This is a genomic window from Rhodococcus sp. IEGM 1408 (genome assembly GCF_033142235.1).
Taxonomy (GTDB): Bacteria; Actinomycetota; Actinomycetes; order Mycobacteriales; family Mycobacteriaceae; genus Dietzia.
The window spans coordinates 173,015-221,359 of the sequence record NZ_JAWLRW010000006.1; the positions used below are offsets into that span (position 1 = coordinate 173,015).

At 70.1% G+C, this 48,345-nt stretch carries 42 protein-coding genes and 1 riboswitch (1 of these 43 running past the window's edge); of the genes, 21 read left to right on the plus strand and 21 right to left on the minus strand.

From position 1 onward, the window contains the following. On the minus strand, positions 1 to 212 hold the 5' portion of the coding sequence (locus tag R4P08_RS11455; protein ID WP_317813981.1) for an SAV_6107 family HEPN domain-containing protein. 196 nt of this gene lie to the left of the window's left edge; only the first 212 of its 408 coding nucleotides appear in the window; it begins with the start codon at positions 210 to 212; its stop codon lies beyond the left edge, outside the window. A gap of 88 nt (positions 213 to 300) precedes the next feature. On the opposite strand from R4P08_RS11455, the gene R4P08_RS11460 reads away from it, so the two are divergent. The 3 genes from R4P08_RS11460 to R4P08_RS11470 are packed head-to-tail and all read left to right on the plus strand — an operon-like array spanning position 301 to position 3,201. Continuing rightward, positions 301 to 906 carry a GNAT family N-acetyltransferase gene (locus tag R4P08_RS11460; RefSeq protein ID WP_317813982.1) on the plus strand — a complete coding sequence of 202 codons (606 nt, stop codon included), beginning with the start codon at positions 301 to 303 and terminating at the stop codon, positions 904 to 906. Further along, positions 890 to 2,476 (plus strand): NAD(P)/FAD-dependent oxidoreductase, encoded by a 1,587-nt coding sequence (locus R4P08_RS11465; RefSeq protein WP_317813983.1) that lies wholly within the window; start codon positions 890 to 892, stop codon positions 2,474 to 2,476. The genes R4P08_RS11460 and R4P08_RS11465 overlap by 17 nt, the downstream gene beginning before the upstream one ends. Continuing rightward, positions 2,473 to 3,201: an LppM family (lipo)protein gene (locus R4P08_RS11470; protein WP_317813984.1), complete on the plus strand. Its 729-nt coding sequence runs from the start codon at positions 2,473 to 2,475 to the stop codon at positions 3,199 to 3,201. Before R4P08_RS11465 ends, R4P08_RS11470 begins: the two co-directional genes overlap by 4 nt. Positions 3,202 to 3,279: 78 nt before the next feature. Here the strand turns inward: R4P08_RS11470 and metF are convergent, their stop codons facing one another. After that, entirely contained in the window at positions 3,280 to 4,257 is a 978-nt protein-coding gene (gene metF, locus R4P08_RS11475) for a methylenetetrahydrofolate reductase [NAD(P)H] (protein WP_317813985.1), read from the minus strand. A 104-nt stretch (positions 4,258 to 4,361) separates the two neighbouring features. Here metF and R4P08_RS11480 point away from each other — a divergent pair, with 104 nt between their 5' ends. After that, positions 4,362 to 5,432 carry a polyprenyl synthetase family protein gene (locus R4P08_RS11480; protein WP_317813986.1) on the plus strand — a complete coding sequence of 357 codons (1,071 nt, stop codon included), beginning with the start codon at positions 4,362 to 4,364 and terminating at the stop codon, positions 5,430 to 5,432. Between the two features lie 2 nt (positions 5,433 to 5,434). Beyond that, the gene (gene mptB / locus R4P08_RS11485) at positions 5,435 to 6,985 is read left to right on the plus strand and encodes a polyprenol phosphomannose-dependent alpha 1,6 mannosyltransferase MptB (protein ID WP_317813987.1); all 1,551 of its coding nucleotides are present in this window, start codon (positions 5,435 to 5,437) and stop codon (positions 6,983 to 6,985) included. Here mptB and R4P08_RS11490 read toward each other — a convergent pair. Next, complete coding sequence (locus R4P08_RS11490; protein ID WP_317813988.1) at positions 6,954 to 7,322, minus strand: Rv2175c family DNA-binding protein; 369 nt, start codon at positions 7,320 to 7,322, stop codon at positions 6,954 to 6,956. The two genes, mptB and R4P08_RS11490, sit on opposite strands and share 32 nt — an antisense overlap. A gap of 99 nt (positions 7,323 to 7,421) precedes the next feature. Between R4P08_RS11490 and pknB the strand changes: the two genes are divergently transcribed. Further along, positions 7,422 to 9,605 carry a Stk1 family PASTA domain-containing Ser/Thr kinase gene (gene pknB / locus R4P08_RS11495; RefSeq protein ID WP_317813989.1) on the plus strand — a complete coding sequence of 728 codons (2,184 nt, stop codon included), beginning with the start codon at positions 7,422 to 7,424 and terminating at the stop codon, positions 9,603 to 9,605. Positions 9,606 to 9,678: 73 nt separating this feature from the next. On the opposite strand, the gene R4P08_RS11500 is transcribed toward pknB, so the two are convergent. Genes R4P08_RS11500 through R4P08_RS11520 form a run of 5 tightly spaced genes read right to left on the minus strand, consistent with a single transcriptional unit; the run spans position 9,679 to position 13,755 of the window. Next, positions 9,679 to 11,085: a class II 3-deoxy-7-phosphoheptulonate synthase gene (locus tag R4P08_RS11500; RefSeq protein ID WP_317813990.1), complete on the minus strand. Its 1,407-nt coding sequence runs from the start codon at positions 11,083 to 11,085 to the stop codon at positions 9,679 to 9,681. A 35-nt stretch (positions 11,086 to 11,120) separates the two neighbouring features. Further along, positions 11,121 to 11,618: a polyadenylate-specific 3'-exoribonuclease AS gene (locus tag R4P08_RS11505; RefSeq protein WP_317813991.1), complete on the minus strand. Its 498-nt coding sequence runs from the start codon at positions 11,616 to 11,618 to the stop codon at positions 11,121 to 11,123. Between the two features lie 6 nt (positions 11,619 to 11,624). After that, positions 11,625 to 12,362 carry a lysophospholipid acyltransferase family protein gene (locus tag R4P08_RS11510; RefSeq protein WP_411741195.1) on the minus strand — a complete coding sequence of 246 codons (738 nt, stop codon included), beginning with the start codon at positions 12,360 to 12,362 and terminating at the stop codon, positions 11,625 to 11,627. Positions 12,363 to 12,409: 47 nt separating this feature from the next. Further along, entirely contained in the window at positions 12,410 to 13,297 is an 888-nt protein-coding gene (locus R4P08_RS11515; protein ID WP_317813993.1) for a hypothetical protein, read from the minus strand. Beyond that, complete coding sequence (locus tag R4P08_RS11520; protein WP_317813994.1) at positions 13,294 to 13,755, minus strand: SRPBCC family protein; 462 nt, start codon at positions 13,753 to 13,755, stop codon at positions 13,294 to 13,296. The genes R4P08_RS11515 and R4P08_RS11520 overlap by 4 nt, the downstream gene beginning before the upstream one ends. Before the next feature lie 143 nt (positions 13,756 to 13,898). Between R4P08_RS11520 and R4P08_RS11525 the strand changes: the two genes are divergently transcribed. Continuing rightward, positions 13,899 to 15,698, plus strand: a complete 1,800-nt coding sequence (locus R4P08_RS11525; RefSeq protein ID WP_317813995.1) for a long-chain fatty acid--CoA ligase — start codon at positions 13,899 to 13,901, stop codon at positions 15,696 to 15,698. A 48-nt stretch (positions 15,699 to 15,746) separates the two neighbouring features. Here the strand turns inward: R4P08_RS11525 and R4P08_RS11530 are convergent, their stop codons facing one another. The 3 genes from R4P08_RS11530 to R4P08_RS11540 all read right to left on the minus strand — a co-directional run bounded on the left by R4P08_RS11530 (position 15,747) and on the right by R4P08_RS11540 (position 18,799). Continuing rightward, positions 15,747 to 16,880, minus strand: coding sequence for a glycosyltransferase family 4 protein (locus R4P08_RS11530; protein ID WP_317813996.1), 1,134 nt, complete (start codon positions 16,878 to 16,880; stop codon positions 15,747 to 15,749). A 52-nt stretch (positions 16,881 to 16,932) separates the two neighbouring features. Then, positions 16,933 to 18,000 (minus strand): NlpC/P60 family protein, encoded by a 1,068-nt coding sequence (locus tag R4P08_RS11535; protein ID WP_317813997.1) that lies wholly within the window; start codon positions 17,998 to 18,000, stop codon positions 16,933 to 16,935. 190 nt (positions 18,001 to 18,190) lie between these two features. After that, positions 18,191 to 18,799: a C40 family peptidase gene (locus R4P08_RS11540; protein WP_317813998.1), complete on the minus strand. Its 609-nt coding sequence runs from the start codon at positions 18,797 to 18,799 to the stop codon at positions 18,191 to 18,193. Between the two features lie 12 nt (positions 18,800 to 18,811). Then, positions 18,812 to 18,963, minus strand: a riboswitch (cyclic di-AMP (ydaO/yuaA leader). Positions 18,964 to 19,550: 587 nt separating this feature from the next. Between R4P08_RS11540 and R4P08_RS11545 the strand changes: the two genes are divergently transcribed. Continuing rightward, positions 19,551 to 21,194, plus strand: coding sequence for a DEDD exonuclease domain-containing protein (locus R4P08_RS11545; RefSeq protein ID WP_317813999.1), 1,644 nt, complete (start codon positions 19,551 to 19,553; stop codon positions 21,192 to 21,194). Here the strand turns inward: R4P08_RS11545 and trpD are convergent. Continuing rightward, positions 21,175 to 22,239, minus strand: a complete 1,065-nt coding sequence (gene trpD / locus R4P08_RS11550; protein WP_317814000.1) for an anthranilate phosphoribosyltransferase — start codon at positions 22,237 to 22,239, stop codon at positions 21,175 to 21,177. The two genes, R4P08_RS11545 and trpD, sit on opposite strands and share 20 nt — an antisense overlap. A gap of 286 nt (positions 22,240 to 22,525) precedes the next feature. Between trpD and R4P08_RS11555 the strand changes: the two genes are divergently transcribed. From R4P08_RS11555 to R4P08_RS11575, 5 genes are all read left to right on the plus strand, one after another. Beyond that, complete coding sequence (locus R4P08_RS11555; RefSeq protein WP_317814001.1) at positions 22,526 to 23,137, plus strand: heme-copper oxidase subunit III; 612 nt, start codon at positions 22,526 to 22,528, stop codon at positions 23,135 to 23,137. 56 nt (positions 23,138 to 23,193) lie between these two features. Next, positions 23,194 to 24,078 (plus strand): cytochrome c, encoded by an 885-nt coding sequence (locus R4P08_RS11560; protein ID WP_317814002.1) that lies wholly within the window; start codon positions 23,194 to 23,196, stop codon positions 24,076 to 24,078. Continuing rightward, positions 24,075 to 25,265, plus strand: a complete 1,191-nt coding sequence (locus tag R4P08_RS11565; protein WP_317814003.1) for a ubiquinol-cytochrome c reductase iron-sulfur subunit — start codon at positions 24,075 to 24,077, stop codon at positions 25,263 to 25,265. The genes R4P08_RS11560 and R4P08_RS11565 overlap by 4 nt, the downstream gene beginning before the upstream one ends. Continuing rightward, positions 25,262 to 26,884 carry a cytochrome bc complex cytochrome b subunit gene (locus tag R4P08_RS11570; RefSeq protein WP_317814004.1) on the plus strand — a complete coding sequence of 541 codons (1,623 nt, stop codon included), beginning with the start codon at positions 25,262 to 25,264 and terminating at the stop codon, positions 26,882 to 26,884. The genes R4P08_RS11565 and R4P08_RS11570 overlap by 4 nt, the downstream gene beginning before the upstream one ends. Positions 26,885 to 26,966: 82 nt before the next feature. After that, positions 26,967 to 29,429, plus strand: coding sequence for an AAA family ATPase (locus tag R4P08_RS11575; protein WP_317814005.1), 2,463 nt, complete (start codon positions 26,967 to 26,969; stop codon positions 29,427 to 29,429). A gap of 72 nt (positions 29,430 to 29,501) precedes the next feature. On the opposite strand, the gene R4P08_RS11580 is transcribed toward R4P08_RS11575, so the two are convergent. Further along, positions 29,502 to 31,127 (minus strand): FAD-dependent oxidoreductase, encoded by a 1,626-nt coding sequence (locus tag R4P08_RS11580; RefSeq protein WP_317814006.1) that lies wholly within the window; start codon positions 31,125 to 31,127, stop codon positions 29,502 to 29,504. 231 nt (positions 31,128 to 31,358) lie between these two features. On the opposite strand from R4P08_RS11580, the gene R4P08_RS11585 reads away from it, so the two are divergent. Both R4P08_RS11585 and R4P08_RS11590 read left to right on the plus strand, forming a co-directional pair. Next, on the plus strand, positions 31,359 to 31,859 hold the full coding sequence (locus R4P08_RS11585; protein ID WP_317814007.1) for a DUF3253 domain-containing protein: 501 nt from the start codon (positions 31,359 to 31,361) through the stop codon (positions 31,857 to 31,859). A 135-nt stretch (positions 31,860 to 31,994) separates the two neighbouring features. After that, positions 31,995 to 33,152 (plus strand): acyl-CoA dehydrogenase family protein, encoded by a 1,158-nt coding sequence (locus tag R4P08_RS11590; RefSeq protein ID WP_317814008.1) that lies wholly within the window; start codon positions 31,995 to 31,997, stop codon positions 33,150 to 33,152. Positions 33,153 to 33,233: 81 nt separating this feature from the next. Here the strand turns inward: R4P08_RS11590 and R4P08_RS11595 are convergent, their stop codons facing one another. The 3 genes from R4P08_RS11595 to R4P08_RS11605 form a co-directional block, all read right to left on the minus strand. Next, on the minus strand, positions 33,234 to 33,623 hold the full coding sequence (locus tag R4P08_RS11595; protein WP_317814009.1) for a VOC family protein: 390 nt from the start codon (positions 33,621 to 33,623) through the stop codon (positions 33,234 to 33,236). 236 nt (positions 33,624 to 33,859) lie between these two features. Then, positions 33,860 to 34,276 carry a cytochrome c oxidase subunit 4 gene (locus R4P08_RS11600; protein ID WP_317814010.1) on the minus strand — a complete coding sequence of 139 codons (417 nt, stop codon included), beginning with the start codon at positions 34,274 to 34,276 and terminating at the stop codon, positions 33,860 to 33,862. Between the two features lie 35 nt (positions 34,277 to 34,311). Beyond that, positions 34,312 to 35,430, minus strand: coding sequence for a cytochrome c oxidase subunit II (locus R4P08_RS11605; protein ID WP_317814011.1), 1,119 nt, complete (start codon positions 35,428 to 35,430; stop codon positions 34,312 to 34,314). A gap of 227 nt (positions 35,431 to 35,657) precedes the next feature. Here R4P08_RS11605 and asnB point away from each other — a divergent pair, with 227 nt between their 5' ends. After that, positions 35,658 to 37,583, plus strand: a complete 1,926-nt coding sequence (asnB, locus tag R4P08_RS11610; RefSeq protein WP_317814012.1) for an asparagine synthase (glutamine-hydrolyzing) — start codon at positions 35,658 to 35,660, stop codon at positions 37,581 to 37,583. A 165-nt stretch (positions 37,584 to 37,748) separates the two neighbouring features. Here asnB and R4P08_RS11615 read toward each other — a convergent pair whose 3' ends face one another. Together R4P08_RS11615 and R4P08_RS11620 are read right to left on the minus strand one after the other, a co-directional pair. Beyond that, positions 37,749 to 38,726 (minus strand): carbohydrate kinase family protein, encoded by a 978-nt coding sequence (locus R4P08_RS11615; protein WP_317814013.1) that lies wholly within the window; start codon positions 38,724 to 38,726, stop codon positions 37,749 to 37,751. A gap of 65 nt (positions 38,727 to 38,791) precedes the next feature. Then, complete coding sequence (locus R4P08_RS11620) at positions 38,792 to 39,145, minus strand: iron-sulfur cluster assembly accessory protein (RefSeq protein WP_317814014.1); 354 nt, start codon at positions 39,143 to 39,145, stop codon at positions 38,792 to 38,794. A gap of 168 nt (positions 39,146 to 39,313) precedes the next feature. Here R4P08_RS11620 and R4P08_RS11625 point away from each other — a divergent pair, with 168 nt between their 5' ends. Genes R4P08_RS11625 through R4P08_RS11635 form a run of 3 tightly spaced genes read left to right on the plus strand, consistent with a single transcriptional unit; the run spans position 39,314 to position 42,679 of the window. Next, the gene (locus R4P08_RS11625) at positions 39,314 to 40,009 is read left to right on the plus strand and encodes a DUF3043 domain-containing protein (RefSeq protein ID WP_317814015.1); all 696 of its coding nucleotides are present in this window, start codon (positions 39,314 to 39,316) and stop codon (positions 40,007 to 40,009) included. 33 nt (positions 40,010 to 40,042) lie between these two features. Then, the gene (gene cobT / locus R4P08_RS11630) at positions 40,043 to 41,851 is read left to right on the plus strand and encodes a nicotinate-nucleotide--dimethylbenzimidazole phosphoribosyltransferase (protein WP_317814016.1); all 1,809 of its coding nucleotides are present in this window, start codon (positions 40,043 to 40,045) and stop codon (positions 41,849 to 41,851) included. A 6-nt stretch (positions 41,852 to 41,857) separates the two neighbouring features. Beyond that, positions 41,858 to 42,679: an adenosylcobinamide-GDP ribazoletransferase gene (locus R4P08_RS11635; RefSeq protein WP_317814017.1), complete on the plus strand. Its 822-nt coding sequence runs from the start codon at positions 41,858 to 41,860 to the stop codon at positions 42,677 to 42,679. A 75-nt stretch (positions 42,680 to 42,754) separates the two neighbouring features. Here R4P08_RS11635 and R4P08_RS11640 read toward each other — a convergent pair whose 3' ends face one another. Then, the gene (locus R4P08_RS11640; RefSeq protein ID WP_317814018.1) at positions 42,755 to 43,846 is read right to left on the minus strand and encodes a branched-chain amino acid aminotransferase; all 1,092 of its coding nucleotides are present in this window, start codon (positions 43,844 to 43,846) and stop codon (positions 42,755 to 42,757) included. A 30-nt stretch (positions 43,847 to 43,876) separates the two neighbouring features. Beyond that, positions 43,877 to 44,989 carry a glycine cleavage system aminomethyltransferase GcvT gene (gene gcvT, locus R4P08_RS11645; protein WP_317814019.1) on the minus strand — a complete coding sequence of 371 codons (1,113 nt, stop codon included), beginning with the start codon at positions 44,987 to 44,989 and terminating at the stop codon, positions 43,877 to 43,879. 144 nt (positions 44,990 to 45,133) lie between these two features. On the opposite strand from gcvT, the gene R4P08_RS11650 reads away from it, so the two are divergent. After that, on the plus strand, positions 45,134 to 46,699 hold the full coding sequence (locus tag R4P08_RS11650; RefSeq protein ID WP_317814020.1) for a leucyl aminopeptidase: 1,566 nt from the start codon (positions 45,134 to 45,136) through the stop codon (positions 46,697 to 46,699). Positions 46,700 to 46,737: 38 nt separating this feature from the next. On the opposite strand, the gene R4P08_RS11655 is transcribed toward R4P08_RS11650, so the two are convergent. Beyond that, positions 46,738 to 47,103, minus strand: coding sequence for an oxidoreductase (locus tag R4P08_RS11655; protein ID WP_317814021.1), 366 nt, complete (start codon positions 47,101 to 47,103; stop codon positions 46,738 to 46,740). A gap of 313 nt (positions 47,104 to 47,416) precedes the next feature. Here R4P08_RS11655 and R4P08_RS11660 point away from each other — a divergent pair. Further along, positions 47,417 to 48,345 (plus strand): biotin/lipoyl-containing protein (locus R4P08_RS11660; RefSeq protein WP_317814022.1); only part of this gene is annotated, 929 nt, incomplete at its 3' end.

The window sequence follows — 48,345 nt, forward strand, 5'->3', positions numbered from 1 at the left end:
TGCCACACGTCAGACGGTCCCCGCCGGCGCGGACCCGGCGACAGGAGCGCCGCCGCCGCGGAGCGCGCCGCGCGGTACGCCTCCAGGAACTGCTCCTCGGGAGAGGAGGCGGCCACCGCCCGACCACGGTGGAGCTCGGCGCGCCCGGCGCGGCCGAGGGATCCGATACCACCCCCGGCGGGACCCCGTCCCCTGAATCTCGTGTCCATCATCCCTGCACCTCCCCTTCTGCCCGCACGGTATCGGCGGGGTCCGACACAACCCGGGCCGCAACGGCCTCCGCGTGATGAAATGAGGTGGATGGACACCGTGATCACCCGGTTGGACCCCGGGGACTTTCGTGACCGACTGCCGGAGGCACTCGGCGTCTACGTCGACGCCATGGGCTACCCGCGCCAGGTGATCCGATCGCGCGCCCCCGCGTGGATGGAGCACAGCTACCGGGAGGGATGGTCGGGGGTCGCCGCCTTCGAAGCACCGCGGCGCCGCCTCCTCGGGCATGCCCGCGGACCCCTGATAGCGATCTGTTACGGCTATCGGGGCGCACCCGGCCAGTGGTGGTACGAGCAGGTCGCACGTGGGCTGCGCGATCAGGGGCGGGAACCACCTCCGGACTACGTGGAACTGACGGAACTCCATGTAGCCCCCAGCCACCAGGGACGAGGCATCGGCACGTCCCTTCTCAGGGCGTTCCTCGCCGATCGTACGGAGAGCTCCGTCCTACTCTCGACACCCGAGGTGGACGCCGAGGCCAACGGCGCCTGGCGGCTGTACCGGTCGCTGGGATTCACGGACGTGCTCCGGTCGTACCGGTTCGAGGGAGACGCCAGGCCCTTCGCCGTACTCTCTCGTCAGCTCCCCCTCCCCCTCCCCGAGAACGGAGACCTGCTTGAACCACCGTCATGACGTCGTGGTGATCGGGTCCGGCCACAACGGCCTGATCTGCGCCGCCTATCTCGCCCGGTCCGGTCTCGACGTCCACGTGGTGGAGAAGGACACAGTGTTGGGCGGTGCCACGTCGACCGTGGAGCGCTATCCGGGGCACCGCACGGATCGCGGCTCGTCCGCACACCTGATGATCCGGCACACGGGCATCCCGGAGGAACTGGACCTGGCCTCCCACGGCCTCCGGTACGTCGACTGCGACCCGTGGGGATTCGCCCCCGCGCCGCCCGGCACCGATGCCCCACCGATCGTCTTCCATCGCGACCTCGAGGCGACCTGCGCCAGCATCGCCGCGGCCTGCGGGGTCGACGACGCGGACGCCTATCGCCTCTTCGTCCGGCGATGGGATGTCCTGGCCGGGCGCATGATGAAGGGCTTCGCGGTTCGTCCGACCGCTGCGGGGCTCGGCTCGGCGTTCCTCGGGATGGATGATCTCCGCGATCCCTTCGGGGCGGTCCAGACCTTCCTCTCCTCCGGTGACGCGCTCCTGGACTCCTCGTTCACCTCCGAACGACTCAAAGCCGCGCTCTCCTGGTTCGGCGCCCAGTCCGGACCCCCCATGTCGCACCCGGCCACCGCCCCGATGATCGGGTTCGCCGCACTCATGCACCGGATTCCACCGGGGCGTGCGATCGGTGGATCGGGCGCCCTGGCCGAAGCCCTCGTATCCGCTGTCCGCGCCGGCGGGGGTTCGGTGACCGCCGGCGCGGGCGCCACCGCCATCCGGCGTTCGGGCACGGGGTGGCAGGTGGACACCGAGGGCGGCGAACCACTGCACTGCGCTGCCGTCGTCGCGGCCTGTCACGTCCACACCACCCTCGACCTGCTCTCCCACGAACTCCCGGCCGGCCGGCTCGACGGGTGGCGCCGCCGGATCCGACCGGGGTTCGGACTCGGGATGGCGGTCCGGCTCGGAACGACCGACCTACCCCGGTACCCGGGGGTGCCGACGTCCACCAGTGCGCACGGCCTACAGATGCTCGTGACCGACCGCCGCCAGCTGGACCGGCGATACGGGGTGGCGGCGGCGGGCGGCCTCGACGCCGATCCCGCGGTCCTCGCCATGAGTTTCAGCGCGCTCGACCCCTCTCTCGCACCGGCAGGCCGACACGAGTTGACGCTGTGGTCACAGTGGCATCCCCGGCACCTGGCGGACGGGACCAGCTGGTCCGCGGCCGGCCCCGGGGAGGCGGACCGGATCATCGCCGTCGCGGAACGCTTCGCGCCGGGGCTGACCGACTCGATCGTCCACCGCCATGTCCAGACCCCGGAGGACCTCGAGACCGAACTCGGGTTGATCGGCGGGAACGTGATGCACGTGGAGATGTCGCTCGACCAGATGCTCCCCATGCGCCCCCACCCGGATCTGCGCGGTCACACGGTCCCCGGCGCCGACGGGGTCTTCCTCGCCGGTGCTTCCACGCACCCCGGCGGGGGCGTCATCGGCACGAGCGGCCGGACGGTGGCCGGGCTGGTCGGCCGCCGACTCGGCACGTCGACGCGGCGCGGACGACGCCCACGGGCACAATGACGACCGTGACCGAGCCGACTACCTCCGCGACCACCACCTCCACGAGTCGAGGTCGCCGGGTACCGCGTCGACTCCTGGGCGTGGCCGCCATGGCCGCGATGCTGTTCGTCCTCACCGGATGTCTCCAGCTCAACGCACAGATGAGTGTGCGCAAGGACGACACCGTCTCGGGTCGCATCCTCGTGGCGGGCGACCAACCCGCGCAGGCGGCCGCGTTGGATCGGCTGGCCACCCCCTCCGGCCTGGAGCAGAAGGTCCGCATCACCGCATACTCCGCGGACGGCTTCACCGGCAAGGAGATCTACTTCACCCAGCTGACCTTCGCGGAGGTGGACGCACTCACCCTGGCCATCGACATCGAGGGGTCCCGGCCGTACACGATGGGCTTCCGACGCAGCGGGGACTCCGTGTCCTTCAGCGGCTCGGTGGACCTGTCCGGGCTCCCCGCGGATCGCGCGGAGTCCGCCACCACCAGGGTCGACCTGACCTTCCCCAACCGCATCAGCCAGACCAACGGCACGCTCGGCGGTGGCAACTCCGTGAGCTGGACTCCGGCGCCGGGTTCCATCACCCGCATGCAGGCGTCGTCCTCCTACCCGGACCCGGCCACCCGCGGGTTCGCGGTGTGGATGATCGTCGGCATCGGGGCGGCGCTGCTGGTCTCGATCGGGACCGTCCTGGCCGCTCGCACCTCCCGCGCCCGTGCGGACCGCCTGGTGCGCTAGACCGATCGGCGCGCTGAACCGATCGGCGCGCGAACCGACTGGCGCGCTGGACTATCCGGCGAGCAGAGGCGGTCCGGGTCAGGACCGGCTGGCCCCCACCTCCGTGGACGGCACCATCGACAGGTTGGTCAACACCTCGTGGGTGGCGCGGGAGAAGTTGAGCGTGTTGAAGTGCAGGCACGGCGCGCCCTCGGCGATCAGCCGCTCGCAGAGCTCCGTGGCGAACTCGATGCCCACCTCGCGCACCGCGGCGCGGTTCTCCTCCGGCCCGTCGCCCGCGGCCGACCGGAGTCGTCCGGAGAGCCCGTCGGGCAGCGCACACCCCGACAGCTCCAACATCCGGCGGACCTGACGAAGGCTCGTGACGGGCATGAGCCCCGGGATGATCGGCTTGGCCGCCTGCTCCGGGTCGGCCGCGGCCATACGGTCGCGCAGACGGAGGTAGTGATCGACGTCCCAGAACATCTGGGTGATCGAGTACTCCGCCCCGGCACGCAGCTTGTTCGAGAGGATCTCCGTGTCGTGATCCAGGTCGCGCGCCCGGTAGTGACCCTCCGGGAACGACGCGACCCCCACGTGGAAGTCTCCGACCTCGTGGATCAGGCGGACGAGCTGCTCCGCGTAGTGGAGGCCCTCGGGATGCGGGGTCCAGTCACCGAGCGGATCCCCCGGTGGGTCACCGCGGAGGGCGAGGATGTTGGAGACGCCGACGTCGGCGTACATCTGGATCATCTCGCGCAGTTCCGCGATCGTGTGCCCCACCGCCGTGAGGTGCGCGATCGGGAGCAGGTCGGTCTCCCGGACCACCCGCTCGACCACCCGGACCGTGCGGTCCCGGGTGGAACCGCCGGCCCCGTAGGTGACGGAGACAAAGGCCGCTCCCAGGTCGGAGAACACCGAGGCGGCGCGCCAGAGACGATCCTCGGCCGGCTCGTCCCGCGGCGGGTAGAACTCCACCGAGAACGGCACCCTGGGGGTGTCGGACGCCGCGATCCGCTCCACGATGCTCGGGTGTCGGTCGCCGCCCGCTGGGTCGATGTGGGGTAGCTGGGTCACCGGACCAGGGTAGCCCGACACACCCCGGTCCCCGCCTCCGCCCGGTGACTAGGATCGTCGGGACGAGGGCAGCCGGACACCGGCGCCCGGAAGGGACGGTGACCGTGGCCACGGCGACTCGACCGGACGACGGAGACCGCGTACTCACCGCGCTCCGTCACCACCTAAACGCCCGACGAGAGGTCGTAGCCGGGGTCGACGACCGCGTCGACCGCCTGGCCGGCCTCCTCTCCGATTTCGTGCTCGGCGGCGGCAAGCGGATGCGACCCAGGTTCGCGTTGGCCGGCTGGTCCGCGGCCGTTCCGGAGGATGCAGCCGTCCCGGCGGAGATCATCACCGCCTGCGCCGCGCTGGAACTGATCCAGGCATGCGCGCTGATCCACGACGACATCGTGGACGCCTCCGACACCCGGCGTGGCAGTCCCACGGTGCACCGCTCCGTCGAGGCGGCTCACGCCCGGGAGGGCTGGTCCGGCGACCCCGCCCGCTACGGTGTCTCCCAGGCGATCCTCATCGGTGACCTCGCGCTGACCTGGGCGGACGAGATGTTGGTGACCTCCGGTGTCGACCCGGTCGCGCTCGGACGCGCTCTCGGGCCCTGGTACGCCATGAAGACCGAGGTCCTCTCCGGGCAGATGCTCGACATCCTCGCCGAGGCCTCGGGCGCCACCGACGAGCTGACCCCCACGAGGGTCAACCGCTACAAGACCGCCGCGTACACCGTCGAGCGGCCGCTCCACATCGGCGCGGAGCTCGCCGGCGCCGGACCCGCCACCGTTGCCGCCCTGCGGCGGTTCGGCGTGGCCGTGGGGCAGGCCTTCCAGCTCCGCGACGACATGCTCGGGGTCTACGGCGATCCGCAGGAGACGGGCAAACCGTCCGGCGACGACCTCCGGGAGGGCAAGCGCACCCTCCTGCTGGCCCGCGGGATCGCCCTCGCCCCGACCGGGGACGCGGACTTCCTGCTCTCCGTGCTGGGGACGGACCTCGACGCGGCAGAACTCGACCGGGCCCGCCGGGTGCTCGTGGACTCCGGCGCGGTCGCCTCCGTCGAGGCGGAGATCGACACCCTCACCGTCCGGGCCCTCGACGCCATCGACTCCGAGGCGGTGAGCGAGCACGGCCGGGTCACGCTGCACGCCCTGTCCGAGGCCGCCACGCGTCGACGGGCCTGACGGTGGACCCGGACACGGCTCCGGACACTCCGCCAGCCTCGTCGTCGTCGTCCCGACTCGTCACGGCGACCACCGCCCTGGCCGCCACGGCCCGCACCACCCTCGCCGGCGCCTCGGGGCCGGCGCTGCGTCGCGGGATCCTCGGCTCGGTCCTGCTCACCCTCGGCAGCTACGGAGCCGGCGCCCTGCCCGTGGACGGGGGCCCCGCCGCCGCTGTCGGCCTGCTCGGGTTCACCTTCGGTCACGGTCAGATCCTGGCGCTGATCCTGTGCTGGGTCGGGGTCGCGCTGCTGGTCACCTCGTGGCTCTCGCTCGGGCCCCGCGCGATGTCCGGCCGGCTCCCCACCCGCGACGCCGTGTGGGCCACCGCCCTGTGGTCGCTCCCGTTGCTGCCCGCGATCCCGGTGTTCAGTCGTGACGCCTGGTCGTACCTCGCGCAGGGCGCCATGACCGCCGCGGGCGCCGACCCGTACGAGTTCGGCCCCGAGGCCAACCCGGGCCCCTTCACCGACGAGGTCAGCCCGGACTGGCGGTCCACCGAGACCCCGTACGGGCCTCTACATCTGCTGCTCATGCGGATCATCGTGGGCATGTCCGGCGGACACCCCACCGCGGGTGTGTTCCTCCTCCGGTTGGCCGTGCTGGCCGCCCTCGCCGCCCTGGTCGCGCTGGTCGTGGCGGCGGCCCGCCGCACCGGGGTCGACGCGGCCGCGGCCGTCTGGATGGCGTGCGCCTCGCCGATCGCGGTCATCCACCTGGCGGGAGGGCTGCACAACGAGATCTTCCCGCTGGTGGCCTGCCTCGCGGCGGTGGTCTTCACCTTCGACGGGCGCCGGGCGTCGGCGGGCGCCGCGATCGGGATCGCCGTGGCCTTCAAGGCGACCGCCGTGATCGTGGCGCCGTTCCTGCTGTGGATCGCCCTGGCGCAGCGCCGCGGGGACCCGGCCGCGAGACGACCGGTCGTCCGGTCCCTCCGGGACACGGTGTTCGCCGCCGCCGCGGCCGTCGCCGTCTTCGCGCTGATCACCCTCGTCTCCGGGACCGGGCTCGGCTGGCTCGGCGCGATCGCCGTGTCCGACCGGGTGATCAACTACCTCAGCGCCCCCACCGCGGTGGCCCACATAGTCCACGCCGTGGCGGACTCCCCCGGTTTCGAGGACGTGCTCGCCGTGACCCGCCGGGCCGGGCAGGTGGTCCTGGCCCTGACCCTCGTGGCGGTGTGGTGGTTCCACCGCCGGGACCGGCTCACCGCGGTCCGCGGCATCATGCTGGCACTGCTCGCGTTCGTCGTACTCAACTCGCTGGCCTGGCCCTGGTACCACGTGTGGGTGGCCGCGTTCTGGGTGCTGGCCCGCCCCGGTCGGCGCGCGACCACCGCGGCCGTCGGGGTCAGTGTGTTCCTCGTGATGGCGATCGGGCCCAACGGCTCGACCAGCCTCTACAGCCCTGCGCTCGTCGCGATCTCCGTGATCGCGTCCCTGCTCGCCGGATGGTGGTGGTGGTGGCGGGCGACCGACGTCGTCAGAACGCCATCGCCTGAGCGCGCCGGATGACCTCGCGGGCGAGGTGACCGTGGAGCGCGTCCGCCGGTCGGCCCGGCAGGGTGTCGTCCTCCTCGAAGAGCCAGCGCAGGATCTCGTCGTCACGGAAGCCGCCGTCCCGGAGCACCGAGACGAGGCCGGGCAGGAAGCGCGCCACCTCGCCGTCGTCGTCGAAGAAGATCGCGGGGACCACCACCACACCGCCGCGTCGGACGGCGAGCAGTACCCCCTCGCGGAGGAGGTCGTGCACGCGGGTGACCGAGATGCCCAGTCGCTCGGACACCTCGGGCAGGTTGATCATCGCGACGTCGCCGGGCAGGACGTCATTGCTGTGCGGAACGGTACTCACCCCCACCACGTTAGTCCCAGAGAAGGTCCCGGGCACCACCGCGGGGCACGCCGCCACATCACGTGCCCCTAACTGGACGTGGGGGGCAGAATGGACACCATGACCACTCACGGCGGCCCACTACCAGGACCGGGGGCCCTACTCGACGGGCGCTACCGGCTCGACGCCGTCATCGCCCGTGGTGGGATGTCGATCGTCCACCTGGCCACGGACGAGCGGCTGGAGCGTCATGTCGCCGTCAAACTGCTCGACCCGGTGCTCGCCGGTGACCGCGCCTTCGTGGACAGGTTCACCCTCGAGGCCCGCTCGGTCGCCCGGCTGTCCGACCCGGGCATCGTCCAGGTCTTCGACCAGGGGATCGAGGGCGACACCGCCTTCCTCGTGATGGAGCTGGTCCCCGGCGGGACGCTGCGGGAACTACTCGACGAGCGGGGGCCCATGCCCCCCTACGCCGCCGCCGCGGTGCTGCGCCCGCTCCTCGGCGCGCTGCGCGAGGCCCATGAATCCGGCCTGGTCCACCGCGACATCAAGCCGGAGAACGTCCTCATCTCCACCAGCGGGGCGGTCAAGTTGGCCGACTTCGGACTGGTGCGGGCGGTCGCGGAATCCAGGGCCACCTCGCGGAGCGTGGTGATGGGCACCGCCGCGTACCTCTCGCCCGAGCAGATCACCGGTGCCGACACCGATCGCCGCTCCGACCTCTACTCCCTGGGCGTCCTGGCCTACGAGATGCTCACCGGGGAGCCGCCCTTCAGCGGGGACAGCTCCATCGCGGTGGCCTACCGCCGCCTGGAGACCGATGTCCCGGCCCCGTCCGACCAGTCCGACACGATCGCCGAGGACCTGGACCACCTGGTCCTCCGGTCGACCCGGCGCAGCCCTCAGGACCGCTACGCCGACGCCGGCGAGATGCTGGACGACCTGGACCGCGCGGCTGAGATCGGCCGGTTCCCCACCTATGCCGTCCCGGCGCCCCATCAGTCGTCGTGGACCAGGGCACGGGCCGCCGCCGCGCGATCGGCTCCCGAGGGGGAGTCGGAGTTCGACGCCGCGGAACACGAGAGCGGTGAGGCGCTGAGCCGTCAGGACGGGCCGGTGCCGACCCGGGTGCACACCCGCGCGGATCTCAGCCCGGTTCCGCCGCCCCGGCCCGCCGCGGCCCCCTACCCACCGGGCGAGGTCGAGTCGGCCGCCGATCGCACACCCGTCCTCCCCCGTCGACGACTCGGCCTGCTGTGGCTGGTGGTCGTCCTGGCCGCCGCCATCGCGCTGGCCGTGGCCGGGTGGTGGCTCGGTTCCGGCCGCTTCGTCACCGTCCCCTCCGTGCAGGGCATGAGCGTGGGTCAGGCAGCCGAAACCGTGAGCGCGGTCGGGTTGGCCGCCGCCACCCGCGACGCCTTCAGTGATGACGTGCCCCCCGCCGGACTGGTGGGGACCGACCCCGGCGCGGGATCCCGCGTGCCCCGCGGCGACACCGTGGCGGTCCTGGTCTCGGCGGGTCGGCCGGTCGTGCCCGAGGTGGGCGCCGGCCGCGACGTGGACACGGTCTCCGCGCTGCTGCGGGACAACGCCCTCGAACCGGCGCGAGGCGGCGCCCAATACTCCGACTCGGTCCCCGTCGGCCAGGTGGTGGCCCTGGACCCGCGGCCCGGCACGACCGTCGACGTGGGCACCCGGGTGTCCATGGTGACGAGTTCCGGTCCCGCGCCCGTGATGGTGCCCGACGTGGTCGGGTTGGCGGAGGACCAGGCCCGGGCCGCGCTGGAGGGGTCCGGCCTCACCGTGTCGGCGGTCCGGAGGATCTACGACGACGAGGTGGACGGCGGCCTGGCCGTGGGCACCGACCCCGACTCCGGATCGGACGTCGCCCGTGGCGACGACGTGACGCTCCTGGTCTCCAACGCCCTCACCGTCCCGGACCTCACGGACGTGCCGGTCGACGAGGCCGCGGACGTGCTGTCCGAGGCTGGGTTCACTGTTGTCCGGGACGCACCCGTCACCGACCGGCGCATCCCCGACGGCCGCGTGGTGCGCACGGACCCGCCCGCCGGTCGGCGGCTCGACCCCGCCAACGCGGTGTTGCGGATCGTGCCCTCCAACGCCGTGACCGTCCCCATGGTCCTGGGAGCGCGGGGCTCGTCCGCACTCGAGACCCTCCGCGGGGCCGGGCTCAAGCCGACCATCGATGCCGGTTCCGCGAACGGGGTCGTCTACGGGCAGACCCCGCTGCCCGGCCGCGTTGTGGCCCGGGGTACCGCGGTCGAACTCGACGCGCTGGGCTGAGGTTCCGGAGCGCGGCTCCGGGACGCGGCTCTGGCGCTGAGGACCCGGCGCGCGCTGTGCGCGCCGGGTCGGATCAGTTGCGGAGCATCTCCGCGACGAGGTAGGCCAGCTCCAGCGACTGCTGGGTGTTGAGCCGCGGGTCGCAGGCCGTCTCGTATCGGCCGGCCAGATCGAGGTCGGAGATGTCCTGGGCGCCGCCGAGGCACTCGGTGACGTCCTCGCCCGTGAGCTCGATGTGGATCCCGCCCGGGTGCGAGCCGAGGGCGTGATGGACCTCGAAGAAGCCCTGGACCTCGTCGATGATCCGGTCGAAGTGCCGGGTCTTGTAGCCGTTCGACGTCGAGTGGGTGTTGCCGTGCATGGGATCGCACTGCCAGATGACCTTGTGGCCGGTGGCCTCGACCGCCTGGACGATGGGCGGGAGCGCGTCGCGCACCTTGTCGTTGCCCATCCGCGAGACCAAGGTCAGGCGGCCCGGTCGGTTACGGGGGTCGAGCTTCTCCACGTACTCCACGGCCAGTTCCGGGGTGGTCGACGGCCCGATCTTCAGGCCGATCGGGTTCTCGATGAGCGAGGCGAAGGCCACGTGCGCGTCGTCGATGCCGCGGGTCCGCTCGCCGATCCACAGGAAGTGGGCCGAGAGGTCGTAGAGGCCCTGCCCCGCGTCGCCGGTCAGTCCCGTGCCGTCGTCGGCCAGGCGGAGCATCGCCCGCTCGTAGTCCAGGACCAGTGCCTCGTGGGAGGAGAAGATGTCCGCCGAGCGCAGGTTCTCATCGGAGACCCCGCAGGCGTCCATGAACCGCAGGCCGCGGTCGACTTCTGCGGCCAGTGCCTCGTAGCGCGCCCCGGCCGGGGAGCCCGCGACGAACTCCATGTTCCACTCGTGCACGCGGTGCAGATCCGCGGTTCCCGACGCGGTCAGGGACCGGACCAGGTTCATCGCGGCGGCGGCGTTGGCGTACGCGCGGACCAGCCGGGACGCGTCGTGCCCACGGGCCGCCTCATCCGCTTCGAGGCCGTTGACCATGTCGCCGCGGTAGGACAGCATCCCGGTGGCGTCGCGGTCCGCGGACCGCGGCTTGGCGTACTGGCCGGCGATCCGGCCGACCTTGACCACGGGCATCGACGCGCCGTAGGTCAGGACGACGGACATCTGCAGCAGCGTGCGGATGACGCCCTTGATGTGCGGCTCGGTGTTCGCCTCGAACGTCTCGGCGCAGTCCCCGCCCTGGAGCAGGAACGCGCGACCGTGCGCGACGTCGGCCAGCCGGTCCGAGAGGTGCTCGACCTCGGAGGCGACACAGATCGGCGGCACGCTCTCGAGCACCCGGCGCATCGCCGAGGCGTGCTCCGGGTCCCAGGACGGCTGCTGCAGCGCAGGTCGCGAGAGGGCGTCAGCCAACAACCTGTCCAGATCCGCCGATAGCGGGGGGAGTTCGGGTAGCTGCGCGATGTCGACGTCGACTGTCCAGTTGCTCACCCCGCGAGGATACGTGACCGGGAGCGACCGCGACCTCAGAGACCCAGGTGGGGCGCTGCCGCGGAGATCGCGCGGAACCTCAGCAAGCCGTGGCGGGCGTCGCCGAGCGCGTCGTGCGCTCCGCCCGGATGAGCGGGCAGCGCCGGGCTCCCGGCCATCTCCCACAGCTGGCGGACGTCGCGGGTGAACTTCGGCATGGCCGGCGGGAGCTCGGTCATGTCCCCCCAGAGCTGACAGACCGCCACATGGTCGTACGCCCCGATCCAGGCCCACAGCTCGATCGGCCCGGACATCGGCGCCGCGACGAACTCGTAGAGCTCATCCCGGATCCTCGCCCGCGACATCCAGGCCGGGGACGAGGGGTTGGGCAGCTTGGGCAGGACGTTCCGTCGGACCCACGGGCCGGCCTTGGCGGGGTCGAACTCCGTGGACACGGCGTAGAACTCGCGTCCGTCCTCGGACACGATCCCCACCGAGACCAGGTCGATGGTGGTGCCGTCCTCGATGAACTCGCAGTCGTAGAAGTAGCGCACCGGAGATCAGCGCTGTCCCTCGACGGGCTGGTCCAGCAGGTTGTGCCCGGACTTCTGCACCGCCTCGTAGCGCTTCTTCATGTCGGCGCCATAGGTGTCGTGGGCGTATTCCTGGCCCGTCAGGACCTGGATACGCCGCATGACCTCGTCGGTGATCTCCCGCTCGGCGACCCGGTCCCCCGCTCTCCCGGCCCACGGGGCCATGTCGAGCGGCTCACCCAGGATGACCTGCACGCGGGTACGACCCCCGCGGAGCCTGGTGAGATTGCGGATGTAGTCCCCCGAACCGATCACACCCACCGGGATGATCGGCACCCCGGCACGGAGGGCGAGCCGCGCGGGCCCGGTCTTTCCGCGGAACAGGCGACCGTCCGGGGAACGGGTGCCCTCCGGATACATGCCCAGCACCTGCCCCGACGCGAGCACCTCCAGGCCCGCGGTCAGAGCGGCGTGCGCGGCGTCCGCGTCGGTGCGGTCGATCGGGTAGGCGCCGGCCCCGGCGAAGAACCACCGGCTGAGCATGCCGCGGATCCCCGTACCGGTGAAGTAGTCGCTCTTGGCCAGGAAGTTGACCTTGCGGGGGAGAAGAAGCGGGGCGAACAACCAATCGGCCACGGACTGGTGATTGCCCGCCAGGAGCGCTGCGCCGTTCTCGGGGAGACGCTCCCGCCCGGTGATCACCGGGCGACTGGTCAACCTGAGAAAGGGTCCGATCAGCACGAATTTGAACACCCAGTACAACACCTTGGGTCACCGGTCCTCATGTTGTCGGGGAATTGACTGAGCGGATACTACCCGGAACGGTCAGCAAATCCTGACGGGACGAGATTAGGCGGCCAGAGAGCCGGATCGGGAACGAACAGCGCCACCACCGAACCTCGGCCCGCATCGAAGTGCGAGTCGACCATTACGCACCGGGTCAGCAGTGCAGGCAACGGGAGCACCGCCCGGAAACCACCGAGTTCCACGCGGAACCCGCCGGCCTCCACCGATGCCGGAGAGGTCAGCGGCCCCGGAACGGGGTACTCGACCCGGTAGCCGCCGTCCCCGTCCTCGTCGACGGTCGGCGTCGCTGCTCCACGCGCCAGCGCGGCCAGGGCCGATGTCCTGTGGGGCTCGTCGCCGACCACCACCACCTCGATCGGGCCGGCCAGGAACGCCGCCACACCCGCTGCGAGCAGGGACAGACGGTGGGCCTCCCGCAGCCGGTCACCGGCCCGGTCGCCGGCCGCCATCGACGCGAACCTCTGGTGCGCGGGCCACCGGGATTCCACGAACGCGGCGAGCTCCCCCGCCGCGGCGATCCTGCGCACCCCGGTGAGGTCACCGTCGAGTTCCACCACGACCACGTCCCAGACGCCGGCCGCGGCGGCCCTACGGGCGTACTCCCATCCCAGGACCGCCGCGAGGGGCGTGTCGCTGCCGACGGCCAGCGCCGCGAGCACCTCGTCGTCGGGGTCCTGGGCGCCCGACCGATACGCGTCGAGTCTGGCGATGGGGTCGTCGACGCGGACCTCCACGGGGCCGTCGTCGGTTGTATCGAGGCGCGCGTCGATCGACCCGGGATGTCCGGTGAGGACGAGAGCTGTCCCGCCGGCGTCGAGGAGTCGGTCCGCGATGGCCGCGGAACGGGCCCTCGGGTCACCCCCCATGATGACGACCACTCGTGCGCCGGTCATCGATTCTCGGTCCGCCGCTTGAGTTCACGCAGCGCCTCGGAGAGGATCCGCCGCTCGGCGCGGCTCCGGAGCCGGCCGATCACCGGGACCGCGAGTTCGATCTCCAGCTCATAGTCCACCCTCGTGCCGCCCTCGACCGGTTCCAGGCGGTAGGAGCCCTTCTGGGCTCGCTGGAGCGCCGAGCTCTCCAGACGCCATTCGAGGCGGCGGTCATCTGCGGACCAGGAGTAGGCGAGGACGTAGTCGTCGACGATCGCGCCGGCTTCGAGGGAGAACCGGACCCGATCGGGTCGGCCGTCCGCCCCCACCGACAGGACCTCGGCCAGCCTGATGGACGTGGACCATTCCGGGTAGGCGCCGAAGTCGGAGATGACGGCCATGACGTCCTCGACGGACGCGTCGATCACCGTGGAGTCCCTGGTCGGCCAGACCTCGGGGGCACCGTTGTCCTCGCTCATATCCCCCAGCTTCACACATCTCCGGCCCGGGCGCGCTCCCGGCTCGGGTCCGGGTACATGGGTGGCGTCATCACGGTTCGATACCGGGGATACTGTGTCTTCACCGCGAACAGCTCATCACCCGGCTCCAATAGGAGGACCCTTTGCGCGAGTACGTCGCCGCCCCCGCCACCTTTACCGTCCCCGACGACTGGTCCTGCGCACAGGCGGCCTACGACCGCGCGGAGCAGACGCCGGACAACGTGGCGTTCCAGCGGCCGGTAGGTGGTAGCTGGACGGACGTCACCAATAGCGAATTCGCCGAGACCGTCCGCGCGGTCGGGCGGGGCCTCGTGGCCCGTGGGGTCGGGTCCGGGGACCGGGTCGCCCTGTTGAGTTCGACCCGTTACGAGTGGAACGTCGTCGATTTTGCGATCTGGGCAGCCGGCGCGGTCACCGTCCCGGTCTATGACAGCTCGTCCGCCGAGCAGATCCGCTGGATCATGGAGGACTCGGGCACGCAGCTCATCATCGTCGAGAACGAGGCCCATGCGGCCACTGCTCGTGAGGCGATCACCGCGCTGGACGCCCCCGTGGACATCCTCGTGATCGACGGCGACTCCCCCGCGCTGGACTCCCTCGCGGCAGCCGGCGAGGGAGTCGATGACGGGGCACTCGACGAGCGCCGCGCCTCGGTGACCGCCGACTCACCGGCGACGCTGATCTACACCTCCGGCACCACGGGGCGGCCCAAGGGTTGCATGCTCACGCACCGCAACTTCATGTCCGAGACCCTGGCGGTCCTCGAGACGCCGTTCAACCAGTACCTGCGGCAGGACGCGACCACGGTCATGTTCCTGCCGCTGGCCCACGTCCTGGCCCGCGCCATCACCTACGCGGGTTTCCACGCCGGGGTCCGGATCGCCCACTCCTCGGATCTGTCTAATCTCGTCGACACCTTCGGCGAGATGAAGCCCCACTACATCCTGGCCGTTCCGCGCGTGTTCCAGAAGGTCTTCAACAAGGCGCAGGCGACCGCCCAGGACGGCGGCACCGTCAAGGCCTGGATGTTCGACAAGGCCACCGACACCGCGGTCGCCTACTCCAAGGCCAACCGCGGGGGCACCGTCGGGCCGGTTCTCAAGCTTCGCCACGCGCTGTTCTCCAAACTCGTCTACTCCAAGCTCGTCGCCGCGCTGGGCGGTCAGTGCGAGATCGCCATCTCGGGTGGCGCTCCGCTGGGCGAGCGCCTGACACACTTCTTCGACGGCATCGGCGTCAACATCTTCGAGGGCTACGGCCTCACGGAGACCTGCGCGGCCATCGCGGTCAACACCCCCGGACAGATGCGCATCGGCAGCGTCGGCCAGCCGCTCCCCGGGTGCGCTGTGCGCATCGCCCCGGACGGCGAGGTCGAGGTGAGCGGTCCGGTGGTCACCTCCGGGTACTGGCAGAACGAGAGCGCGACCGCGGAGTCCTTCTCCGACGGCTGGTTCCGGACCGGCGATCTGGGTTCGCTGGACGAGGACGGCTACCTGACGATCACCGGCCGGAAGAAGGAGATCATCGTCACCGCCGGCGGGAAGAACGTCGCCCCCAGCCAGCTCGAGGACGCGCTCCGCGCGGACCCGCTGATCGGCGAGGCGGTGTGTGTGGGCGACGGCAAGCCGTTTATCTCCGTGCTGCTCACCCTGGACCCGGAGTCGCTCGAGCGGTGGAAGAACCACCACGGGAAGTCCGGCTCCGTGACCGACCTCCTCAAGGATGCCGCCCTGACCGAGCACCTCGATCACGCGCTCGCGCGGGCCAACCGGACCGTCTCGCACTCCGAGGCGATCAAGAAGTACCACGTGCTGCCCGACCAGTTCACCGAGGAGACCGGGGAACTCACCGCGTCCCTCAAGGTCAAGCGGAACGTGGTGCACCAGAAATTCGCGGCGCAGATCGCGGACCTCTACGCCTGATCGGCAGGTGGGGCGCACGGCCCGCGATCTGATCGTGCTGTCCGGGGGTCAGTCCCCGGACAGCACCCGTTCCATGTCGCGGGCCAGGTCCTCCCAGCGCCAACGGTCGAGCACCCAGGTGCGGCCGCGTACGCCCATCGCGGAGGCGCGGGGTCGGTCTGCCAGCAGACCGGCCACCGCGTCTGTCACCTCGGCGTCCGAGGTGCCGTCCACCACGAGCCCGGTACGCCCGTTCAGGACCGTCTCGGGGGCGCCGCCGCTGCGCCCTGCCACCACGGGCACCCCGCACGCCGACGCCTCCAGATAGACGATCCCCAGCCCCTCCACGTCCAGGCCCCCGCCGCGGGTCCGACATGGCATCGCGAACACGTCCGCCATCCGGTGGTGGTCGACGATCTCCTCCGCCGGTACCCGCCCCGTGAAGATCACCCGGTCGGTCACCCCGTGGCGGCGCGCCAGCCCCTCCAGTGTCCGGCGATGGGGACCACCCCCGACGACGACGAGGACCGCACCCGGCACGCGGCGGGCGATCTCCGGCATCGAGCGGATCAGCGCGTCCTGGCCCTTCCGCGGGACGAGCCGCGAGAGACACACGATCACCTCGCGGTCGGTCACACCGTAGCGCTCCCGGATCGCCTTCCGCGCCGCCGGATCGGGCCGGAACCGCTCCGTGTCGACGCCGCCGGGCTGGTGCACGAGACGGGCGCGGGGACCGAACGCCGCCGCGAAACGCCGCCGCGTGTAGTCGCTCACGTAGGTGACGGCGTCCGTCGACTCGCCGATCAACCTGAGCACCTGACGCGAACCCGGCAGCATCGACCACCCCACCTCGTGACCGTGGGTACTGGCGACGATCCGGTCGACCGGGCCCTCGCGGAGGACGGGCGCCATCGCGGCCAGGGGCGCTGCCGCGCCGAACCACACCGTGGTCGCGCCGAAGTCCGAGGCGAGTCTCCTCGCGCGGCTCGCGAGATCCGGGGTGGGCAGCAGCATCTCCGTCGGCACCCGCTCGACCAGGTACGGGCGGGACGCGTCGTACTCCGCGGACTCGCTCCCACGGAACGTCGAGGCCAGCACCGCGACATCGTCGGGATCGAGATGGGCCAGGTATGTCTCAAGGTACGACTGGATGCCGCCGGGCCGCGGCGGGTAGTCGTTGGTGATCAGCAGGGTCCTCGTCATCGCCTCCGAGACTGCCACAATGGTCCGCGAACACCCTGGCGGCCTGCCGGGATCAGTAGCGGCGGATCCCGTCTATCGGCATCGCGTCCACCCGCTCGAGCTTGACCGGCACGCCGTAGGTCGGTGCGTGCAGCACCAGACCGTCGCCGGCGTACATCCCGACGTGTGTCGCTCCGGGGTTGTAGATCACCAGGTCGCCGGGTTGGACGTCCGCCATCGCGACCGGCGCGCCGGAGACCGCCTGCGCCTGGCTCGACCGCGGTAGTGTCTTGCCCTCCCGGGCGTACGACCACACCATCAGGCCCGAGCAGTCGAACTCGGACGGACCGGTGGCACCCCAGGAGTACGGCGCACCGAGTCTGGACAGCGCGACGCGCAGCGCCGCCGAGTTGACGCTGTCGACCGGCGGTGCGACGTAGCCCGGGGGCATCACGGGACCACCGGCCCACCGGGCCCGCTGCGCATCCGAGAGGGCGTCCACGCGACGTCTCACCTCGTCGATCCGCATCCTCATTTCCTCCGAGCGCCGGTCGAGTTCATCCGCGCGGTGTTGCGCGTCCCCGGCCGACGTCCGAGCCGCCTCGGAGGCCAGCGCGGCGTCGTCCCGCAAGCGGGCGGCCTCCGCCGACGCCGCACGCGACGCGTCGAGGGCACTGGTGGTCGCACCGGAGAGCCGCTGCAGGGTCCCGAGTCGGTCGACCAGGTCGCGCGGGCTCTCGGCGAGCGCGGCCGCCCGCACGCCGCCGGTCTCGCCGATCCGATAGCGTCTGGTCGCCAGGTGATCGACGAGGGACTGGTCCCGCGACGCGTTGTTGTGGGCGAGCGCGGCCCGCCCGGCGGCCACCCCGGCGTCGCGTTCCCGCCGATCACGCTCGGCGTGGGCGACGGCGAGTTCGGCTCGGGCCAGGTGGAGCTCCTCCCCCAGCGCACCGGCCTCGTCGGACAGTCTCGTCAGTTCTGTGAGATCCTCGCCGGCGGAGGCGTCCGGCGAATCGACAGCCGCCCACGACGTCGTCGTCGGTGCCGGGTCCGGGTCCTGAGCCGACGCCGCCGCGACACCGGCGCTCAGCACTGCGCCTGCGGCCGCGACGATCGCGACCGCGCGGACACTGCGGGTCATGGGCACAGGCACGCTCTCGAATCGGTGATCGTTCATCGGTCATGGTCATCGGTCATCGGTGACGGCGTGACGCCCCCTGGAGCTGGGTGCATCGTCCTTGTTCGGGATGGTACAGACGACGAACCCCGCCGACACCGGTTACGTGACCGGTGATCGGCGGGGTTCGTGGAATCCCGTGGGGCGGGGAGGCTCAGTAGTAGCGGGTCGCGCCGTAGAACGGCATCGAGTCCAGCGGGGCGTAGCTCACGGAGCTGCCGGAGGACGGCGCGTGCAGGACCTGGCCGTTGCCGGCGTAGAGGCCCACGTGGCTGGCGCCACTGTAGAAGGCGACGATGTCGCCGGGCTGCAGGTCGGACTTGGTGACCTGGGTGCCGCCGCCGATCTGGGCCCCACTGGTGCGCGGGATGGAGATGCCCGCCTCCTTGTGGGCCCAGGAGGTCAGGCCGGAGCAGTCGAACGAGCTGGGGCCGGTGGCGCCCCACACGTAGGGCGAACCCACGCGGGTGCTGGCGGCCTCGAGGATGCGCTGGCCGGTCGAGATCTGCGGCGCCGGAGCGGCGAACTCGACGGGGGCGGCCTGCGCGACCTGGGCGAGACCGGCCGGGAGGACGATGCCCTCGGGGAGGTCGACGGTGACCTGGGTCGGCACGCCGGGGAGACGGAGCTCGACGGGGACGTCGACGGTCACGGGCGCGGCGGCGGCGGTACCGGCGCCGGCGACTGCGGCACCGGCTGCGAGCAGTCCGGCGGCGGCGACGCGGAAACCGGTCGGGCTGGTCTTGATGCTGTGGGTTCCCACGAAAGTCTGTCCTCTTTCTTCCTGTACACCGACCGGGTTAGCTGACGGGTTCGGACACGGAAGTCTGTCCTACGCTCTCTGTGCCTCTCGGCCTCCGAGCGATTCACCCCAGTAGATCTTGGTTCCCCGGTGCGCCCTCACGGGCGCTTAGGTGGTGACCCCGGCTGCCCACCGGTAGGTGGGCGATGACTTCCGAGGTCTCGAAAAGGTTACGAAACCATCTCGTCGAAGTCCAGTCCTTCCCCTAGGCGGCGGTGTTCCTAGCCATGATCTGGACCGTCGAGACCATTCCGACATCCATGAGCACCTCGATCGCCGAACGGACGGCCGGCTCCAGCACGTAGCCGCAAGACTCCTCCGATAGCTGGTCTAGCTGCGGGTTCCCCGAGAGGAGCACTGACACGATGCACCCCTCGCACCGCCCCGGCCGAGCCGGACACCGCGCGCAATCCATTGAGAACATGATCTACCTCACACTCCGTCCTGGGCGTGTTGCCCATTCGTTACCAGCCCGCGATCCACGAGTCGGTGTCGACGAACCCTGTCGACGAACCCTGTCGACGAACCCTGCCGACGAACCAACCCTGTCGACCGACCGGTGCCGACCATAGGAGAGGGGTCCGACATCCCGATCCAGGCCGGGACCACAAGCGACCCCACTCCCCGGTCCCTCTACCCGGCCCCACCACCCAGCCCCACTACCCAGCCTCACTCCTTATCGATGTCGGACCCGGGGGCTACCGTCTGGTCCATGTCCCCGAGCACCACGCGAGTCCCTGCCGCCACGTCCGGCGCCCAGGGAACGTTTGACCAGCTCGAACCGCTGTTGTCCGAGGTCACGTTCGTCGTGGTGGACCTGGAGACCACCGGGACCAGGCCGGGCACGGATGAGATCACCGAGATCGGAGCCGTCCGCGTACAGGGCGGAGAGGTGCGGGCCGAGCTGTCCACGTTCGTCGCCATCTCCGGCTCGCTGCCGCGACACATCAGCCGGCTCACGGGAATCGTCCCCGGGGATCTGATCGGAGCCCCGTCGCTCGGCGAGGTGATGGCGACATTCCTGGAGTTCTCCCGCGGAGCCGTCCTGGTCGCCCACAACGCACGGTTCGACCTCGGATTCCTCCGCGCCGCCGCCGCGACCACCGGACACCCGTGGCCCGATCCGCCGTCTGTCTGCACCCTCGCCCTCGCCCGCCGCGTACTCCATCGGGGTGAGACCCGCGGACACCGGCTCGGCGTACTCGCCGCTCATCTCGGGTCCACCGTCGAACCCAATCACCGTGCCCTCCAGGACGCCCGTGCCACGGTCGACGTCCTGCACGCCCTCATCTCCCGGGTCGGCGACTGCGGGGTGGGCACGGTCTCGGAACTCCGCGCCTACGACGGTCGCCTCACCCCGGAGGTGCGGCGCCGCTCCTCGTTGACCGAGTCGCTGACGTCCGGCCCAGGTGTCTACATCTTCCGGGACGAGGCCGGCGGTCCGCTGTACGTCGGGTCATCGGGAGCCGTCCGCCGCAGAGCCCGCTCCTATTACTCGGGCGGGGACGCCCGCGGGAGGATGCGGACGATGGTCGGGCTGGCGGCTGCGGTCGAGTCGGTGCCGTGCACCCACTTACTGGAGGCATGGACGGTCGAGGAGCGGCTGATCGACTCCCTGCAACCACCGTTCAACCGATGCTCCCGCAGCCCCCGCCGCGGGTGGTGGCTCGCGCCCCCATCGGGACGGGCGATCCGCGGGCAGGTCACCCGGAACCCGGAGCACCCGTTCGCCGTGGGGCCGTTCCGGCGGGCGGACGACGCCCGATCCGCGTGGCTGGACCTATCCGAGGCCGGCGACGGGGCACCGGACACGGGAGCCTGGGCTGCCCTGGTGACCGGTCGGGACTCCGCCCCACTCCGGGCGGTCGTGGCCCGGATCGACGAACTCGCGGCCGACGGCGCCTTCGAGCGCGCGGCCCGCCTCCGCGACCGGGCCGCCACCCTCGTCCGGATCCTCGCCCGCCAACAGGAGCTGGCCGCCACCGCGGGCCTGACCGAGTTGGTACTGGTGCAGGCCGGCCTCCCCAGGACCTGGTCGGTGGCGATCGTTCGACACGGACGTCTGGCGGCATCCGGGACCGTTCCCACGGGAGCGGCACCGCTCCCCGTGATCGACTCGCTCCGGGCGGCGGCCACCACCGTCCTGCCCGGCCCGGGCCCGCTGGCCGGGGCCACGGCAGCCGAGATCGGCAACGTCCACCGCTGGATCGACTCGGCGCCCACCCGCATCGTCACCGTCGAGGGCAGCTGGGTGCTCCCCCTCGACGGGGCGCACACCCTGAACGACTGGGCGGACCGGGCAGAACGCGCCGCCGCCGGTGTCCGCGAGCCCGAGGTCAGCGACTCGACGAGCTGAAGGCCGCCCACCTCTCCAGTAGTGCGGCCGCCTTGCCGTCGTCTATCGCCGCGGCAGCGCGATCCACCGCAGAGGACATCGCGGACCTCAGATCGGCTCCCCGATCGAGCCCGTCGAATGCCACCAGTGCTGCCGCCGAGTTCAGCAGCACGGCGTCGCGAACCGGGCCCTTCTCGCCCGCGATCAGGTCCCGGGCGACGCCGGCGTTGTGCTGGGCGTCCCCACCACGCAGTTCCTCGATCGAACACGTCTCCATGCCAAAGTCGCCGGGAGCGATCTCGTCGTCGTCGATGTGTCCGCCGGCCACCCGCAGGACGCGCGTCGGGCCCGTCATGGTGATCTCGTCCAGGCCATCGGATCCGCGGACCACCAGCGCCGACCGTCCGCGGAGCGCGAACACCTCGGCCATCACCATCATCAGATGCCCGAAGGCGCACCCGATGAGGTTGGCCGACGGCGCGGCCGGGTTGGTCAGCGGCCCGAGGATGTTGAACACGGTCGGGATGCCGATCTCGCGTCGAGGCGCTGCGGCAAAGCGGAGAGCGGGATGGAACACCGGCGCGAAGCAGAAGGCCACACCGATCTCCTCCACGCAGCGGGCCACCTGCTCCGGGCCCAGATCGATCGCCACTCCCAGCGCCTCGAGGACGTCCGCCCCACCGCTCTTTGACGAGGCGGCCCGGTTACCGTGCTTGACCACGGGAACCCCACACGCGCTCACGACGAGCGCGGACATGGTGGAGATGTTGACCGTGCCCTGGCGGTCGCCGCCCGTACCGACGATGTCGACGCAGGGGCGCGAGGTGGGCACACGGCGCGAGAAGTCGAGCATCGTCGAGGAGAGCGCGTCGAGCTCCGGGCCGGTGACACCCTTCATGTTCAGCGCCACGCCGAAGGCCGCGATCTGCGCGTCCGTCGCGACGCCCTCCATGATCCTGGCCATCGCCCACCCGGCGTCCGCCGGATCCAGGTCGTCACCCGCGGTGAGCGTGCCGAGCACCCCGGGCCACGACCGGCCCCCGTTGACTGCTGCCGAACTCCCCACCTGTCCCGACCTCTCTCCCTGTGACGACCGGACCGTCAGCGTCGACGGTCCGCACGTCGGCAATCGTGCCACCAGCGGCGTCAATCCCGCCCGCGGGCACCCTTGGTCGCTGGTATCCGGCCACCCACCGATCAGCCTGAGAAGCCCCTGATAGCCCCGGCATGGGGTGTGGTTTCCGGGGTGCCGATGACTAGTTCTCAAACCGACCTGCACAAACGACGTCAGGACACGCCGAAATCGGGGGTCCATGATGACTCCGCCCACCTCAGGGGTCATACTTGGCCTCGTGACGAGCGCAGTAGAAACTTCAGGATCGGCCATGGCCCAGCGTGTTCATTCGCTGAACCGGCCGAATATGGTCAGCGTGGGCACCATCATCTGGTTGTCCCAGGAGTTGATGTTCTTCGCGGGACTGTTCGCGATGTACTTCGTCTCCAAGGCGAACTCGGGAGGTGACTGGCCCTCCTATCCGGTGCACCTGAACGTGCCCTTCGCGTTGACGATCACAGTGATCCTCGTCGCGTCGTCGTTCACGTGCCAGATGGGCGTCTTCGCCGCCGAACAGGGCGACGTCTTCGGACTCCGCCGCTGGTACGCGATCTCCGCCGTGATGGGCAGCGTCTTCCTGCTCGGCCAGACGTACGAGTACGCGATGCTCTACCTCGAGGGCGTCACGATCTCGTCGAGCGTCTACGGATCCGTCTTCTTCATCACCACCGGCTTCCACGGGCTCCACGTCCTGGCGGGCGTCCTGGCGTTCGTCGTCCTCATCATGCGGACCACGATGTCCCGGTTCACCCCCGCCCAGGCCACGGCGGCCATCGTCGTCTCCTACTACTGGCACTTCGTCGACGTGGTCTGGATCGGCCTCTTCGTCACCATCTACTTCATCCAGTAGTCAGCTGGCCGCAGGACGCTGTGTCCAGCAGGTCCCAACTCCAAAGGGAACTCACAATGAACTCACCTCACCCACCCGCTGCGGACACGCCGTCGCCGGAGCCCACGGGTACTCCGGCGCGACCGGCCTCGTCCAGGCGCCGTCGTAAGGCGTCCGGCGCGCTCGTCATCGCCGCCGGCCTCCTCGGCGCCGGAGCCATCGCCACGGCTGTCGTTCCCGAGCCGCAGGTCGCGACGGCACAGCAGGACCAGGCCGCGCTCATCGCCGAGGGCAAGTCGATCTATGACGTCGCCTGCATCACCTGCCACGGCCAGAACCTCCAGGGCGTCGACGACCGCGGCCCCTCGCTCGTGGGCACGGGCGCCGGCGCGACGTACTTCCAGGTCCATTCCGGTCGTATGCCGGCGGCCAACAACGAGGCCCAGGCGCAGCGGAAGAAGCCGCGCTACAACGAGCACCAGATCATGGCGCTCGCGGCGTACGTCGACCTCCACGGTGGTGGCCCCGCACTCGTGACCGATCCGGACGGGTCGATCGCCCAGGGAAGCCTGCGTGGCGCGTCGGGGAACAGCACTGCCGAGGAAGTGGCGCGCGGTTCTGAACTGTTCCGCCTGAACTGCGCCTCGTGCCACAACTTCACCGGTCGCGGCGGCGCGCTGTCGGCCGGAAAGTACGCCCCCACTCTCGACCCTGCCAACGAGCAGGAGATCTACCAGGCCATGCTCACCGGTCCGCAGAACATGCCCAAGTTCTCGGACCGTCAACTGACGCCTGACGAGAAGAAGGACATCATCGCCTTTGTCAAGAACTCGGACACCAAGGTCTCGCCCGGCGGCTACGCGCTCGGCGGTCTCGGTCCCGTGACCGAAGGTGTGGCCATCTGGCTAGTCGGCATAGTCGCCCTCATCGGGGCGACCCTGTGGATCGGATCCCGTTCATGAGTGAGACCCCCAAGAACCCGTCCGCCGCGGACCTGGACCGGATGAGCGATGCCGAGCTCGTCCGTCTGGGCACCCAGCTCGACGGCGTCGACGTCCGGTTCCGCGAGAACCGTTGGCCCGAGGGTGTCACCACCCGCTCCGAGAAGCGCGCCGAGCGCGTGGTCACCATCTGGTTCGCGCTCTCCGCCCTGCTCGCGCTGGCCTTCGCCGTCATCTACATCGCCTGGCCGTGGGAATACCGCGGCGAGGGTGAGGACGGCTACTGGCTCTACATGCTCTACACCCCGCTCCTCGGTCTGACGATCGGCCTCTCGATCCTCTTCCTGGGCTTCGGCGCCGTGCAGTTCACCAAGAAGTTCATCCCCGAGGAGATCTCGGTCCAGACACGCCACGACGGCCCGTCGGACGAGGTCGACCGGCGGACCATCGTCGCCGAGCTCAACGACACGTGGAAGACCTCGACCCTCGGTCGGCGCAAGGTCATGGGTGGTGTACTCGGTGCGGGCGTCGGCCTCATCGGCCTGTCCGTGATCCTGCCGCTGGGTGGCATGATCAAGAACCCGTGGAAGCGCGGCGAGATGGACGTCGCCGGCGACGGGACGCTCCACACGACCGGTTGGACCCTCGCGTCGGACAACCGTCCCGACGGTCTGCCCGCCGAGAAGGTCTACCTCGGTCGGGACACCGGCAAGGTCTACCCGGACGGCCATCCCCCGGCCGGCGAGGGCCGCCTGGAGCGCATCCATGTGGAGGACCTCTCCGCGGGTGGACTCGAGTCCGTCTTCCCACTCCCCGAGCACGCGCTGGGCGACTTCGAGGAGCACATGCACTCGATCCACGGTGTGCGCAACGCGGTCATGCTGATCCGGTTCCGCCCCGCGGACTCCGCCAAGGTCATCAAGCGCAAGGGCCAGGAGAACTTCAACTACGGCGATCTGTATGCCTACTCGAAGATCTGCACCCACCTCGGTTGCCCCACCTCCCTGTACGAGCAGCAGACCCACCGGTTCCTCTGCCCGTGCCATCAGTCGCAGTTCAACGCGCTCGAATACGCGAAGCCGATCTTCGGCCCCGCCGCGCGCGCACTGCCGCAGCTGCCCATCGCGGTTGACAGCGAGGGTTACCTCGTCGCCGACGGCGACTTCATCGAGCCGGTCGGACCTGCCTTCTGGGAGCGTCGTTCATGAGCAACTCCAATCCACTCGCGACCGTCGGCAATGAGCTCGACTCGCGGTACACCATGGCCAGTGGCATGCGCCGGCAGATCAACAAGGTCTTCCCCACGCACTGGTCCTTCCTCCTGGGCGAGATCGCCCTGTACAGCTTCATCATCCTGCTGATCTCGGGGGTGTACCTCACCCTGTTCTTCGACCCCTCCATGTCGAAGGTGATCTACCAGGGCGCCTACGCCCCGCTCAACGGCATCGAGATGTCGCGCGCCTACGAGACCGCACTCAACATCTCGTTCGAGGTCCGTGGCGGCCTCTTCGTGCGTCAGATCCACCACTGGGCGGCACTGCTCTTCGTCGCCTCCATGGTCGTCCACATGATCCGCATCTTCTTCACCGGTGCGTTCCGACGCCCGCGCGAAGCCAACTGGACCATCGGTTGCGTGCTGCTGCTCCTGGGCATCGTCGAGGGCTTCCTCGGCTACGGTCTGCCGGACGAGCTCCTCTCGGGCACCGGCCTCCGGATCACCTCGAGCATCATCGTCGGTCTGCCGGTCATCGGCACCTGGATGCACTGGATGATCTTCGGCGGGGACTTCCCCGGCGAGCTCATGATCCCGCGCTTCTACGTTCTCCACGTGCTGATCATCCCGGCCATCATCCTGGCCCTGATCGCCGCGCACCTCGCGCTGGTCTGGTACCAGAAGCACACGCAGTTCCCCGGGCCCGGCCGCACGGAGAACAACGTCGTGGGCGTCCGGATCCTCCCGGTCTTCGCCGTGAAGTCCATCGCCTTCGGTGCCATCACGGTCGGCATGCTCATGCTCTTCTCGGGCCTGTTCACGATCAACGCCATATGGAACCTCGGGCCCTACAACCCGTCCCATATCTCTGCCGGCTCGCAGCCCGACTGGTACATGCTGTGGACGGAGGGCGGCGCCCGCGTCATGCCCGCATGGGAGCTCTACCTGGGGCCGTACACGGTCTCCGCGACCACCTGGGTGGCCGTGGTGCTGGGCGCCATGGTCGCGCTGATGTTCCTCTACCCGCAGATCGAGGCCAAGTTCACGGGCGATACCGCGCACCACAACCTGCTGCAGCGTCCGCGTGACGTGCCGGTGCGCACCGGTGCCGGTGTCATGGCGCTCACGTTCTACATCATCCTGGTTCTGATGGGTTCCAACGACCTCATCGCCTACCACTTCGATGTGTCACTGAACGCGACGACCTGGGCCGGCCGGATCGGCCTGATCGTGATGCCGCCGCTGATGTACTTCTTCACCTACCGGCTCTGCCTGGGTCTCCAGCGCGCCGACCGCGAGGTGCTGGAGCACGGGATCGAGACGGGCATCATCATGCGTCTGCCCAAGGGCGAGTTCATCGAGGTCCACCAGCCGCTCGGCGGGATGGACGAGCACGGCCACGCCATCCCGCTCGAGTACGCGGGAGCCAAGGTCCCGAGCAAGATGAACCAGCTGGGAGTGGCCGGCCGTCCCCCGCGCGGCGCGCTCTCGGCTGATCCGATCGACGAGGCACGCCTGCTCGACGACGCAGATCACGACAATCACCACCAGGAGCACTCGATGTTCACCACGTTGCAGGAGGAGAACCGTACCCGTCGCCTCGACGAGCACTGATTCACCCGCAACACCCCGCCGCGGGCCGGAACTCACGTGATGAGTTCCGGCCCGCGGCTATGTGGCGAGGAGGGCCCGACGGGTGGAGACTTCGCTGACCGACTCAGGCCGTACACCGGACTCCGGCCGCGAGATCGTCGTCACCGACGAGTTCGACCGCGCACTGACGCACCTGCACTCCGGCAACAACCTCTTCCTCACCGGTAAGGCCGGCACCGGCAAGTCGACCCTCATCCGGCATTTCCTGGCCGAGACCGAACACCCCACCCTCGTGGCCGCCCCCACCGGGATCGCCGCACTCAACGTCGGCGGCTACACGATCCACCGGGTGTTCGGCTTCCACCCGAGCCACACCCCCGACCACATCCGCAGCACCGCGTACCGCCCGGGGCGCTTCGCGGAGGCGCTCACCGGGGTCAGCACCCTCATCCTCGACGAGGCCTCGATGATCCGGGCGGACGTCTTCGACATGATCGCGATCGCCCTGGACCGGTTCGGTCCGGATCCCACGATGCCGTTCGGCGGTGTGCAGATCGTCCTGGTGGGCGACCTGTTCCAACTCCCGCCGGTGGTGGCCGACGCGGAGAGACTCTCCTTCGAGAGCCACTACCCCACTCCGTACTTCTTCTCGGCCGAGCGCTACAACCGCGAAGAGTTCCCCACCATCGACCTCACCCACGTGTTCCGGCAGTCGGGCGACCCGGAGCTCACCGCGATCCTCAACACCATCCGCGAGGGCACCCTCGTCGGTCGGGCGCGGGAGACACTTAACGCCCGGACCGACCCGGACTTCGAACCGCCCGACAGCGAGTTCTGGCTGACCCTGACCACCACCAACCGGATGGCGGCCAGCCGCAATCGGCGGCGTCTCGAACGCCTGCCCGGGGCCGAGCTCGAGATGACCGCCACCACGACCGGTGACCTCACCGGTTTCGAGCACCCCACCGGCGACGTGCTGAGCTTCAAGGTCGGCGCCCAGATCATGATGCTCACCAACGACCCCGCGGACCGCTGGGTCAACGGATCGATCGGGCGGATCCTCGACGTCACACTCGGTCGGCGCGGCGACCGGGGCGAGCGCGGGCCCGTCGTCGTCGTCGAGTTCACCGGCGGCGATGTCGCCGAGGTCGCGCTGTACACCTGGGACGTCACCCGCCCGGTCGCCTCCGGCAGCAGCATGCGGCACGAGATCGTCGGGACGTTCACGCAGCTGCCGTTCACGCTGGCGTGGGCGATCACGATCCACAAGAGCCAGGGACAGACCCTCGACCGGCTGGTCGTGGACCTCACCGGCGGAACCTTTGCCGCCGGTCAGCTCTACGTCGCGCTGAGCCGGTGCACGTCACTCGCCGGTCTGGTGCTCACCCGTCCGGTGTCGCCCGCGGACCTGAAGATCGACCGCCGGATCATCCGCTTCCTCCGCGAGCCGGACCGGGACGCGGAATCGCGTCGCTACTGCGCGATCGCCACCCTCACTGTCGGCGGGGACGGGTTCCGAGCCACGCCGCGGCCGGTCGAACTCGCCGTCGCGTTCTCCGACGGCACCGCCGTCAGCACACTGGTCAATCCGGGTCGCGACCTCGCCGAGGCCCGGGTCGACTACCTGATCACGGTCACGGATGTGCTGCTCGCCCCGACCCTGCTCGAGGCCTGGTCGATGATCGCGCCGTTGCTCGACGGCCACACCCCGGTGGGCGTCGACGTCGACCGCACGCTCGGCGCCGTGGACTCGGAGCTCAAGAGACTCGGCAGCGCCATGCCGATGCCACTCGGAGTGGACGTCCCCGCGCACCTGCTCACGCCGCGGGAGCGCACGCGGACGCGGGCCGGGTCCGCGATCGAGCGGGCGCGGGTCGCACTCGACGTGCGGGAGGCGATGGCGATCGACGACCCCGCAGCGGGCGCGTTCGACGCCGACCTCGTGGGGGAACCCGCGATCAGCTACCTGCTCAGCCGCGACGCCCACATCCACCCGCCCACCTCGGACGTACTCCCCCAGTTGTCCGCGATGCTCGAGATCAGCGGTGAGGTCGGGGCGGCCCTGTTGGACCTACCGCGAGACGGGGAACCTGAGACCAGAACCGGCGACGACGACGAGGTGTTCCTCTTCCCCGGGGACCGCGATGTCCGGGTCGGAGCCCGGGCGCTCGTGGCCGAACAGATCCGGCGCGCCGCGGAGCGGGTGACGCTCAACGCCGAGACGCTGGGTCGCCTCAGGCGGGCCGGTGGCCTCCTGGCGGTCGACATCACCTCCGGCCTCGAGGCCGCTTCGCCGGCTCGTGCGGGCGAGGTCCTGACCGAGGGCACGCGGGTGTGCTTCACCGGCAGTGCGCTGGACTCCGCGGGGCGCCTTCTCTCCCGCGGCCAGATGGAGGGCCTGGCGGTGGAACGCGGGCTGGTCCCGGTCGCCACCGTGACCAAGTCCCGCTGCGATGTCCTCGTGGTCGCCGAGATCGGCAGTCAGTCGGCCAAGTCCCGCACCGCCCGCAAGTGGGAGAAGCCCGTCATCTCGGCCGCCGAGTTCCTCGAGTGGGCGGACGGCTAGGGCCGAGCTGCCCTGGTCTCGTGCCCGCCTGGGCTGGTGCCCGCCTGGCCGGGCGGGCGGACACCAGCGGGGTCACGGGTGGATCGGGAGCGGCTCACCCGCCATGTCCGCCACCGCCCGGTAGGCCATGGTCATCCCGGAGCCGAGCGGCACGCCGGGGCCCGGGTAGGCCTCGCCGGACACGGACGCCGATGAGTTGCCCGCCGCGTACAACCCCGGGATCGGCGCACCGTCCGTACCCAGCACGGCGCCGTCCGGGTTGATCACCGCGCCGCCCTTGGTCCCCAGATCGCCGATGACCAGCCGCACGGCGTGCAGCCGCGTGCCCGTCACCGGCCGAAGGCATTCACCGGGCGTGGAGGCTCCCAGGAAGAAGCGGCCATAGGGGTCCTCGCCCCGCCCGAAGTCGGCGTCTCTCCCCTGTTCGGCGAATCCGTTGAACCGTTCCACGCTCTCGCCGAGCGCGGTCGGGTCGAGGCCCGTCGCCGCCGCCAGCTCTCCGATCGACTCGGCGGTGTGCCAGAGACCGACCTCCCGCAGCTGGGCATGGTCGGGTGCGGGCACGCAGATCGCCGGGAATCCGCCCGCCTCGCTGTCATCAAAGACAAACCAGAACTCGTCTCCCGCGCCAGCCGCCATCCGGGCGTGCATCTGACGGCCCATCTGGTCGTAGGGCAGGAGCTCGTTGGCAAAGCGCCTCCCGGTCCCGTCGACGATGATCCCCGAACGGAAACCCAGGGTGAAGGCGGCGTGGCCATTCGGGAACAGGGTCGCGGGACACCACCACGACTGGTCGAGCAGGTCGAACTTCGCGTCGACCTCCTCGAACATGCGGATCGCGTCGCCCGAGCCGGTGTCGGGGTGCGAGGCCGACCAGTCGGCGGTCGGCATCTGCTGCCAGCGCGCACGGAGTTCCGCGGAACGCTCGAAACCACCGGCGGCCACCAGCACCCCCCGGCGGGCACCGAGCACGTGCCGGCCGGACTCGTCGCTCACCACGACCCCGACGACCCGGCCGTCGTCGTCCCGGAGGAGCTTCTCTGCTGCGGTCCCCAGTCGCAGCTCGGCGTTCTCCTTTCCGTCCAGTGCCAGGACCAGGCGGGCCACCCAGGCACGTCCTCCCTCGAGCCTGGACGGATCCTCGGCCGCGCCGAACAGGTCCACCGGGACAGCGGAGCGGATGTCGGAGGCGCGGGCGCCGATCTCCCCTGCCTTGACAGGCTTGGGGTAGATGCTGCGACCGACCTCCTGCCGACCCGGCGCCGCGAAGTAGTCGGGAAACGCCTGGAACCTGGTCTGGATGCCCAATTCCTCCTGCAGGAAATCAACCACCTGAGGTCCGGTGTTCAAGAACGCGTCCTGCAGCTCCTGGTCGGTACGGTCGCCCACCACCGCACGGAAGTAGGTCCGCCCCTCCTCGACAGAATCCTCCAGTCCGTCACGCGCGAGGACCGCATTCCCGGGAAGCCAGACGCCACCGCCGGAGTACGCGGACGTACCGCCGAAGCGGTCGGTCTTCTCGACGAGACAGGTTGTCAGCCCACGTGACGCAGCGGCCGCAGCGCCGAAGAGAGCCGCGATCCCCGATCCCACCACCACGACATCGAATTCCGCGTCGACCGCATGGTCTGTTGCGGTATCGGCTGACTTCTCGGCTGTGTTGTCCTGCGCCACCACGGGCACCCCTAGTCTTGTCATCACCGGTCGACTCATTGCCGGTCGACTCATTGCCGGTCGACCTGATTAAACTGGAACAGGTTCCACCTTAGCGGCCGGCCTGTGACCGTTGGATGGGTATTGCTCGCGGAGATGGCTGGATGATCAAAGAGGCAACACGACCCCGCGGCGGTCGTCGGCTCGCCGCTCGCGCCGCGAACGAGCCGGTGGAGATTCGTGACAACAGCTCCGTACGAGGTGCATGATCGCGACATGAGCGGAAACGACGTCGAGCACACCGAGGACGGCCGCTACATCGTCGTGAACGGGAGGCGGTGGCGAGCAACGGACCCGTCGATCCCGGAGAATCTGCGGGCCGAACTCGTCAAGGCACTCATGACTGGACGTCGCCTCGTGAAGACCCAAGGTGATGCCGCGCGGGTGATGGTGAATGACGCGAAGGTGGCCCTCGGCGAACGCGGTGACCCTTGGTGGGAGCCGACAGGCGAGGGCACCCGGGAGCGCCTCGCGGCGACGATCCGGACTCTGCTCCGGTCCCGCGGTGAGGGCTCGATCTGCCCGAGCGATGCCGCGCGCACGATGGGAGGGGAGAATTGGCAGGACCTCATGGACACCGCGCGTGACGTGGCATTCACCCTCCGTGACGATGGAGTCGTCGCCGTCCAACAGCGAGGTGAGGATGTGTCCGGGACCGATGTCCGCGGCCCGATCAGGATCACCGCCGCCGACGGCCTGGAGTTCCGACCCACCTAGGCGGACGCCACACTCTGGCTGGCGGTCCGCGCCATATCCCCGCTCGCACCCTTGTACGATTGCGACCAGTAGAAGATCATTCACCCGGCGCCCGCGACACGCTGTCGGCGGAGCGTCCAATGGAGAGGCATACCCTTGCGTCGTACCGTTTTCCAGGAAGACCACGAGGCCTTCCGCCAGACCCTCCGCGACTTCATCGAGTCCGAGGTCTCCCCCCACTTCCAGGAATGGTTTGACGCCGGCATCGTCCCGCGCGAGTTCTACTACAAGCTCGCCGACCTGGGATTGTTCGGCATCAACGTCGATGAGGAGTACGGCGGCGCGGGGATCGACTCGCACAAGTTCGAGGCCATCCAGTCCGAGGAGGTCGCCCGCGCCGGCGTGAACTTCGGTGGCTCCGGTGTCCACGTGCTGCTGGGGCTGCCCTACATCAAGGCGCTGGCCACCCCGGAGCAGAAGCAGCGGTACCTGCCCAAGTTCGTCTCCGCCGAGGAGATGTGGGCGCTGGCCATGACCGAGCCCGGCACCGGGTCGGACCTGGCCGGGATGAAGAGCACCGCCCGCCTGTCCGCAGACGGCACCCACTACCTGCTCAACGGCGCCAAGACCTTCATCACGGGCGGTGTCCACGCCGACCGCGTCATCGTGGCCGCGCGCACCGCGCCCCCTCGCGAGGACGACCGCCGCTTCGGTATCTCGCTGCTGGCCGTCGATACCAAGCTCGAGGGCTACTCGGTCGGCCGCAAGCTCGACAAGGTCGGCCTGCGGACCTCCGACACCGCTGAGCTGTCCTTCACCGACGTCAAGGTACCGGTCGAGGACCTGCTGGGCGAGGAGAACCGCGGCTTCTACTACCTCGGCCAGAACCTGCCGTCCGAACGCTGGGGCATCGCCTACGGCGCCTACGCCCAGGCCGCGGCGGCCGTGCGCTTCGCCAAGGAGTACACCCAGCAGCGCACCGTGTTCGGCAAGGAGGTCGCCTCCTTCCAGAACACCAAGTTCGAGCTCGCCGCCTGCCAGGCCAAGGTCGACGCCGCCCAGGCGGTTGCGGACCGTGCTCTCGAGGCGCTGGACGCCGGCGAGCTGACCGCGGCGGAGGCGGCCTCCGCAAAGCTGTTCTGCACGGAGATCGCCGCCGAGGTCATCGACCGCTGCCTGCAGCTGCACGGTGGCTACGGTTTCATGAACGAGTACCCGATCGCGCGTCTGTACTCCGACAACCGCGTGAACCGCATCTACGGCGGCACCAACGAGGTCATGAAGACCATCATCGCCAAGGACATGGGTCTGTAGTCCCAGCGACATCACCGAGAGTCGGGCTCGGGCCACTGCATCGCGCAGGGCCCGGGCCCGACCGCTTTCTTCTGAGCCGCGCTATTCGGTACACAGGCAGAACGGATGCCCGACCGGGTCGAGGTACACCACGAAGCCGTCGCCGGAGCCCGGTTGGGTCTCGTGCCGTCGGGCTCCAGCCGCCAGGACGGCCGGTTCGGCGTCCTCGATCGAGTCCACGTAGAAGTCCATGTGCATCTGCTGCGGGATCGCACCCTCCGGCCAGGTGGGCGGACGCAAGTCGGGAACCTGCTGGAATCCCAGCGCCACGGAGCGCCCGTCCCCGTCCGGCGGCACGACGTCCACCCAATCCGCGTTCTGGGGATTCGGCTGGACCTGCCAGCCGAGCATCCCGGCGTAGAAGTCGGCGAGCGCGCGGGGGTCGGGACAGTCGAGCGCGACGACCATGCGCCGCAGGGAGATCCGGGACATCCCACGACGGTAATCCCGGACATGCCGGTTCATCAAGGACTCCGCCTCGCGGCCGTGCGCCGAGCCAGGCCTGCGTCAACCCAGTGCTCGGAGCGAATACAGTGCTCGGAGCGAACCCGGTGCACGGAGCGAACCCGGTGCACCGAGCGAATACAGTGCTCGGAGCGACCTGCTCCCACGACAAGACGAGGCCCCCACCTGCCAGGGTGAGGGCCTCGTCGATGTCTACCGGGGTGTCAGTGCTTCTCCCGGCCCCAGTGGTACTCGAAGACCAGCGCGGAGGCCGTGATGATCACCGCGACAGCGCCGGCGATCAGGATCCACCAGTTCCAGAATGCGGCGCCGTAGGCGAGGAAGAAGATCGAGAGGGCCATGAAGAACGGCCAGTAGCTGTGCGGGCTGAAGAACCCCAGCTCACCCGCTCCGTCCGAGATCTCAGCCTCTTCGTAGTCCTCGGGAAGCGTGCTGATGCGGCGCGCCACAAAGCGGAGGTAGCCACCGATGAGAAGGCAGAGCCCGGCGGAGAGCACCATGGCGGTGGTGCCGACCCACTCCACACCGGATCGCGAGGTGCCGGTGAGGTAGGCGTACGCGATTCCCACGACGGCGAGGAAGATCACCAGACCATCGAAGATTCTTACTGTTGCGTTCATCGTGCAGAGCCCTTCGCGTGATACCGGGAGAGACGTCAGTTAGCGGATGCGTTCTCGATGATGTTGTTCTGGTCGCGGGTGTCGCTGCGACCGGTCTTGAACGGCGACGTGGACGTGGAGTACGGCTCCTGGCCGATGGACTCCAGCGCCTCCGCGTTGGACGCGGTCGGGTTGTCCTGACGGAACTGGATGTACTGCGCGAAGTCCTCGGGCGAGACGGCCCGGAGCTCGAAGTTCATCATGGCGTGGTAGGCACCACACATCTCAGCGCACCGTCCGACGAACGCGCCCTCACGCTCGAGCTCGGAGATCTGGAACATGCTCAGCTGCTGGTTCTTGCCGGGGTGCGGCATGACGTCCAGCTTGAAGATGAACTCGGGGATCCAGAAGGAGTGGACCACGTCGGCCGCGGCGAGGCGGAACTCGATCCGCGTGTCGGTCGGCAGCACCAGCACCGGGACCTCCTCGGAGGTACCAACGGTCTCGATGTTGTTGTAGTGCAGGTACGACTTGTCCTCGGCGAGGCGCCCGTGGATGGGCCCGCCCGCAGCCGGCTCATCGTGGTGGCCGAGCGCCTCACGCTGCTCCTCGGAGAGGACACCGGCCTCCTGCGCATCGCGCGTGGCCTCCTGGTTGGTGCCGTCCGCGATGTTCACCCCGGCGACGTCGACCTTGTTGTAGCCGAACTTCCAGTTCCACTGGAACGCGGTGACGTCCACCTTGACGCCGACCTCCTCCTCCGGACGGAGGTCGAGGACCTTGTTCTGGGTGATGACGGTGAAGTAGAAGAGCACGGAGATGATCACGAACGGCACGGCCGTGTAGATCAGCTCGAGCGGGACGTTGTACGCCGTCTGGCGCGGGAACTCCCCGTTGTCGTTCTTCCGCTTGCGGTGGAAGGCCATCGACCAGAAGATCAGGCCCCACACGAAGAAGCCGATGATCAGCGAGGTGACCACGACGAGGGTCCAGAACTCGCGCACGGCGATGCCCTCGGGTGTGATCCCGTTGGGGAACCCGAAGTTCATGGTCTGGTTCCACCACTTGTTATCGGTGTGGAGGCTACAACCGGACAACAAAACGCCTAAAGTGCCCAGAGACACCGCGAGTGCAGCCCTGCGCGTCCGACGACGCCCGTCACGCTGTTCCACCATCACGCCTTCCTGATCAGCGGCACCGGCCACGTGGCCGGGACACCTTAGAAGAGTAGACCACTGCTCTCAGTTTGGAAGCCGCGGGTCCCGGCATTTCACCGAACTGCCCCCCTCCCCGTCCGGCGACCCGGCCGGGATGTTCTGGAGCAGTAGTATTCGAACCCATCGCGACCCGCAGACGCGGGTCCTGCCCCACCCCCGACGACGATCGACGAGGTACCCGACGAATGTGTGGCCTGCTTGGTCTGCTCACCCCCGACGGGTCCGCCCGTACCCATGAATCGAGGGTCCTGGACGCGATGGGATGCCAGCGTCACCGCGGTCCCGACGAGGTCGGGACATGGGTCGACGGCGACCTGACGTTCGGTTTCAACCGCCTGTCGATCATCGACATCGCCCACTCGCACCAGCCGCTGCGCTGGGGGCCGCCCGAGCAACCCGATCGCTATGCCCTGACCTTCAACGGTGAGATCTACAACTACCTGGAGCTCCGCGCGGAGCTCACGGCGGAGTTCGGGGCCGAGTTCGAGACCGGGGGCGACGGCGAGCCGATCATCGTCGCGTTCCACCACTGGGGCCCGGCCGCCGTCAACCGGCTCCGCGGGATGTTCGCCTTCGCCATCTGGGACACCGTCGAGCGCACGCTGTTCGTGGCCCGCGACCCGTTTGGCATCAAGCCGCTCTACATGGCCACCGGCCCCGGGGGCACCGCGTTCGCGAGCGAGAAGAAGTCGATCACCGAACTGGTCGACCTCCTCGCCGTCGACACCTCTCTCGACACCCGCGCCCTCCAGCACTACGTCACCCTCCAGTACGTCCCGGAGGACGAGACGCTGACCCGCGGTGTCCGCCGCCTCGAGTCCGGCTGCCACGCCACCCTCTCCCCCGGCACCGCCCCGGTGATCGAGCGGTACTTCGAGCCGACCTTCCCGGTCGTCCCGATTGCCGACGGAGAGGCACAGCGTCGCTACGACGAGATCGCAGCCGCGCTCGAGGACTCCGTGGCCAAGCACATGCGCGCCGACGTCACCGTGGGATCCTTCCTGTCCGGCGGGATCGACTCCACCGCGATCGCCGCGCTCGCCCGCCGACACAACGAGAACCTCCTGACCTTCACCACCGGTTTCGAGCGGGACGGTTACTCGGAGGTCGACGTGGCAGCCGAGTCCGCCGCCGCGATCGGGGTGGAGCACATCGTCAAGGTGGTCTCGCCCGAGGAGTTCTCCGCCGCCATCCCCGAGATCATCTGGTACCTCGACGAGCCCGTTGCGGATCCGGCACTGGTCCCGCTGTACTTCGTGGCCCGCGAGGCCCGCAAGCACGTCAAGGTGGTCCTCTCGGGCGAGGGCGCCGATGAGCTCTTCGGCGGCTACACCATCTACAAGGAGCCGCTCTCGCTGGCGCCGTTCGAGAAGGTTCCCGGGGGGATCCGGCGGGCCCTGGGCCGGCTGAGTACCAAGATCCCCGACGGCACCCGCGGCAAGAGCCTGCTGCACCGCGGATCGATGAGCCTGGAGGACCGCTACTACGGCAACGCGCGCTCGTTCTCCGAGGACCAGGTGCGCTCGGTCCTCAAGGACTACCGACCGGAGTGGGGCCACCAGGACGTCACGGCGCCGATCTACGAGCGCTCCCGCGGCTGGGACCCCGTGGCCCGCATGCAACACCTGGACCTGTTCACGTGGCTGCGCGGCGACATCCTGGTCAAGGCGGACAAGGTGACCATGGCCAACTCGCTCGAACTGCGGGTGCCGTTCCTGGACCGTGAGGTCTACGAGGTCGCCTCCCGCCTGCCCCATACGGAGAAGGTGGCGCACGGCACCACCAAGTACGCGCTGCGTCGCGCGCTGGAGGGGATCGTGCCCGCGCACGTTCTACACCGGAAGAAGCTCGGGTTCCCCGTCCCGATGCGCCACTGGCTGGCCGGGCCGGAGCTGCACGACTGGGCGCGCGAGCACGTCATGGCCTCGGGCACCGCTGAGTTCATCGACTCCGGCGCGGTGCTGCGGATGCTCGACGAGCACCGGGCCGGCACCTCCGACCACAGCCGCCGGATCTGGACCATGCTGTGCTTCATGATCTGGCACGGGATCTTTGTGGAGGGTCGGATCACCCCGCAGATCGAGCAGCGGGACTACCCCGTCCGGCTCTAGCTGCACACCCCTGCGGCTCGCCACGCGGCCGGCCCCGGGGCCGCATGGCCCGCACGGCCCGCACGGCCCGCACGGCCCGGATCCATCGAAAAGGACGTTCCGCACACCTCCCTCTCGGGGAATGCGTGCGGAACGCTCTTGTCGATGGGGCCCAGGCGGGGCGGGTCAGGCGGGGAGCAGTGCCGCGAGCTCTTCCGCGGCCTCCTCGCCGTAGGCCGCCGCCAGCCGACGACGCGCGGCGGCGGAATCGATGGTCCACTCCTGGGTACCCGTGGTCTCGAGCACGTGGGTGGCGATGAGCGCGCCGAACTGGGCCGAGCGCTCCAGCGTGAGGCCGTCGAGGACACCCGAGAGGAAACCGGCGCGGAACGCGTCGCCGACACCCGTGGGGTCGAGGAGGTTTTCCGAAGGGACCACGCCCACCTCGAGGGGCTCGGCGCCCTTCTCCACGATCACGACGCCCTTGCCACCCCGGGTGGTGATGCGGGTGCCGACCTTGGAGTCGAGCTCCTCGGCCGTCCACCCGGTCTTGTTGAGGAGCAACTCGTACTCGTACTCGTTGGTGAACAGGTACCGCGCGCCGTCGACCAGCGCGGCGGCCGCCTCGCCGTCGAGGAATGCCAGCTGCTGGGAGGGGTCGGCGGCGAAATCCAGTCCGAGTTCACGGCACTCGGCGGTGTGGGAGTTCATGGCGGTCGGATCGTTGGCGCCGATCAGCACGAGCTCGGGCCGGCCGATCCGCTCGACCAGGCGGGCCAGCGAGATGGTGGCCGCCTCGCCCATCGCGCCGGGGTAGAACGAGGCGAGCTGTGCCATGTCCGCGTCCGTGGTGCACACGAAGCGCGCGGTGTGGAGGGCGGAGCTGATGTGGACGGCCGAACAGTCCACGCCGTGGCGCTCCAACCACTGGCGGTACTCGGCAAAGTCCTCGCCGGCGGCGCCCACCAGGTGGGGCTCACGGCCCAGCACACCGAGCGCGAAGGCGATGTTGCCGCCGACCCCACCCCGGCGGATCTGCAGTGAATCCACGAGGAAGCTCAGCGACACGTGCGCGAGCTGGTCCGGCAGGAGCTGCTCGGAGAACTGACCCGAGAAGGTCATGAGGTGGTCGGTGGCGATGGAACCTGTGATAACTACGGGCATGTCCCAGACAGTAGACGACCCGGGCTGATCAGCGATCAGCCCGGGTCGTCAACGCCAGTGAGCGGTCAGTTGAACGAGTCCCCGCACGCGCAGGAGCCGGTGGCCTGCGGGTTGTCGATGGTGAAGCCCTGCTTCTCGATGGTGTCGACGAAGTCGATCGAAGCCCCCGTGAGGTAGGGCACGCTCATCCGGTCGACGGCGAGCTTGATGCCGTCGAAGTCGTCGATCACGTCGCCGTCGAGCGAGCGGTCATCAAAGAACAGCTGGTACCGCAGGCCGGCACAGCCACCGGGCTGAACGGCGATGCGCAGCGACAGGTCGTCGCGACCCTCCTGGTCGAGGAGGGCCCTGGCCTTCGAGGCGGCGGCGTCGGTGAGCAGTACACCGGTGGCGGTGGTGGCGTTCTCCGCAGTGGTCATGTCGGTTCTCCTTGCGATCCGAGAAGGTCTTCGGTGGCGTCCTGTAGTGATGCAACGCCCACCGGGGAGCTCTCTATTCCCCGGGCTTCCATTCCCCTCCAGACCATACGCCCGGAGTGGCGTACGGGTGAATGTCCGTCGTCCGGACCGATCGCCTAGCCTGGGCATGTGAAGTTGCCTGCATTCCGCTCCAGTAAGAACGATCCCGGCAAAGACTCCGCAGGTCCGGAGGTCGGGCCGGTGGCTGCGTCCGCCGCGGCCGGCGAGTTGTCCGGCGGTGGAGGCCGCCCTGCCGGGAAGGGCAAGCCCACCCCCAGGCGTCGCGACCAGGAGCGGGCGCGTGGTCTGCGGACGGGCCCCGTCACCGCGCCGGTCACCCGCAAGGAGGCCAAGGAGCGTCGGAAGGCCACCGAGGCCAGCATGACCAAGGACGAGCGCAAGGCCGCCCGGGTCAAGCAACGGGAAGAGCGGGAAGAACGCCGCCAGCTCATGATGCAGGGCGACGACCGCTACGTTCTCTCGCGCGACCGCGGCGATGTCCGGCGCTTCACCCGCGACTGGATCGACACCCACCGGCGCCTGATCAACTGGTTCATGCCGCTCGCGCTGTTCGTGATCATCTTCCAGCTCATCCCCGATCCCACGCTCATGGCCTACAGCCAGACGCTGTTCCTGGTGCTCATCGCCGTGGTCATCGTGGACGGCGTCCTCCTGGGCCGGACGGTCAACAGGGCGGTCCGCGAGCGGTTCCCGGACACCGACGACACCGGCTTCGGGCTGGGTTGGTACGCGGTGATGCGCGCGACGCAGCCGCGGATGCTCCGTACCCCGCGCCCCCGGGTCCGCCCGGGCGACGCCATCTGACCTCCCACCGATCCCCGGAAGGCCCTAACCTCCATGCGCCTGCTCGTCCTCGGCGGAACCCGCTCGGGTAAGTCCGCCCACGCCGAGGCGTTGGCCGCCGCCACTGGTACCGACGTGGTGTACGTCGCGACCGCGCGACGTGATCCCGACGACGACGAGATGGCCGGCCGGATCGCCGCGCACACCGGGCGCCGGCCCGCGGAGTGGGCGACCGAGGAGACCACCGAGATCGCCCGGGTGCTGGCGCAGCATCCCCGGGCCACCGTGCTCGTGGACGATCTCGGGGGCTGGCTGACGCACCGGATGGACGCCACCCTCGGGTGGACGGACGGCGGGGCGGCCGTGGCGGACGAGGTCGACGCCCTCGTCTCGGCGGTGGCCGACCATCCCGGCACCCTCATCCTGGTCTCGCCCGAGGTCGGCCTCGGCGTGGTGCCGGACACCCTCGCGGGGCGGCTCTTCTCTGACCTGATCGGGTCGCTCAACCGGCGACTGGCCGACGTCTGCGACTCGGCGGTCCTCGTCGTCGCCGGGCGCGCGCTCCCCCTGGACCCCGCGCCGGGCGGCTCCGGGGCGGGCGGCTCCGGGGCGGGCGACTCAGGGGCGGGGCGACCTCCCGCCCCGTCGTCGGTGACCCCGGTCGCCGCCGCGGTAGCGACCGACACCTCGTCGACCCCCGTCGCCGCCGCCCCCGAGCCCGAGACCGCCCCCGAGCCCGTCTCTGTCGATGACGCTGACCGCGTCGACGCTGCGGTCCCCCACGACTTCCCCGGACTGCGGGACGTCGCCTTCTACGACGACCCCGTGGCCTTCCCCCCGGTCCACCCCCCGTCGCACGCCGTCGCCGACGAGGCCCGCGCCCGACAGCTCGACCTCACCAAGCCGGCGGGCTCCCTCGGGCGTCTGGAGGAACTCGGCGTGTGGATCTCCTCGTGTCAGGAGACCTGCCCGCCGCGGCGGCTCGAGCGCGCCCGGGTGGTGGTGTTCGCGGGTGATCACGGCATCGCCCGACACGGGGTGTCCGCGTATCCGCCCGAGGTCACGCTGCAGATGGCCGACAACATCGTGGGTGGTGGCGCGGCGGTGTCCGTGCTGGCCCGCGCGGCCCGGGCCACGGTCCGGGTCGCGGACATGGCCATGTCCGCCGAGCGTCCCGGCGGTCTGGACGACCACAAGATCCGACGCTCGAGTGGGGCCATCGACCGGGAGGACTCGTTGAGCGCCGAGGAGGTCCGCGCCGCGATCGCCGCGGGCCGGCGGATCGCCGACGAGGAGGTGGATTCCGGGGCGGACCTGCTCATCGCGGGCGATCTCGGGATCGGTAACACCACGCCTGCGACCGTGCTCACCTGCCTGGTCACCGGGCGGGAACCGGTCGAGCTGGTCGGTCGCGGCACCGGGGTCGACGACGAGGGCTGGATGCGCAAGACCGCCGCGATCCGGGATGCCATGTTCCGGACCTCCCGTGACCTGCGGGATCCCGTCGCGATGCTGCGTCGGGTCGCGGGCGCCGACATCGCCGCGATGGCCGGCTTCCTCGCCCAGGCCGCGGTCCGCAAGACCCCCTGCATCCTCGACGGCTCGGTGGTCACCGCTGCCGCGCTGCTGGCCGAATCGCTGGCCCCCGGGTCCCGCCAGTGGTGGGTGTCCGGACACCGGAGCGCCGAACCCGCGCACTCTGCAGCGTTGACCTACCTCTCGCTCGACCCGATCCTCGAGCACTCCATGCGCCTGGGCGAGGGCAGCGGCGCCGTCGCCGCCCTGCCCACCGTCCACGCCGCGATCGCGATCCTCACGGAGATGGCGACCTTCGCCGACGCCGGGGTCAGCGGCAAGGACTGACGTCTCGTGCTCGACGCGGTCCGCCTGTCCCTGTCCTGGATGACGGTGCTCCCCGTCGGCCGACCCGGGATCCCGGACGCGGCCGCCGCCGGTCGGTCGATGACGGCGATGCCGGTCGTGGGGTTGGTCTGCGGGACCGTCGCCACCGCGGCCGCCCACGCCGCGCACGCGCTCGGGGCCGGGCCTGTGATCTCCGGTGTCGTCGGGGTGACTGTAGTGCTGGCGCTGACTCGCGGGATGCACGTGGACGCGCTGGCCGACACCGTCGACGGACTGGGCTCGTACGCCGGTCCCGACCGTGCACTGGAGATCATGAGGTCAGGGTCCGTGGGCCCGATGGGGGCGGCGGCCCTGGTCCTGGTATTGCTCGCCGAGGTCGCCGCGCTCGGGACGCTGGTCGGGTCCGGCGCGTGGCTCGCGCCGATCGCGGCCTTTGTCCTGTCGCGGTGCCTGCCCGTGGTCCAGCTCCGGCGTGGGGTGCCCGCGGCGTCCCCGTCAGGCTTCGGCGCGCTGGTCGCCGGGTCGCAGTCGCGGGCCGCGGTACTGGCGGTCGGGCTGGTGTGCGCGGCGGCGGGGGCCGGCCTGGCGGGTTCCGGGTGGTCCGGAGCCGAGTGGTCCGGATCCGGTTGGTCCGGGGCCGGGCTGTCCGGGGCGCTCTGGTGGGCGCCTGTCGCCGGGGCTGCCGTCGGCATCGCCGCGTACTGCGCGGCCGCGGGCTTCGCCCGGCACGCCGTCCGCCGGCTCGGTGGCATCAACGGGGACGTCCTGGGGGCGGGAATCGAGCTGGGCGCGGCCGCGGCGCTCGTCGCGGCCGTGCTCCTGCTCTGACAATGCGAGAGACACGTGCACGAATCCCTCTTCTCGACGGGATCGGCGGGGCCGGGCGGAACGCGTCGAGGACGGTCAGTCCAGGCTGGTCATCCAGCCGAACGTGTCCTCCACCGAGCCGCGCTGGATCCCGGTGAGCGTCTCACGCAGCAGCATGGTGATCTCGCCGGGGCCGCCGTCGCCGACCGTGTACCCGCCGTCGGCATGCTGGACCGAACCGACCGGCGTGATCACCGCGGCCGTGCCGCAGGCGAACACCTCGGTGATCTCGCCCGAAGCCACCCCGGACTCCCACTCCTCGACCGACACCTTCCGCTCCGTCACCCGGTAGCCGAGGTGGCGCGACAGCTGCAGCAGGCTGTCGCGGGTGACACCGGGCAGGAGGGAGCCGGACAACTCCGGTGTGACGATCTCGGCGGAGTCGCCGGAGCCGAAGATGAAGAACAGGTTCATCCCGCCCATCTCCTCGACGTACTTGCGCTCGATGGCGTCCAGCCAGACCACCTGGTCGCAGCCCTTCTCGGCGGCCTGCTCCTGAGCGGCCAGGGACGCCGCGTAGTTCCCGCCGAACTTGGCCGCGCCGGTGCCGCCCGGGCTTGCCCGCACGTACTCGGTGCTCAGCCAGACACTCACCGGAGCCACGCCCCTGGAGAAGTAGGCCCCGGCGGGTGAGGCGATCACGGAATACAGGTACTCGTTGGCGGGCCGGACGCCCAGCCCGGTCTCGGTCGCGATCATGAACGGCCGCAGGTACAGCGACTCCTCGCCGCCGGCGGCGGGGACCCAGTCCCGGTCGATCGCGACGATCTGACGCAGCGACTCCATGAAGAGTTCCTCCGGGAGCTGCGGCATGGCAAGGCGCTTCGCGGAACGGTTGAACCGGGCGGCGTTCTGCTCGGGGCGGAAGGACGCGATCGAGTCGTCGGCCTGGCGGTAGGCCTTAAGGCCCTCGAAGATCGTCTGGGCGTAGTGCAGAACCACCGCGGAGGGGTCGATCGACAGCGGGGCGTAGGCCTCGACGACCGGTGTCCCCCAGGTGCCGTCCGAGTACGGGAGGGTGATCATGTGGTCGGTGAAGTGCCGACCGAACCCGGGCTCGGCCAGGATGGCCTGACGCTCCTCGGCCGACTTCGGGGAGGCCGACGGGCGGATATCGAACTGGGACATGTCGTCTCGCTTAGGTGAGAAGGGGCGGGGCTAGCGGGTGTGGATCTCCACGAGCGGGGGTACCGCGAGGCGGCACGGTACCTCTCGTCCCCGTACGTCGACGACGACCTCGTCGCCCTTCTTCAGCCCGGCGTCCAACGCGATGAACGCGAGCGCGATCCCCGTCTTGAGGGTGGGCGAGAACGTGCCCGAACTGGTCACGCCGACTTCCTGCCCGCCGGCTCGGACGGACTGGCCCGCGCGGGGGATGCCGCGTCCGGTGACCTCGAGGGCGTACATGCGCCGGGCGGGCCCGGCCGCCTTCTGACGGAGCAGCTCCTCGCGGCCCCAGAAGGACGGCTTGTCCCAGCCGATGGCCCAGGCGCAGCGGGCCTCGAGCGGGCTCAGGTCTAACGAGAGCTCGTTGCCGTGGAGCGGGTAACCGGCCTCGGTGCGCAGCGAGTCGCGGGCGCCGAGGCCACACAGCGCGCCCTCGCGGGACAGCACCTGCTCGGCGAGCGCGTCCCAGATCGGGCCGGCCTGGTCCCATTCGGGCAGGACCTCGAATCCGTACTCACCCGTGTACCCCGTGCGGCAGACCCGGACGGAGCTACCGCCCCAGTCCGCGTCGGCGTAGGCCATGTAGTCCAGGTCGGTGGGCAAGCCGAGCGCGGTGAGGACCTCCCCGGCGAGCGGGCCCTGGACGGCGAGCACGGCGCGCGAACGGTGCTCGTCGGTCACGCTCACCCCGGGCGCACGCTCGGCGGCGGCGGCCTGCAGCCGCCTGACCACCTCGGCAGTGTTGGCGGCGTTGGGGATGAGGAAGATCTCCTCGTCCGACACCCGGTAGGCGATGAGGTCGTCCACCACTCCCCCGGACTCGTCGCAGCACAGCGTGTACTGCGCGCTACCAGCGGAGATCCGGTCGAGGTCATTGGTGAAGCACGTGTTGACGAACTCCGCCGCCCCCGGGCCGGCGACGAGCGCCTTGCCCAGGTGGCTCACGTCGAACAGCCCCACGGCCGTTCGGGTGGCGGTGTGCTCGGCGACGGTTCCGGAATACTGGACCGGCATGGACCAACCCCCGAAGGCGGCGAAGGCAGCCCCTGCCTGCGCGTGTCGAGAGTGCAGTGGCCCCTCGCTGAGGTCCCCGGTGTCCGACATCTCGACTACTCCTCGCGCTCTCCCGTACGGCTGTGCTCCTACGTTAGTCGATAGACTATGGTGCCCTCGCCGTGGCGGTCCCGCCGCGTGCGGGCGGGCGGCCACGGCCCCCCGTGAATCCCAACTGACCACCAGGAGCGCTTAATGCCGACTGCGCAGTCGATCCTCACCCACACCCCGGACCTCGCCCCGCTCGAGGCGGTCACGACAGCTGTCGAGTCTGATGTCGTGGTGATCGGCATCGCCGCGGACGCCAGCGGCGCCAATGGCGCTGATGGCTCTGATGGCGCAGGGAAGGCGGGGGCAACCCCCGTCGTCGTCGCCCCCGGTCTCTCCCACGACGCCGCCGCCGCGGTCGCCGCGGCGGCGCGCTCCGTCGGCGCCTCCACCAAGGTCGGCTCCACCACCCGCCTCCCCGCACCCCAGGGCGTCCCCGGCGGTTCGGTGGTCCTGGTCGGCCTCGGATCCTCCGACGCCGAGGTCTCCGACGAGTCGCTGCGCCGCGCCGCCGGAGCCGCCGCCCGCGCCTGCCGCGGGCTCGGGTCAGCTCTCGTGCTGCTCGACGCCGACCGCGCCGAGGCCGTCGCGCTCGGCGCGGGGCTCGGATCGTTCCGCCCGGCCAAGGTCACCGCCAAGACCGACGACGACGACACGGCGGCGGATGCGCTCCGGATCCTCACCTCCGAGGGCTCCACCGACGCCGTCACCCGTGCGGCCGCGATCGTCGAGTGTGTGGGTCTGGCCCGCGACCTGGTCAACACCCCGCCCAACCTGCTCTTCCCCGGTTCCTTTGCCGACCGCGCCGCAGAGCTCGGCACCGCCGCCGGCCTCGAGGTCGAGGTGCTGGACGAGTCCGCGCTGGCCGCCGGCGGGTTCGGCGGGATCCTCGCGGTGGGCAACGGCTCGTCCCGGCCGCCGCGCCTGGTCCGCCTGACGCACCGCGGCGCCGAGGGGCGCCCCACCGTTGCGTTGGTGGGCAAGGGAGTCACCTTCGACACCGGCGGCATCTCCATCAAGCCGGCCGCCGGCATGGAGCAGATGACCATGGACATGGGCGGCGCGGCCGCGGTCGTCGCGACCGTCATCCTGGCCGCCCGCCTCGGACTCGACCTGACCGTGGTGGCCACCGTGCCGATGGCGGAGAACATGCCGTCGTCGACCGCGTACCGGCCCGGCGACGTCCTGACCATGTATGGCGGCACGACCGTCGAGGTGCAGAACACCGACGCCGAGGGCCGGCTCATCCTGGCCGACGCGATCGTCCGCGCCTGCGAGGACTCCCCCTCCCACCTCATCGACACCGCCACGCTCACCGGCGCCCAGATGGTGGCGCTGGGCAAGAAGACCCCGGGCGTCATGGGTACCGAGGACTTCCGCGACCGGGTCGCCGAGCTCAGCCGGGAGGTGGGCGAGGGTGGATGGCCGATGCCGCTGCCCGAGGAACTCCGCGACGGGCTGGATTCCGAGGTGGCCGACCTGACCAACGTGACCCCGCACCGCTGGGGCGGAATGCTCTCCGCCGGGCTGTTCCTCCAGGAGTTCGTGGCCGAGGGTGTCGAGTGGGCCCACATCGACGTGGCGGGCCCGGCCTACAACGACGGCAGCCCCGAGGGTTACCTGCCCAAGGGCGGCACCGGCGTGCCCGTGCGGACGATGCTCGCGGTCCTCGAGGACATTGCGGACGCTGCGGACACTGCCTCGGCCGGCTGATTCTCACCGCGCCCCCCGGTCGACCAACCAACCGGGGGCTACTGCTCGTCGGCTCCGCGCACCTGCTCGCGGAGCCGACGGGCCCGCTCCTTGCGCTCACGTGCGATCCGAACCTCCGAATACGCCCTCATCCGATCCGGGTAGCCCGACACCGAGGCGTCGTACAGCGGGATCCCCAGTTGCCCGGTGATCTTCCGGGCGGTCGCCACGTCCCCGACGGGCCTGCGGGTCCATTCACCGTCGAAGGCCACCAGGCACAGTCCCGGCACCGAGACCAGGGTCTCGGGTTCGAGGTAGCCCTCGACCCCGACCCTCGTCTTGCACCAGGTGCGTAGATGAGCGAGATCGGCCGGGTCCGCGGGGATCCGGGCCCTCCGACGTCGGAACAGATCTCGGATGGCCACCGTCTGACTCCTCCCGTCGGCCCCCCGTCCGGGGTGGGGCCGCTTGTCGAGAAATGATCGTACCGAGCAACGGCGCCGACGAACTGGCGGGCACCAGCCGGTTCGGGTTCCCGTGGTCGCCCGGATCGGTGCGTCCGCCGACACTGCCCAGTGGCAGAGGGCACAATGGTGAGCGACCATCCGGGCGGCGCTACCGCGTTCCCGCTCCGGACCGTCGTAACGAACCGCTAATCCATAATCCGCAACGCCGCTCGCCGCGGGCGCAGACCGCGCCGGGGAGCAGCGCCCTGAACTCTTGAGGAGCTACGACACCATGGCCTTCTCCGTACAGATGCCGGCTCTCGGTGAATCCGTCAGCGAGGGCACCGTCACCCGCTGGCTCAAGAAGGAGGGGGACACGGTCGAGCTCGACGAGCCGTTGCTCGAGGTCTCGACCGACAAAGTCGACACCGAGATCCCCTCGCCCGCCGCGGGCACGCTGAAGAAGATCGTCGCCGACGAGGACGAGACGGTCGAGATCGGCGCCGAGCTCGCGATCATCGACGACGGCTCCGGCGGTTCGGATGACGCGGACGGTCCGGCCGAGGACACGTCCTCCGACGACGACTCTGACGCCGATGCCTCCGACAGCCAGGGCAGCGCGGACGCCGGCGACGCCGAGTCCGGTAGGGACGACGGCGCGCAGGCCGACCCCGCGCCCGCGAAGAAGTCCTCCGGGGGCGGCAAGGGCACCGAGGTGACAATGCCCGAACTCGGCGAATCCGTCACCGAGGGCACCATCACCAAGTGGCTCAAGGCCGTCGGCGACACCGTCGAGATGGACGAGCCCCTCCTCGAGGTCTCCACCGACAAGGTCGACACCGAGATCCCCTCCCCGGTCGCCGGCACCCTGCAGAAGATCGTCGCCGAAGAAGACGAGACCGTCGACGTCGGCGCCACCCTCGCCGTCATCGGCGACGGCGCCGCATCCGACGACGACGAGCCCGCCGACGAGCCCGAGGACACGTCCTCCGACGACAGCGCAGCCGACGATTTCGCAGCGGATGACTCGACCGAGGACTCGACCGACGACGATGCCAACGGGGCGCCCGCCGCGGAGAAGCCGGCGGCAGAGCCCGCACCGGCCAAGAAGTCCTCCGGGGGCGGCAAGGGCACCGAGGTGACCATGCCCGAACTCGGCGAATCCGTCACCGAGGGCACCATCACCAAGTGGCTCAAGGCCGTCGGCGACACCGTCGAGAT

What these genes read in the sequence shown, in the direction of transcription:
- R4P08_RS11640 (WP_317814018.1), bottom strand. Translation starts at nt 43,846, where the DNA reads ATGTCCCAGTTCGATATCCGCCCGTCGGCCTCCCCGAAGTCGGCCGAG.
- R4P08_RS11580 (WP_317814006.1), bottom strand. Translation starts at nt 31,127, where the DNA reads ATGACAAGACTAGGGGTGCCCGTGGTGGCGCAGGACAACACAGCCGAG.
- R4P08_RS11585 (WP_317814007.1), top strand. Translation starts at nt 31,359, where the DNA reads ATGAGCGGAAACGACGTCGAGCACACCGAGGACGGCCGCTACATCGTC.
- R4P08_RS11565 (WP_317814003.1), top strand. Translation starts at nt 24,075, where the DNA reads ATGAGTGAGACCCCCAAGAACCCGTCCGCCGCGGACCTGGACCGGATG.
- R4P08_RS11470 (WP_317813984.1), top strand. Translation starts at nt 2,473, where the DNA reads ATGACGACCGTGACCGAGCCGACTACCTCCGCGACCACCACCTCCACG.
- pknB (WP_317813989.1), top strand. Translation starts at nt 7,422, where the DNA reads ATGACCACTCACGGCGGCCCACTACCAGGACCGGGGGCCCTACTCGAC.
- R4P08_RS11545 (WP_317813999.1), top strand. Translation starts at nt 19,551, where the DNA reads ATGTCCCCGAGCACCACGCGAGTCCCTGCCGCCACGTCCGGCGCCCAG.
- R4P08_RS11535 (WP_317813997.1), bottom strand. Translation starts at nt 18,000, where the DNA reads ATGACCCGCAGTGTCCGCGCGGTCGCGATCGTCGCGGCCGCAGGCGCA.
- cobT (WP_317814016.1), top strand. Translation starts at nt 40,043, where the DNA reads ATGCGCCTGCTCGTCCTCGGCGGAACCCGCTCGGGTAAGTCCGCCCAC.
- R4P08_RS11605 (WP_317814011.1), bottom strand. Translation starts at nt 35,430, where the DNA reads ATGGTGGAACAGCGTGACGGGCGTCGTCGGACGCGCAGGGCTGCACTC.
- R4P08_RS11520 (WP_317813994.1), bottom strand. Translation starts at nt 13,755, where the DNA reads ATGAGCGAGGACAACGGTGCCCCCGAGGTCTGGCCGACCAGGGACTCC.
- R4P08_RS11595 (WP_317814009.1), bottom strand. Translation starts at nt 33,623, where the DNA reads ATGTCCCGGATCTCCCTGCGGCGCATGGTCGTCGCGCTCGACTGTCCC.
- gcvT (WP_317814019.1), bottom strand. Translation starts at nt 44,989, where the DNA reads ATGTCGGACACCGGGGACCTCAGCGAGGGGCCACTGCACTCTCGACAC.
- R4P08_RS11570 (WP_317814004.1), top strand. Translation starts at nt 25,262, where the DNA reads ATGAGCAACTCCAATCCACTCGCGACCGTCGGCAATGAGCTCGACTCG.
- R4P08_RS11600 (WP_317814010.1), bottom strand. Translation starts at nt 34,276, where the DNA reads ATGAACGCAACAGTAAGAATCTTCGATGGTCTGGTGATCTTCCTCGCC.
- R4P08_RS11560 (WP_317814002.1), top strand. Translation starts at nt 23,194, where the DNA reads ATGAACTCACCTCACCCACCCGCTGCGGACACGCCGTCGCCGGAGCCC.
- R4P08_RS11530 (WP_317813996.1), bottom strand. Translation starts at nt 16,880, where the DNA reads ATGACGAGGACCCTGCTGATCACCAACGACTACCCGCCGCGGCCCGGC.
- R4P08_RS11650 (WP_317814020.1), top strand. Translation starts at nt 45,134, where the DNA reads ATGCCGACTGCGCAGTCGATCCTCACCCACACCCCGGACCTCGCCCCG.
- R4P08_RS11515 (WP_317813993.1), bottom strand. Translation starts at nt 13,297, where the DNA reads ATGACCGGCGCACGAGTGGTCGTCATCATGGGGGGTGACCCGAGGGCC.
- R4P08_RS11620 (WP_317814014.1), bottom strand. Translation starts at nt 39,145, where the DNA reads ATGACCACTGCGGAGAACGCCACCACCGCCACCGGTGTACTGCTCACC.
- asnB (WP_317814012.1), top strand. Translation starts at nt 35,658, where the DNA reads ATGTGTGGCCTGCTTGGTCTGCTCACCCCCGACGGGTCCGCCCGTACC.
- R4P08_RS11460 (WP_317813982.1), top strand. Translation starts at nt 301, where the DNA reads ATGGACACCGTGATCACCCGGTTGGACCCCGGGGACTTTCGTGACCGA.
- R4P08_RS11615 (WP_317814013.1), bottom strand. Translation starts at nt 38,726, where the DNA reads ATGCCCGTAGTTATCACAGGTTCCATCGCCACCGACCACCTCATGACC.